General features: G+C 42.4%; 45 protein-coding genes, 32 tRNA genes and 6 pseudogenes (2 of these 83 only partly in view). 24 read left to right on the top strand and 59 right to left on the bottom strand.

From position 1 onward, the window contains the following. On the top strand, positions 1–120 hold the 3' end of the coding sequence (locus NSTCB13_RS01685) for a pentapeptide repeat-containing protein (protein ID WP_448271190.1). Its footprint begins 2,892 nt before the window's first position; the window shows 120 of its 3,012 coding nt (coding positions 2,893–3,012); its start codon lies off the left edge, out of view; its stop codon occupies positions 118–120. Between the two features lie 116 nt (positions 121–236). Here the strand turns inward: NSTCB13_RS01685 and NSTCB13_RS01680 are convergent, their stop codons facing one another. Continuing rightward, positions 237–683: a Fur family transcriptional regulator gene (locus NSTCB13_RS01680; protein WP_322710661.1), complete on the bottom strand. Its 447-nt coding sequence runs from the start codon at positions 681–683 to the stop codon at positions 237–239. An 806-nt stretch (positions 684–1,489) separates the two neighbouring features. On the opposite strand from NSTCB13_RS01680, the pseudogene NSTCB13_RS01675 reads away from it, so the two are divergent. Together NSTCB13_RS01675 and NSTCB13_RS01670 are read left to right on the top strand one after the other, a co-directional pair. Then, a pseudogene (locus NSTCB13_RS01675) lies at positions 1,490–1,961 on the top strand (CRR6 family NdhI maturation factor). Positions 1,962–2,399: 438 nt separating this feature from the next. Next, on the top strand, positions 2,400–3,128 hold the full coding sequence (locus NSTCB13_RS01670) for a class I SAM-dependent methyltransferase (RefSeq protein WP_445629915.1): 729 nt from the start codon (positions 2,400–2,402) through the stop codon (positions 3,126–3,128). Positions 3,129–3,481: 353 nt separating this feature from the next. Here the strand turns inward: NSTCB13_RS01670 and NSTCB13_RS01665 are convergent, their stop codons facing one another. Next, entirely contained in the window at positions 3,482–4,441 is a 960-nt protein-coding gene (locus tag NSTCB13_RS01665) for a glycosyltransferase family 9 protein (protein WP_445629916.1), read from the bottom strand. Positions 4,442–4,510: 69 nt separating this feature from the next. On the opposite strand from NSTCB13_RS01665, the gene ispD reads away from it, so the two are divergent. From ispD to NSTCB13_RS01650, 3 genes are all read left to right on the top strand, one after another. After that, entirely contained in the window at positions 4,511–5,194 is a 684-nt protein-coding gene (ispD, locus tag NSTCB13_RS01660) for a 2-C-methyl-D-erythritol 4-phosphate cytidylyltransferase (RefSeq protein WP_448271189.1), read from the top strand. Positions 5,195–5,472: 278 nt separating this feature from the next. Next, entirely contained in the window at positions 5,473–6,015 is a 543-nt protein-coding gene (gene scpB, locus NSTCB13_RS01655; protein WP_322710665.1) for an SMC-Scp complex subunit ScpB, read from the top strand. A 210-nt stretch (positions 6,016–6,225) separates the two neighbouring features. Continuing rightward, positions 6,226–6,573, top strand: coding sequence for a DUF760 domain-containing protein (locus NSTCB13_RS01650; RefSeq protein ID WP_094347414.1), 348 nt, complete (start codon positions 6,226–6,228; stop codon positions 6,571–6,573). 97 nt (positions 6,574–6,670) lie between these two features. Here NSTCB13_RS01650 and NSTCB13_RS01645 read toward each other — a convergent pair whose 3' ends face one another. Continuing rightward, positions 6,671–7,879, bottom strand: a complete 1,209-nt coding sequence (locus NSTCB13_RS01645) for an HhoA/HhoB/HtrA family serine endopeptidase (protein WP_445629918.1) — start codon at positions 7,877–7,879, stop codon at positions 6,671–6,673. A gap of 323 nt (positions 7,880–8,202) precedes the next feature. On the opposite strand from NSTCB13_RS01645, the gene NSTCB13_RS01640 reads away from it, so the two are divergent. After that, a complete protein-coding gene (locus tag NSTCB13_RS01640) occupies positions 8,203–9,093 on the top strand; it encodes a LysM peptidoglycan-binding domain-containing M23 family metallopeptidase (protein ID WP_448271188.1) in 891 nt (296 codons plus the stop codon). Between the two features lie 64 nt (positions 9,094–9,157). Here the strand turns inward: NSTCB13_RS01640 and NSTCB13_RS01635 are convergent, their stop codons facing one another. From NSTCB13_RS01635 to NSTCB13_RS01625, 3 genes are read right to left on the bottom strand one after another with little or no spacing between them, the layout of a single operon-like run. Then, entirely contained in the window at positions 9,158–10,195 is a 1,038-nt protein-coding gene (locus tag NSTCB13_RS01635; protein WP_448271187.1) for an isochorismatase, read from the bottom strand. A gap of 39 nt (positions 10,196–10,234) precedes the next feature. After that, a complete protein-coding gene (locus NSTCB13_RS01630; RefSeq protein ID WP_448268471.1) occupies positions 10,235–10,549 on the bottom strand; it encodes a type II toxin-antitoxin system RelE/ParE family toxin in 315 nt (104 codons plus the stop codon). Beyond that, positions 10,549–10,767 carry a hypothetical protein gene (locus NSTCB13_RS01625; protein WP_448271186.1) on the bottom strand — a complete coding sequence of 73 codons (219 nt, stop codon included), beginning with the start codon at positions 10,765–10,767 and terminating at the stop codon, positions 10,549–10,551. The genes NSTCB13_RS01630 and NSTCB13_RS01625 overlap by 1 nt, the downstream gene beginning before the upstream one ends. 83 nt (positions 10,768–10,850) lie before the next feature. On the opposite strand from NSTCB13_RS01625, the gene NSTCB13_RS01620 reads away from it, so the two are divergent. The 3 genes and pseudogenes from NSTCB13_RS01620 (at position 10,851) to ctpC (ending at position 14,994) form a co-directional block, all read left to right on the top strand. Next, the gene (locus tag NSTCB13_RS01620; protein WP_448271185.1) at positions 10,851–11,801 is read left to right on the top strand and encodes a pentapeptide repeat-containing protein; all 951 of its coding nucleotides are present in this window, start codon (positions 10,851–10,853) and stop codon (positions 11,799–11,801) included. A gap of 428 nt (positions 11,802–12,229) precedes the next feature. Continuing rightward, positions 12,230–13,456 carry a (E)-4-hydroxy-3-methylbut-2-enyl-diphosphate synthase gene (ispG, locus tag NSTCB13_RS01615; RefSeq protein WP_448271184.1) on the top strand — a complete coding sequence of 409 codons (1,227 nt, stop codon included), beginning with the start codon at positions 12,230–12,232 and terminating at the stop codon, positions 13,454–13,456. A 253-nt stretch (positions 13,457–13,709) separates the two neighbouring features. After that, positions 13,710–14,994: pseudogene (ctpC, locus tag NSTCB13_RS01610) on the top strand (carboxyl-terminal processing protease CtpC). Positions 14,995–15,072: 78 nt separating this feature from the next. On the opposite strand, the gene NSTCB13_RS01605 reads toward ctpC, so the two are convergent. Next, positions 15,073–15,258: a DDE transposase family protein gene (locus NSTCB13_RS01605; RefSeq protein WP_448271183.1), complete on the bottom strand. Its 186-nt coding sequence runs from the start codon at positions 15,256–15,258 to the stop codon at positions 15,073–15,075. Between the two features lie 118 nt (positions 15,259–15,376). On the opposite strand from NSTCB13_RS01605, the gene NSTCB13_RS01600 reads away from it, so the two are divergent. After that, the gene (locus tag NSTCB13_RS01600; RefSeq protein WP_448271182.1) at positions 15,377–15,577 is read left to right on the top strand and encodes a DUF6887 family protein; all 201 of its coding nucleotides are present in this window, start codon (positions 15,377–15,379) and stop codon (positions 15,575–15,577) included. Between the two features lie 81 nt (positions 15,578–15,658). Here NSTCB13_RS01600 and NSTCB13_RS01595 read toward each other — a convergent pair whose 3' ends face one another. Continuing rightward, the gene (locus tag NSTCB13_RS01595) at positions 15,659–17,386 is read right to left on the bottom strand and encodes a succinate dehydrogenase/fumarate reductase flavoprotein subunit (RefSeq protein WP_448271181.1); all 1,728 of its coding nucleotides are present in this window, start codon (positions 17,384–17,386) and stop codon (positions 15,659–15,661) included. Positions 17,387–17,623: 237 nt separating this feature from the next. Further along, positions 17,624–17,942 (bottom strand): annotated as a pseudogene (locus tag NSTCB13_RS01590) (hypothetical protein). Between the two features lie 543 nt (positions 17,943–18,485). On the opposite strand from NSTCB13_RS01590, the gene NSTCB13_RS01585 reads away from it, so the two are divergent. Further along, on the top strand, positions 18,486–19,307 hold the full coding sequence (locus tag NSTCB13_RS01585; RefSeq protein ID WP_448268462.1) for a hypothetical protein: 822 nt from the start codon (positions 18,486–18,488) through the stop codon (positions 19,305–19,307). 70 nt (positions 19,308–19,377) lie between these two features. Here the strand turns inward: NSTCB13_RS01585 and NSTCB13_RS01580 are convergent, their stop codons facing one another. From NSTCB13_RS01580 to pds, 4 genes and pseudogenes are all read right to left on the bottom strand, one after another. Continuing rightward, on the bottom strand, positions 19,378–20,700 hold the full coding sequence (locus NSTCB13_RS01580; RefSeq protein WP_448271180.1) for an ABC transporter substrate-binding protein: 1,323 nt from the start codon (positions 20,698–20,700) through the stop codon (positions 19,378–19,380). 193 nt (positions 20,701–20,893) lie between these two features. Further along, positions 20,894–20,985: transfer RNA gene (locus NSTCB13_RS01575), tRNA-Ser, on the bottom strand. A gap of 120 nt (positions 20,986–21,105) precedes the next feature. Then, positions 21,106–22,038, bottom strand: a complete 933-nt coding sequence (crtB, locus tag NSTCB13_RS01570; protein ID WP_322660204.1) for a 15-cis-phytoene synthase CrtB — start codon at positions 22,036–22,038, stop codon at positions 21,106–21,108. Further along, positions 22,022–23,462 (bottom strand): annotated as a pseudogene (gene pds / locus NSTCB13_RS01565) (15-cis-phytoene desaturase). The gene crtB and the pseudogene pds overlap by 17 nt, the downstream one beginning before the upstream one ends. Positions 23,463–23,907: 445 nt before the next feature. On the opposite strand from pds, the gene NSTCB13_RS01560 reads away from it, so the two are divergent. Further along, complete coding sequence (locus NSTCB13_RS01560; RefSeq protein WP_448271179.1) at positions 23,908–24,996, top strand: glycoside hydrolase family 3 N-terminal domain-containing protein; 1,089 nt, start codon at positions 23,908–23,910, stop codon at positions 24,994–24,996. Between the two features lie 117 nt (positions 24,997–25,113). Here NSTCB13_RS01560 and NSTCB13_RS01555 read toward each other — a convergent pair. The 30 genes from NSTCB13_RS01555 to NSTCB13_RS01410 form a co-directional block, all read right to left on the bottom strand. Beyond that, positions 25,114–25,184 (bottom strand) — tRNA-Lys (locus NSTCB13_RS01555). A gap of 137 nt (positions 25,185–25,321) precedes the next feature. Then, positions 25,322–25,404 (bottom strand) — tRNA-OTHER (locus tag NSTCB13_RS01550). A gap of 7 nt (positions 25,405–25,411) precedes the next feature. Next, a tRNA-His gene (locus NSTCB13_RS01545) sits at positions 25,412–25,485 on the bottom strand. 9 nt (positions 25,486–25,494) lie between these two features. Further along, positions 25,495–25,568 (bottom strand) — tRNA-Ala (locus tag NSTCB13_RS01540). Positions 25,569–25,652: 84 nt separating this feature from the next. Then, positions 25,653–25,726 (bottom strand) — tRNA-Arg (locus tag NSTCB13_RS01535). A 6-nt stretch (positions 25,727–25,732) separates the two neighbouring features. Beyond that, positions 25,733–25,808: transfer RNA gene (locus tag NSTCB13_RS01530), tRNA-Val, on the bottom strand. Between the two features lie 5 nt (positions 25,809–25,813). Next, positions 25,814–25,885 (bottom strand) — tRNA-Gly (locus NSTCB13_RS01525). Positions 25,886–25,895: 10 nt separating this feature from the next. Then, positions 25,896–25,966, bottom strand: a tRNA-Gly gene (locus NSTCB13_RS01520). A gap of 4 nt (positions 25,967–25,970) precedes the next feature. Next, positions 25,971–26,046 (bottom strand) — tRNA-Thr (locus NSTCB13_RS01515). An 8-nt stretch (positions 26,047–26,054) separates the two neighbouring features. Beyond that, positions 26,055–26,131: transfer RNA gene (locus tag NSTCB13_RS01510), tRNA-Met, on the bottom strand. A gap of 131 nt (positions 26,132–26,262) precedes the next feature. Then, positions 26,263–26,335: transfer RNA gene (locus tag NSTCB13_RS01505), tRNA-Leu, on the bottom strand. A gap of 4 nt (positions 26,336–26,339) precedes the next feature. Further along, positions 26,340–26,412: transfer RNA gene (locus NSTCB13_RS01500), tRNA-Pro, on the bottom strand. Positions 26,413–26,418: 6 nt separating this feature from the next. Next, positions 26,419–26,495, bottom strand: a tRNA-Leu gene (locus NSTCB13_RS01495). A gap of 6 nt (positions 26,496–26,501) precedes the next feature. Beyond that, a tRNA-Leu gene (locus NSTCB13_RS01490) sits at positions 26,502–26,575 on the bottom strand. Positions 26,576–26,578: 3 nt separating this feature from the next. Then, positions 26,579–26,651, bottom strand: a tRNA-Pro gene (locus NSTCB13_RS01485). A 1-nt stretch (position 26,652) separates the two neighbouring features. Then, positions 26,653–26,730: transfer RNA gene (locus NSTCB13_RS01480), tRNA-Leu, on the bottom strand. 6 nt (positions 26,731–26,736) lie between these two features. Beyond that, positions 26,737–26,813: transfer RNA gene (locus NSTCB13_RS01475), tRNA-Leu, on the bottom strand. 6 nt (positions 26,814–26,819) lie between these two features. Further along, a tRNA-Gln gene (locus tag NSTCB13_RS01470) sits at positions 26,820–26,895 on the bottom strand. A gap of 3 nt (positions 26,896–26,898) precedes the next feature. Further along, positions 26,899–26,971: transfer RNA gene (locus tag NSTCB13_RS01465), tRNA-Gln, on the bottom strand. Between the two features lie 5 nt (positions 26,972–26,976). Then, a tRNA-Asn gene (locus NSTCB13_RS01460) sits at positions 26,977–27,051 on the bottom strand. Positions 27,052–27,057: 6 nt separating this feature from the next. Next, positions 27,058–27,133: transfer RNA gene (locus tag NSTCB13_RS01455), tRNA-Phe, on the bottom strand. Positions 27,134–27,214: 81 nt separating this feature from the next. Continuing rightward, positions 27,215–27,289, bottom strand: a tRNA-Arg gene (locus NSTCB13_RS01450). A 4-nt stretch (positions 27,290–27,293) separates the two neighbouring features. Further along, positions 27,294–27,383, bottom strand: a tRNA-Ser gene (locus NSTCB13_RS01445). A 4-nt stretch (positions 27,384–27,387) separates the two neighbouring features. Next, positions 27,388–27,470, bottom strand: a tRNA-Tyr gene (locus NSTCB13_RS01440). Between the two features lie 7 nt (positions 27,471–27,477). Continuing rightward, positions 27,478–27,548, bottom strand: a tRNA-Glu gene (locus NSTCB13_RS01435). A 91-nt stretch (positions 27,549–27,639) separates the two neighbouring features. Further along, positions 27,640–27,711: transfer RNA gene (locus tag NSTCB13_RS01430), tRNA-Trp, on the bottom strand. A gap of 3 nt (positions 27,712–27,714) precedes the next feature. Further along, a tRNA-Ile gene (locus NSTCB13_RS01425) sits at positions 27,715–27,789 on the bottom strand. A gap of 4 nt (positions 27,790–27,793) precedes the next feature. Then, a tRNA-Cys gene (locus tag NSTCB13_RS01420) sits at positions 27,794–27,866 on the bottom strand. Positions 27,867–27,869: 3 nt separating this feature from the next. Next, positions 27,870–27,946, bottom strand: a tRNA-Glu gene (locus tag NSTCB13_RS01415). Between the two features lie 4 nt (positions 27,947–27,950). Beyond that, positions 27,951–28,024, bottom strand: a tRNA-Asp gene (locus NSTCB13_RS01410). Positions 28,025–28,211: 187 nt separating this feature from the next. Here NSTCB13_RS01410 and NSTCB13_RS01405 point away from each other — a divergent pair. Both NSTCB13_RS01405 and NSTCB13_RS01400 read left to right on the top strand, forming a co-directional pair. Further along, a complete protein-coding gene (locus tag NSTCB13_RS01405; protein ID WP_448271178.1) occupies positions 28,212–28,334 on the top strand; it encodes a hypothetical protein in 123 nt (40 codons plus the stop codon). A 200-nt stretch (positions 28,335–28,534) separates the two neighbouring features. Continuing rightward, positions 28,535–29,380 carry a polysaccharide deacetylase family protein gene (locus tag NSTCB13_RS01400; protein WP_448271177.1) on the top strand — a complete coding sequence of 282 codons (846 nt, stop codon included), beginning with the start codon at positions 28,535–28,537 and terminating at the stop codon, positions 29,378–29,380. Between the two features lie 175 nt (positions 29,381–29,555). Here NSTCB13_RS01400 and NSTCB13_RS01395 read toward each other — a convergent pair whose 3' ends face one another. Then, the gene (locus tag NSTCB13_RS01395) at positions 29,556–29,945 is read right to left on the bottom strand and encodes an alr0857 family protein (RefSeq protein WP_448271176.1); all 390 of its coding nucleotides are present in this window, start codon (positions 29,943–29,945) and stop codon (positions 29,556–29,558) included. Positions 29,946–29,961: 16 nt separating this feature from the next. Beyond that, positions 29,962–30,468: an HNH endonuclease gene (locus NSTCB13_RS01390; RefSeq protein ID WP_445632024.1), complete on the bottom strand. Its 507-nt coding sequence runs from the start codon at positions 30,466–30,468 to the stop codon at positions 29,962–29,964. A 437-nt stretch (positions 30,469–30,905) separates the two neighbouring features. On the opposite strand from NSTCB13_RS01390, the gene NSTCB13_RS01385 reads away from it, so the two are divergent. The 3 genes from NSTCB13_RS01385 to NSTCB13_RS01375 all read left to right on the top strand — a co-directional run bounded on the left by NSTCB13_RS01385 (position 30,906) and on the right by NSTCB13_RS01375 (position 34,840). Then, positions 30,906–31,241, top strand: coding sequence for a hypothetical protein (locus NSTCB13_RS01385; protein WP_094347436.1), 336 nt, complete (start codon positions 30,906–30,908; stop codon positions 31,239–31,241). A 984-nt stretch (positions 31,242–32,225) separates the two neighbouring features. Next, positions 32,226–34,244 (top strand): GAF domain-containing sensor histidine kinase, encoded by a 2,019-nt coding sequence (locus NSTCB13_RS01380; RefSeq protein WP_445629935.1) that lies wholly within the window; start codon positions 32,226–32,228, stop codon positions 34,242–34,244. A gap of 8 nt (positions 34,245–34,252) precedes the next feature. After that, on the top strand, positions 34,253–34,840 hold the full coding sequence (locus NSTCB13_RS01375; protein ID WP_445629936.1) for an SRPBCC family protein: 588 nt from the start codon (positions 34,253–34,255) through the stop codon (positions 34,838–34,840). A 93-nt stretch (positions 34,841–34,933) separates the two neighbouring features. Here the strand turns inward: NSTCB13_RS01375 and NSTCB13_RS01370 are convergent. Then, positions 34,934–35,006, bottom strand: a tRNA-Glu gene (locus NSTCB13_RS01370). A 326-nt stretch (positions 35,007–35,332) separates the two neighbouring features. On the opposite strand from NSTCB13_RS01370, the gene NSTCB13_RS01365 reads away from it, so the two are divergent. The 3 genes from NSTCB13_RS01365 to NSTCB13_RS01355 all read left to right on the top strand — a co-directional run bounded on the left by NSTCB13_RS01365 (position 35,333) and on the right by NSTCB13_RS01355 (position 38,831). Further along, positions 35,333–37,252 carry a cation:proton antiporter gene (locus tag NSTCB13_RS01365; RefSeq protein ID WP_448271175.1) on the top strand — a complete coding sequence of 640 codons (1,920 nt, stop codon included), beginning with the start codon at positions 35,333–35,335 and terminating at the stop codon, positions 37,250–37,252. Positions 37,253–37,701: 449 nt separating this feature from the next. Continuing rightward, a complete protein-coding gene (locus NSTCB13_RS01360) occupies positions 37,702–38,268 on the top strand; it encodes a hypothetical protein (RefSeq protein WP_448271174.1) in 567 nt (188 codons plus the stop codon). A 146-nt stretch (positions 38,269–38,414) separates the two neighbouring features. Further along, positions 38,415–38,831 (top strand): hypothetical protein, encoded by a 417-nt coding sequence (locus NSTCB13_RS01355; RefSeq protein WP_448271173.1) that lies wholly within the window; start codon positions 38,415–38,417, stop codon positions 38,829–38,831. A gap of 419 nt (positions 38,832–39,250) precedes the next feature. Here the strand turns inward: NSTCB13_RS01355 and NSTCB13_RS01350 are convergent, their stop codons facing one another. The 5 genes and pseudogenes from NSTCB13_RS01350 to NSTCB13_RS01330 form a co-directional block, all read right to left on the bottom strand. After that, a complete protein-coding gene (locus tag NSTCB13_RS01350) occupies positions 39,251–40,930 on the bottom strand; it encodes an iron uptake porin (RefSeq protein ID WP_445629940.1) in 1,680 nt (559 codons plus the stop codon). A 132-nt stretch (positions 40,931–41,062) separates the two neighbouring features. Further along, the gene (locus tag NSTCB13_RS01345; protein ID WP_445629941.1) at positions 41,063–41,692 is read right to left on the bottom strand and encodes a Crp/Fnr family transcriptional regulator; all 630 of its coding nucleotides are present in this window, start codon (positions 41,690–41,692) and stop codon (positions 41,063–41,065) included. 432 nt (positions 41,693–42,124) lie between these two features. Further along, positions 42,125–42,793, bottom strand: coding sequence for a phosphate signaling complex protein PhoU (gene phoU, locus NSTCB13_RS01340; protein WP_445629942.1), 669 nt, complete (start codon positions 42,791–42,793; stop codon positions 42,125–42,127). 28 nt (positions 42,794–42,821) lie between these two features. After that, positions 42,822–44,142: pseudogene (locus NSTCB13_RS01335) on the bottom strand (sensor histidine kinase). A 53-nt stretch (positions 44,143–44,195) separates the two neighbouring features. Beyond that, a complete protein-coding gene (locus NSTCB13_RS01330) occupies positions 44,196–44,948 on the bottom strand; it encodes a winged helix-turn-helix domain-containing protein (protein WP_094349166.1) in 753 nt (250 codons plus the stop codon). Between the two features lie 514 nt (positions 44,949–45,462). Between NSTCB13_RS01330 and NSTCB13_RS01325 the strand changes: the two genes are divergently transcribed. Together NSTCB13_RS01325 and NSTCB13_RS01320 are read left to right on the top strand one after the other, a co-directional pair. Further along, positions 45,463–46,446, top strand: coding sequence for a hypothetical protein (locus tag NSTCB13_RS01325; RefSeq protein WP_445629944.1), 984 nt, complete (start codon positions 45,463–45,465; stop codon positions 46,444–46,446). Positions 46,447–46,499: 53 nt separating this feature from the next. Further along, positions 46,500–47,579: a hypothetical protein gene (locus NSTCB13_RS01320; protein ID WP_448271172.1), complete on the top strand. Its 1,080-nt coding sequence runs from the start codon at positions 46,500–46,502 to the stop codon at positions 47,577–47,579. 393 nt (positions 47,580–47,972) lie between these two features. Here the strand turns inward: NSTCB13_RS01320 and NSTCB13_RS01315 are convergent, their stop codons facing one another. The 6 genes and pseudogenes from NSTCB13_RS01315 to acpP form a co-directional block, all read right to left on the bottom strand. Next, positions 47,973–48,509, bottom strand: a complete 537-nt coding sequence (locus NSTCB13_RS01315) for a hypothetical protein (protein ID WP_448271171.1) — start codon at positions 48,507–48,509, stop codon at positions 47,973–47,975. Beyond that, positions 48,502–48,932, bottom strand: a pseudogene (locus tag NSTCB13_RS01310) (PIN domain-containing protein). The gene NSTCB13_RS01315 and the pseudogene NSTCB13_RS01310 overlap by 8 nt, the downstream one beginning before the upstream one ends. Before the next feature lie 6 nt (positions 48,933–48,938). Continuing rightward, entirely contained in the window at positions 48,939–49,205 is a 267-nt protein-coding gene (locus NSTCB13_RS01305; protein WP_445632025.1) for a hypothetical protein, read from the bottom strand. A gap of 151 nt (positions 49,206–49,356) precedes the next feature. Beyond that, complete coding sequence (tkt, locus tag NSTCB13_RS01300; RefSeq protein WP_448271170.1) at positions 49,357–51,384, bottom strand: transketolase; 2,028 nt, start codon at positions 51,382–51,384, stop codon at positions 49,357–49,359. A 347-nt stretch (positions 51,385–51,731) separates the two neighbouring features. Then, positions 51,732–52,982, bottom strand: a complete 1,251-nt coding sequence (gene fabF / locus NSTCB13_RS01295; protein WP_445629947.1) for a beta-ketoacyl-ACP synthase II — start codon at positions 52,980–52,982, stop codon at positions 51,732–51,734. A 235-nt stretch (positions 52,983–53,217) separates the two neighbouring features. After that, the gene (gene acpP, locus NSTCB13_RS01290; protein ID WP_445629948.1) at positions 53,218–53,472 is read right to left on the bottom strand and encodes an acyl carrier protein; all 255 of its coding nucleotides are present in this window, start codon (positions 53,470–53,472) and stop codon (positions 53,218–53,220) included. A 418-nt stretch (positions 53,473–53,890) separates the two neighbouring features. Here acpP and NSTCB13_RS01285 point away from each other — a divergent pair, with 418 nt between their 5' ends. Further along, positions 53,891–54,796: a CoB--CoM heterodisulfide reductase iron-sulfur subunit B family protein gene (locus NSTCB13_RS01285; protein WP_448271169.1), complete on the top strand. Its 906-nt coding sequence runs from the start codon at positions 53,891–53,893 to the stop codon at positions 54,794–54,796. An 842-nt stretch (positions 54,797–55,638) separates the two neighbouring features. On the opposite strand, the gene NSTCB13_RS01280 is transcribed toward NSTCB13_RS01285, so the two are convergent. Beyond that, entirely contained in the window at positions 55,639–56,370 is a 732-nt protein-coding gene (locus NSTCB13_RS01280) for an iron-containing redox enzyme family protein (protein ID WP_448271168.1), read from the bottom strand. Positions 56,371–57,043: 673 nt separating this feature from the next. Then, positions 57,044–57,671, bottom strand: partial view of a UDP-3-O-(3-hydroxymyristoyl)glucosamine N-acyltransferase gene (lpxD, locus tag NSTCB13_RS01275; RefSeq protein ID WP_448271167.1) — the 3' portion only. It continues 425 nt past the right edge of the window; the window shows 628 of its 1,053 coding nt (coding positions 426–1,053); its start codon lies beyond the right edge, outside the window — the gene reads right to left on this strand; its stop codon occupies positions 57,044–57,046.

Below are 57,671 nucleotides of genomic sequence, written 5' to 3'. Positions count from 1 at the left end.
TGGAACAAAACCCCTGCGATCGGACTAATTGAAAGCTGTGAAGGTGCAATTTTGTCAGTAGACTTAGATGATGATGTCGATGATGAGACAGTTTTTGGCAAGAATTCGATTGGAGAATAGGGCATTGGACATTGGGAATAAACTTGGGGATAAGGGAAAGGGAAAGGCTTGTTGCAAGTTCTAACTTTAGTCACCTTGTCCCCTTGTCCCCTTTGTTTCCCTTGTCCCCTCTGCTCCTAGCCCTCCTCCGGATTGCGGTAGCCAAAAAAGTTAATACTATAGTCAGTAATCCGCACTCCTGTTTCTTCTTCAATTTTGCGGATCAAATCTTCTGGTAGTTCCACATGAACATCAAGAATTTGATTTGTATCCACACAGTTTATGTGACTGTGAGAGTCGCTAATGTTGCCGTACAAACGCCCATCACAGCGTTCAATACACTCAATGATTCCTTGACTGGATAATGCTTCTAAATTTTGATAAACAGAGGTATGACCGATCTCTTTGCCTTGTTGGTTCAAGCGATCGTAAATCTCTCTTGCAGCAAGATGTTCATTCGCTTGCCAAAGTAATTCCAGAATAAAGCGACGTTGACGACTAACGCGCATACCCAGGATTTGACAGCGCTCAAGTGCATCTTCTAAGGAACGAATTGGTCTTGTAGTAATTGTTTGTTTTTGCATATTACAGCTTGTTAACTGTTGGGAGAATTTTCCCGTCTAAATGTTTATTGGTTATTTAATATAGGACTCGTATTTGATTGCGTGAAAAAAACTCAGTACACATTTATTCCTTCTTCCTATTCCCTATTCCCTATTCCGTGTTCCCTCCCTACGCAAATAATTTCTCCAAATCAAAGCGGATTCCTATATATGCAATGATATTGCGCACCGCTGTCTCACCTGTACTTATGTTTTGGCTTTTGATGCTGTGAAAGTGACAGGTGGCGATTATGATTTTTTTTGCTTGTTGACGGCTACTTTGTCAGACCTTCATCTAAAACAAACTCATTACAACTTTAACTTAAAATTACTGTAAATGTCCACCTTGGGGCAGGGCTTACCCAAGTAGACTAATTCTAATGGCATACCATATTAATAGTGTAGTAATTCTTTAGTTATATATTAAGTAATTATCTCAATGACAAAAGTAATATTTGATTTTAGTAAACATCGGTGAAGTGAGTCGCGTAGGCGAGCATTTACCGCAGCCATCGCTAGTGGCTCATATCAAGGCTATTAATGGATGTATATTTGTGATAATCAACGAAAATTAAGCAAAAGTATCAAATAAATTTGAGCAAGGTCAGACTTGTGTTTAAACCTTATATGAGTTGACGAAATTATTAGCAAAAAGTATCAGTAAATACTAATTGATTTATGAAAAAGACTTTGTGCGATCCAAAGTCAATGTAGCGTCAATCCCTGAAAGCTGCTACTGTATATTCTCGATCCTACAGTTGAGCATCAAGAAGGTGGCTGCTAAATCAATGACAATTGCGATCGCACTCAATAATGACTTTATTAACAATCTGGATCTGTCCCCTGCATCAGGGGTGATTGAAAAAATGCTGCAAGATGGGGTTGCATCCCACGAACAGCAGCTACGCTTTGATGTAAATTACGACCTCCAGCTTGGCGACCCCACGGGAACTCTCAGAAATTCCAGAGGTGCGTCTGTGGTTTGTGCGTCTAGATGCCAAATATCCCTGGTTGCCATTTTTACTAGATTGGAAAGCTGGGGAATTTGCCCGTTATGCCGCCATGCTTGTACCACACCAGTTCAGTTCTCAAGAAGGTATTCAGTATAATCCCGAAGCCTTAGAGATATTTTTGATGCACAAAATCTTTATTTTAGGTGATTGGCTCAAACAACAAAACATACCCAGCCTCTCGCGCTTAAAGTCTATGGCGCAAATTCTAGGCTATGAATTAGATGATGCTTTTTTTGAAATATTTTAAATAGCTAATAGGTGATGGAAGAATTTTGAGAAAATTTTCTTCGTTTGAGTGGACTGTGTGAGGTTATTCTTCTTAGATTGCAATATTGTTCAGTTAAGCCCTAAATCCTCTGTAGAGAAGCGTTAGCGCCTCGACACAAAGGATAATTTTGGGTCTCTATTTGCCGAAATCAATACTAAAAACTTAACTGAATCGTATTAATGCATACTATATTTTGCGATATTTAAAACATCCTCTAAGGATGAAATTTTTATCTATCTAAAAAGATATTTTTTAAATTAACCATAGCAAATATGCTGAGAATAGAAACCTGTTTCTTATATAGTAAGAAATCAGGTTTTATTTTATACTGTTTGATTAAAACGTTTTCAGTAGTTCGCAAGATCCTGAAAGAGCAATTTTGTAATCAAACAAGCTTGATAAAATGAGGGTTTGAGAATGACAAATTTAGTACCTGAGCGTGCAACATCTGAAGAAGAACGTTTCCAAGATGACTATTATTCTTACTTTGAATCCCCGGAAAATGTCACTCGATACACACCGACAGGTGGTTTTTTAAGTAACGCTTTTCCTGAAAAATCATTCTCTTTATTAGATTTAGGATGCGGTAATGGGGCTTTAAGCAAATATCTTCCGGCTCGATGTGACTATCTAGGAGTCGATCACAGTGAATTAGCTATTGAAAAATGTATAAAAACTTACCCAAATAGGAATTTTATTACCAAAGATTTATCGCTTTTCCTGTCTGAACTTGTTGAAGATAATCAAAAATTTGATGCAGTCGTGCTAGCGGGTTTGTTATTTCACAGCATTAACAAAGATACCCAAGAAAAAAAAGACGATCAAGAAATTATTCAATTTTGCCTGAATAAAATACTAAACGACAAAGGATATCTTGTTCTGATAGTACCTTTTTGCTACGGCGATCATCCATCTCACACTTTGTTTGTTCGAGCAGAGTGGCTACAAAAATCAATAGAGAAAATGCTAGAAATTGCTAATGCAAAAATTGTTCACGAGAATATATCTCTACAAATTGGTTTGGAAAAGAGGGTTCGAGAGCAGAAAGCGACTCCTGATTGGTTTGTTTCCGATAGTAATGCTGATTATCCCAGTATATTTGTGGGAACATATATGGCAAGCTGGACATTTATTGCTTGCCTCTAATTAATACCATTTTGGATTTTAGATGAGGAATTTGACCTGTAGAGATGCGAAATTGTACTTTATCTTGCTGAGTGAACGCATCTCTAAAGATTTTGGATTTAACTGTTAGAAAGACGCGATAAATCGCCGTCCATACAGGAAATTTATCGGTCAATTAGTTCTTGACAGATTACTAGAATAGATAGATTTGTCTAAATAAAAACTGAAAGCCGTTCCCAACTTGTGACAACGGCTGAGTGATAAATTATAGAGCTTTTCATTTTTATGCAATATATTCACCTCTCTCTTGCAAAGAGAGAGGTTTTGAGGCTTACTGTCTGTTCTAGGTATCTAAGTTTGGGAAAACTACTGCTTTAGCCACCCCAAATTTTCTCTAAAACTGTGTTTGGTGAAATATCCGCCGTTTTTCCCGTAAGGGATTCAATAGCTAGGAATTTATCGTTTTTCGGCAACAATTTAGCTGGATTGCTGGGTCCAAAGATGGCAATGGTATAAGTTTGGACTGCAACACTCAGTTGTAGCGCCGCGCTATCAGTAGATAACATCAAATTTGCCCCAGCAATTATGGCAGTTAACTTACCAATATCATCTGGGGCAGTCACCTTGATATCTGGAGAAGACTCCAGAAGCGATCGCACAAACAGCTCATCATCAAGTCCCTTAATAACCACCACAGGCAGATCGGGCTGCTTTTGTTGGAAGGCTTGAATAATTTGCTGCCAATTCTCGACAGGGTAGATTTTATCTAGTTCTTTAGCCTGTAATAACTGGCCAGAACCGCCATAAATCAAGATATAGCCTGTTTCATGAACCCCTAAACGTTTTTGTTCGTTTTGTGCCCACTCAATATCTGGTTTTGGTACATTTACTGCTAACTCTGGGACAGGGCTATTTATTTCCAACGGTTGCAGCAAGTCGTGATATACTGCTGCCACATATTGGGATGGTTTAAACGGCACAGTATGGGTAAGAAAACCCGATCCTTTGCCTTGGTAGCCAATACGTATAGGAATTCCCGTCAACCAGAGTAAAAGACCTACCAACCAATTTTGCTCAACAATAATAGCAACATCGTATTCGCGATCGCGAATCGTCCCCACTAAATTACCCCAATCTGCCAGACTGTTACGGTCATTAAAATCAAAGTTCAGCACCTCGTGAACTGATTTGCTCACTCGGTAGGCAGCCTTTGACCGGGGTTCAACAACGACATCTATCTGAGCATCAGGGTAATGGCGCTTCAGGTCATCTAGAGTCGGAAAGAAGAGAATTTGGTCGCCAATTCCGCCAGGTACAAGGGCTACTACTCGCATAATATTTATTGACGCTTACTCGCTCCCTATTTTAGGGGAAAATATATAGCTTAAAGATTGAGGAATTCTGTGTATTTACTAATTCCAGCTGCGGGAATCGGAAAAAGAATGGGGAGTAACCGCAATAAACTCCTTCTAGAAGTGCGATCGCAACCAATTATTGCTTGGACTTTATTAGCCGCAGAAGCCGCCAGTACAATCAGTTGGATCGGGATTATTTCTCAGTCTAGCGATTGGCCAGAGTTCAAAGCAATTATTGCCGATCTAAAGCTGACTAAACCAGTTGAATTAATTCAAGGTGGCTCCACCCGCCAAGAATCTGTTTACAATGGCTTGCAATCTCTGCCAATAGCCGCAGAACAAGTGTTGATTCACGATGGTGCTAGATGCCTGGTAACACCAGATTTATTTAACTCTTGTGCCGAGGCCATTCGCCACTGTCCCGGTTTAATTGCTGGTGTACCCGTCAAAGACACCATCAAAATTGTTGATGAACAAGGCATAATTCAAGAGACACCCGACAGACGACAACTATGGGCGGCACAAACTCCCCAAGGATTTGATGTCAAGTTGTTGAAACAGTGCCATGCTGAAGGAGTCCGTCAAGGTTGGGAAGTAACCGACGACGCCGCCTTATTTGAAAAGTGTGGCATCGAAGTCCGAATTGTCGAGGGAGAAGAGACAAATTTAAAAGTGACCACTCCACAAGATTTAGCGATCGCAGAATTTATTCTCATCAGTAGAGGCTTATGAAGAGGCAGAGGGGCAGGGGGCAGGGGAGACAAGGAAGACAAGGGGGACAAGGGGCAATTTATTGAACAAGTCTCTCCCAAGTCTCCCCCCTCTTTCTTGTCCACCTTGTCTCTTCTCCATGCCCAATGCCCAATTTGAAATAGTCAAAAAATATTTTGACAATTTAGGATATAATGCCACACACTTGTTGATTGTTAGTTGTCATGTACTAATGACCAATACTTCGACTACGCTCAGTACAAGTGACTAATGACTAATGACTAACGACTAATGACTAAATGATTACAGCCACAGCGACGAAGATAGAAGCAATTCTCTATTTAAAGGGTAAACCCTTGTCGCTCGGCGAAATCGCCGAGTATGCCGCGTGCGATCGCGCCACTGTCAAAGAAGGCATAATTGAACTAATGGACAACTATGCCCACCGAGATAGTGCCCTAGAGGTAGTAGAAACCCCAGATGGTTATAGTTTGCAACTCCGGTCTGATTTTCATGACTTAGTGCAAACGATGATACCAGTAGAATTGGGTGTAGGTGCATTGCGAACTTTGGCAGCGATCGCCCTTAATAGTCCCATACTCCAAAGCGACTTGATTAACCTACGCGGTTCAGGAGTATATCAGCACGTCCCAGAACTCGTTGAACTTGGTTTCATCCGCAAACGCCGAGACAGCGATTCTCGCTCCTACTCACTCCAAGTAACCCCAAAATTCCATCAGTATTTCCAAATCGAACAACTTCCACAAATACTTTCTACAAGTCAGAAGGAAGAACAATTAGAACTAGAACTAGAACTAAAGGCAGTGGCAAGTAGAGAATAGGGAATAGGGAATAGGGAACACGGGGAAGAATAAAAATTACCTCTTTCCCCTATGCCTCCTCTACTCCCTGCCCCCTGCCCCCTGCCCCCTGCCCCCTGCCCCCTGCCCCCTGCCCCACTCCCCTCCTCTAGACTTATACCCGTGGTGAATGCGCTACTCTTGTACTATGGTTTAGAGTAGAGTTAGCAATTAAGCTAAATAAAACTGCCAATGGTGTTTAATCCTGACTTTTTGAATGACAACTCCGAGGAACACCCTAATCAACTTCTTTCCGACCACTCTGAGGAATACCCTAATCAGTTACTCAAATATCTACAGCATCAGTCTCCTGATGTTTTAGCTAGGGTTGCTCAGTCCGCCAGCCCCGAAATTAAACAAATCATCTCGCAAAATGTCCAAGGGCTAGTGGGAATGCTCCCGGCAGAAAATTTCAACGTGCAAATCACAACAGATCGGGAGAATTTAGCTGGACTTCTAGCGTCGGCAATGATGACGGGGTATTTTCTGCGCCAGATGGAACAAAGAATGCAGTTAGAGCATTTGTCTAATGGTCAATAATTAATAGTCAGTAGTCAAAGATTTTGGGATTATTGACCAAATAATGACTAATTCGTAATTCAAAATGACGCTCTCTATGAATTACGAATTATTTTGACTACTTCTTTTCAGGATAAGCTCCTGATTGTACTTTGAAGGTTTGAACTTTACCGCTGCGATTGACTTCGATCGCTATTATGTCTCCAACTTTGCTCGACTCTACCAGCCTCTGAACTTGGGCTGAAGTTTTGACAGGTTTCCCGTTAATTTTTTGAATCACGTCTCCAGGAAGCAGTCCTCCACGCTTTGCTGGGGAATCATCTGTGACTCCTTTAATCACAATTCCAGCATCCTGTTGAATATTTAGCTGATTTTCTTGATTAATCTGCTGTTTTCTGATAGGAGAAAGGTCTGCCATTTCAACACCCAAGAAGGGATGTTCTACACGCCCTTTAGTAAAAAGTTCATTAGCGATGCGGGCGGCGGTTTCAATGGGGATGGCAAAACCAAGTCCTTGAGCATCAGCGCGAATGGCAGTGTTAATGCCAATCACTTCGCCTTGGGCGTTTAATAAGGGGCCACCAGAATTACCAGGGTTAATTGCAGCATCAGTTTGGATAAAGCTGACTCGCTTATCGGGGACACCAACTTGAGTACTAGTGCGATCGGTAGCGCTGATGATACCGATAGTGACAGTATTATCTAAACCCAGAGGATTGCCAATAGCGATCGCCCATTGCCCTGGGATCAGGTTTTGCGAATTGCCCAGTTTTACCGTCGGCAAATCATTCGCTTTTATTTTCACTACCGCCACATCTGTCACAGAATCAACTCCTACCACCTTCCCCTCTAAACTGCGACCATCTTTGAGGGTAACTTGCACTGTATCTGTATCTGCTACTACATGAGCGTTGGTGAGTAATTCTCCATCATCGCTCACAATAAATCCCGATCCTGTACCGCGCTCAATGCGTTCTTGAGGAATTGGTTGGTCATCCTCTCCAAAGAATCGCCGCAAGATGGGATTTTTCAAAGCGTCAGAGATAGGATTGGCTACTTTGCGAGTCGCATTAATTCGGACTACAGCCGGGCCAACTTTTTGCACTGCCGTCGCAATAAAATTCACGTTGTCGCCACCAGTAAGCCCAATAGCTCCGTTAGGAGAATTCGGAACTACGGATTCTGGAGGCGAAGCCATTGTTACATTTTTTAGCTGTTGGAACGAGCGATTTTGGGGAATGAAATAGCGACTGCCAAACAAACCTGCACCACCGCCAATTACCAGTAAAAACACATAAACCGCCAGTTGCTTTAAGGATAACTTCATAATTGTTTTGCTCAAGAACAGCAATGCAGTTGCTAATTTCTAAGTGTAGTCAAGCGAACGGCAAGTGGACAGATCAATTTACGAGAAATTAGGGATTGGGAATTTGTCATTTGTCATTTGTCATTAATTATCCTCCCCTGTCCACTGCTCTCTGCTCCTCGGTCACTGAGCGACTTGCCTTGAGTTTCGACTGCGCGGTAATCGAGCGAAGTCGAGATTCAACTACCGCGAAGTCGAAAGGAGCCGAAGTGCTGCTCCACTGCTCCCCAATTCCCATTCTTCCCATCTAAAATCTAAAGTTAATGCGCTCTTGACCTTTATACATGACTTTACCCTTTCGTCAACTATTTCTCTGTAGCTTAAGCGCCTTGGGCCTAGTAAGCATACTGCCATACTCAAACAGTGCTAACGCTGCTGTAAGTGGTTGCTCAACTCCAGCTCTATCTCGCTTCCAACGTCATAAAGTTGTTCGTGGCGAAACTTTGGAGAGTATAGCGCAGCGCTACAATCTCATTCCGACAACTATTATTGGCATGAATCCAGCTTTGCAGAACGGTGCACCTGCCGCTGTTGGTAGTGTGCTTCAGATTCCTCCCTACAATGGGATTGTAGTCGAAGTACCTCGCGGTCAAACTTGGCGACAAGTGGCGGCACAATATAAAGTTCGTGCTGATAGCCTGTTTGAGGTGAATGGCTGCCAACAAAACCCCAGAATCGTGTTTGTTCCGGGGGTAAATTGGTCGCCCAATGGTGTTGTAACTAAGGCCCCTTTACCTACTGATGCAGGTACACCAAACCGCGCATCTTTGTCTGGATATCCCTTAGCACAAGTAGCAACTGTCGGATTAGCTTACGGCTGGCAAATAAATCCTGGGACAGGTGAAGTTTTCTTCCATAGTGGTGTTGACTTATTAGCACCAGTTGGGAGTAATGTGGTAGCGATCGCACCTGGAACTGTAGCCTTTGCCAGCGATCAAGGTTCTTATGGCAAGTTGGTCATTATTAACCACAATGGCGGACTCCAAAGCCGCTACGCCCAGCTTGACAGTATCAAAGTTACTGTCGGTCAGCAAGTGAAAAAAGGAGACTTACTAGGAACAGTAGGCACTAGTGGAAAACCAAGTTCCACTCAACCGCATCTCCATTTTGAAGTGCGTTCTAGCTCATCTCTGGGTTGGGTAGCAGAAGATCCAAAGGGCTATTTGAAAAAATGAAGTTCGTTTTGAAACGCAGAGGAAATCTCTGTGTTCCTCTGCGAAACCTTTGCGCTCTTTTGCTTTAAAAAAAAGATGCTATATTTTCGCTAGATTTGACGATGTGCATTCCTGCCTCTGTAAACCTTTTAAATGCTGCATCTGCCTGTTCTGTGTAGTCCACAACACCGGGGACAACAACGGGGGAAGTGGAATCTTCTAACAGATAGATTTTTTTGGCAAGGGTAGCATCTACCTGTTTAATTTCTGTTAATAAATCGTCAATTGTCCAAGCGACACAATGACTTTTAGCTTGACCGCCAATAATTACTGCATCATATTCTAAAAGTTGTTTAATCAGGCGCGTGTTTTTTTGAGCGAGTGGACGTTGTTCAAAATCTTCTAACACCTCTGGGCGTAAAATAGAATAGTTTTCTGTTAAAGGATTTTCACCTTTGACTTCAAATTGCGTTTGACTCTGACGCGCAATACCGTGGAAAAATATCGCTTCTTCTACCGATGAAACTAAAGCATGACCAATACCACCCAACATAGAATGATAAGGCCAAACTGTGAGGGGATATTTCCCATCTTGACTAAGTTTTTTAAGGTAATGGTAAGCGTGTTTTTCTAATAATTCATAATCTCCATTAGTAACACTGTTAGCAACTGCTGGGTTTACTTTCCAGATACCTTTTTCAATATCTGCTGGTGTGATACTAGTCGCTGCTGGAGTTGGATGTTCTCCCGTAGCGTTCACCCAAAAGATCGGATGGAAAATTTGCGTTGCAGTGTGAGTATCTAGGGTTGGTACAATTTTCGTGATGATTCCCAAGTTTCGATAGATAAACTCAGATAATCTGACGTTATCATCCACCGCCGCATGACCGGATTTTCCACCTACAAATAATTCAAATCCAGGGATGCAGAAGGTGTTTTGGACATCAATTAACAGTAGGCAAATACGAGTTTTATCTAAAGATGCAGGTTTGATATCGTGTTGTTTTGCCCAGATTTCACCTTCGGCGGCACGTTCTTGGTAAGGTACGCGCCAGACTTCGCCGACTTTATCGGGGTTAAAGTGTGGAGGAATTGGTAGTTGGGGTGTTATTTGGGTGTTCATAATTACAGCCGCTTTTATTCTGTAATAACATCTATGATTTCAATTCCCAAATTTTCTTAAGTCTAGTGTTACCTCAGTAACATCATCATGAGAACCTAAAGTCAACAAAGAAATTACTAATTCCCCAGAATCGGGATGAGGAACAAACTCAAATAGAATCCGATTGTTGTAGTCTATGGAACAAGCCCATGTACCCAATAAATCCCCTTTAAGTTTATGAGTACGCAAGCTAGGGTAAAACGGATCTTCAGCAAGCTGTTGTAATGTTTGCTCAACCAAAGAGCGTAATTGCGGGTTTCGACGGGCTAAACGCTTAAAATCTCGAATAAATCTTGCACTCCAAAGCAGTTGCATCAATCATCTAACTCCGCGATTAAATCAGCAACAGTTCCACTACGTACTTCACCTTTAGCATAGGCTTCACGAGCTTCTGCAACCGCCTTTAATAAGTCATGCCGTCGCTGTTGTTTAAGGCGCTTTTGGATAATATCTACAAGAATAGCCTGAGCTTCTGGATCTAATGCTTCTACCGCTTCTATGGCTTTCTGGAATGTAGATGTTTTTTCTAGCATTGGCGTCAAAGAATTTGATGATAAGTCTAATTTAGCTGGCAGTAGGAGCGATCGCTCCTCATTTTCCTGACTTAATAGTATATTTGTATTATAAAAACCTAAATTTAGCGTTAGCAAAGCTTAACGAAGCGATCGCTCTTATGAACCGAGATGAATTACTCAAACGCTATGCCGTAGGTGAGAGAGACTTTTCAGGAGTTGACCTAAGTGGTGTCAACCTAAAAGGTGTTGAGTTGTATGGTGTCAACCTCAGCAAGGCAAATCTCAGTAATGTCAAGTTAGGCTATGCTGACATCACTTGTAGCAACTTGCAAGAAGCTAACCTCAGTGGAGTAAACCTAGATCATACTCGAATTGATGAATGCAATTTAACAGGTGCTAACTTGAGAGGTATCGATGCATTTCAGTCATCTTTTGAAGGTTCTAATTTAACTGGTGCTGATTTGAGTCAAGCTCTATTAAGAGGAATCGGGTTGCAGGGTGTAAATCTCAGTGATACTAATTGGGAAAAAGCAAATATTGATAGTTGGTTTGTAGTCAAATTTAAGCATTATCTGAAAAAAGTTTATCTTAAGCGTACTGTTTTATATGTTGACGATACCAATGAAATAAATAACTGTGGAGCAAATTTAACTGACGCTATTTACTATAATTCTGATGGTTTTAAAGACACAGCAGCAAATGATCCACCAGGTGTAATTCGCATATATCCCGGTGCTGACTTAAGTGGACTAGATTTTAGCGGTTGTAATCTCAGGAATCTTGACTTGCAAGGTGTAAATCTGAGTGGCAGTAATTTAAGAGGTGCTAACTTAATACACACAGACTTAAGGAATGCTAACCTCACAAATACAGACTTGCGAGATACTTATTTGAGATATACAGACTTGCAGGGCGCTATCTTATGCAACACTATTATGCCAGAAAAAAGAATTGAAGAAAATCAACTACATAAGGTTGAAGATGCTGAAGAGATTGATTATATATTAGATTTAGATAATGACGAATTAACTTTTGATGATGACGATCAATAATTTATTCACCATTTGTATTAATTTCCATCACTTACACCTATGAGGCTTAGGAATTGGATACTCACAGAGTATAGTTGTAATGAAAGCTGCACTATCAGGAATTGAGTGAATTACAAGTATTGCAGATTGGGTCATGGCGTTCCTGGATTATAAGTAATATTGATAACTCAGTAATAAGGCGATCGCTTCTTTAAGCTTTTCTACAAAACGCTGCGCGATCGCACTCAAGCTACTCAGCTAAAAATCTTTTGAGTAATATATCTTTACAAAAGAGCAAAACTCCTCAAATGCTCTTGATTTCTTTGCCTGTATTATTTTCCATTTTTTTCTATAGTAATCGTCCAAAAAAGCGCTAGCTGTGGCAATCTGGGAAACAGAGATTTATTAAATCTGATATTTGAGCAACAGCAAATTTACCTAATCAGGTTATGCAAACTCTGCCCACAGTAAACACTTCAAGCATTACATCACCTCAAGCCACCTTTGATACAACCATCAAGCGGCGTAAAACCCGTCCTGTAAAGGTGGGAAATGTCACCATTGGCGGTGGCTACCCCGTTGTAGTGCAGTCGATGATTAACGAGGACACTCTTGATATTGATGGTTCCGTGGCTGGTATTCGTCGTCTGCACGAAATAGGCTGCGAAATTGTCCGCGTCACAGTGCCAAGTATGGCTCATGCTAAAGCTTTAGGGGAAATTAAACAAAAATTAATTAAAACTTACCAAGACGTGCCAATTGTGGCTGATGTCCATCACAACGGGCTAAAAATCGCTGTGGAAGTTGCCAAGCATATAGAGAAAGTACGGATTAATCCGGGTTTGTATGTGTTTGAAAAGCCCAACATTAATCGAACTGAATATACTAAAAGCGAATTTGACGAAATTGGCGATAAAATCCGCGAAACCTTAGAACCTTTAGTAGTTTCTTTGCGCGATCAAGGTAAATCGATGCGAATTGGGGTAAATCACGGTTCCCTTGCTGAGAGAATGCTATTTACTTACGGTGACACCCCCGAAGGAATGGTGGAATCTGCTATAGAATTCATTCGCATCTGTGAATCTTTGGATTTCCGCAACTTGGTAGTTTCCATGAAAGCCTCACGAGTGCCGGTGATGGTAGCCGCCTATCGCCTCATCGCCAAGCGTATGGATGAACTGGGTATGGATTACCCGTTACATTTAGGCGTTACCGAAGCCGGTGATGGCGAATACGGGCGAATTAAATCCACAGCAGGTATTGCCACGTTACTTGCTGATGGCATTGGCGATACAATTCGCGTCTCACTTACAGAAGCACCAGAAAAAGAAATTCCCGTTTGTTACAGCATTCTCCAAGCTTTGGGATTGCGAAAAACGATGGTGGAATACGTCGCTTGTCCTTCTTGTGGACGCACTTTGTTTAATCTAGAGGAAGTACTGCACAAAGTCCGGGAAGCCACTAAACACTTAACTGGACTAGACATTGCAGTTATGGGTTGTATTGTCAATGGCCCCGGCGAAATGGCAGATGCCGACTATGGTTATGTTGGCAAAACACCTGGTTATATTTCTTTGTATCGTGGTCGAGAAGAAATTAAAAAAGTCCCAGAAGATAAAGGTGTAGAGGAATTAATTAACCTCATTAAGGCAGATGAACGCTGGGTAGATCCATAAAGGGGACAAGGGAACAAGGGGACAAGGGGGAATTATTGAACGAGTTTCTCCCTTGTCTTCTCCCTCTTCCTTGTCTACCTTGTCTCTTCTCAATTCCCAATCCCCAAAAACTTTGTATCTTTTAACCATCAAGGTCGCCGGATTGTCAAGTATTTTGTTTAAATTAAGGATACATACTCGGTCTGTACAGTGGTAGCCTGTGTTAGATTGAGCATACTGACTATATTATTTTCCCTCTGACGCAGCTGTCATTATGGTGATTACAAAAAATAGGCTTGTTTTGGGTGCTACGGCAGTTACACTCTCCACGATCGCTGTTACTAGCCTTGGCATTCATTCGCGAGGTCAGGCTTTATTTAAAGCAAGTCCTAAAGAATTAGTAGATGAAGTTTGGCAAATTGTTCAGCGCCAATATGTCGACGGTACTTTTAATCAGGTAGATTGGCAGGCTGTTCGTAAGGAATACTTGAGCAAGTCCTACAGTAATCCGCAGGATGCATATAAGTCCATTCGGGAAATGCTGAAAAAGCTAGATGACCCCATACACCCGGTTTATGAGTCCAGAGGAATTTAAGAATATGCAGGTGGATACCTCTGGAGAATTGACAGGGATTGGGATCACCATTAGTCAGGATGAAAAAACCAAGCAATTGGTTGTAATTGCGCCAATTGAAGATACACCAGCCTTTAAAGCTGGTGTTTTGGCAAAAGATATCATCCTCAAAATTGACGGCAAAGATACTAAGGGGATGGATACTAACCAGGCAGTATCCTTGATTAGAGGTGAAGCAGGATCGAAAGTCAGCTTGACTATTCAACGCGACAAGCAGATAAAACAATTTGATATTACACGGGCGCGAATTGAAATCCATCCAGTTAAGTTTTCTGAAAAGAAAACTCCAGCCGGAAATCTTGGTTACATTCGCTTGAACCAGTTCAGTGCCAATGCTGGTAAAGAAATGCAAACCGCTATCAAAAATTTAGAAAGCAAAAAAGTAGCTGGATATATTCTCGATCTGCGTGGTAATCCAGGCGGCTTACTCTTCTCCAGCGTAGATATTGCTCGGATGTGGATAGATAAAGGTAAGATTGTCTCCACTGTTGAACGCCAAGGAGAGGCAGAAAAGGAAGAGGCAAACGGAAAAGCCTTGACAAATAAACCGTTGGTGGTGTTGGTAGATAAAGGTTCCGCTAGTGCCAGTGAAATCCTCTCAGGGGCTTTGCAGGATAATAAGCGTGCTACTTTGGTCGGTACTCAAACCTTTGGTAAGGGACTAGTGCAATCAGTGCGTCCCCTAGAAGATGGTTCAGGATTAGCAGTGACAATTGCTCATTACTATACCCCTAATGGTACAGATATCAATCACAAAGGCATTTCGCCAGATGTGAAAGTGGATTTAAGCAAAAAACAGATGGAGGATTTGTGGCTGCATGAACGTGACAAACTCGCGACTCTTGCAGACCCTCAATTCGCTAAAGCAGTGGAAGTGATAGGTAAAAAAATTGCTGAAAAGGGCACACCTACAGCAGAAAAATGAGGAGTTAGGAATAAAGTTAGGAGTGAATAGTGAGGAGTTAGAAATAAAGACCGTCACTATCAACTTCTAACTACTAACTTAAACTGGTTGGCACTTTCCAGCCCTAATGAGTCCGACACGTCGGGCGATCGCTTCTTCTTGTGAACTAAAAGGCCCCCACTGTTCTATAATTTCTAGATTATCGTCGCCAACTTGGTCGCTGGGGATTATTTCACAATTTCCAGCAGAACGCTTGACAATATACCAAGTTTGTGAATCGCTCATATTTTAAATATATTGTTTTTTATAGTAAGAATTTTACGGCATACAGAAAATATCTTCGCATTTACTGCTAAATCTCACATTATGTAGGTGCGATCGTAAAATCCTGTAGTATGGAACCATGAATAATGTAAACTATGCAGCAATGAGCGACCAAGAGCTAAAGAGTTACTTTATCACCCATAAGGATGATAAAGAAGCCTTTTATGCTTATATGGATAGACGAAAATCTCGTCATCGCGATCCTGCAATAAAATTAAATGATCCGGCTTGGGATGAAAAAATAACAGCTGTAATTCAAAAACAATTAGGTTCTAATTGATAACTTAATCATTTCATATTCTGAATCGAGGTGGACAAAATTTTTGTAATCACCTCGATTTCTCATATAAATTTACCTTTACTAATACTTCCGCTCTTTTGGCTCAAACATAGTAATCGCCACCGGTCGATATTGAATATCAATTCCGGCTGGTGAATAGTAAGCCATTGTGTGTTTGAGAAAGTTCGTATCATCTCGCTGGGAATAATCTTCGCGGAAATGAGCGCCACGGCTTTCTTGGCGATTTAGGGCTGATGCCAAAATGGTCTGTCCTACTACCATTAAACTTCGCAATTCCAAGGCTTCTACGAGTTCTGTATTCCAGCAACTACCTTTGTCATCTAAATAAATTTGCGGATATTTTTGTTGTATTTCTTCTAGTTTCTGCAAACCTTCAGTCATTAATGCCTCAGTGCGGAAAACACCGCAGTACTCAGTCATACAATCCTGAAAAGCTTGACGAACTTGGTTAATGCGGTACTGTCCTGGTTGTTCTAGCAAAGCTTGAATTTGTTGCTGGGCTTCTGTTAGATACCGTTGCTCATCAACAGAAGGTAACTTACGTTTTTGCACAAATTTGGCGATCGCAGCTCCAGTTCTTTTACCATAAACTACACACTCTAGGAGTGAATTACTCCCCAAACGATTAGCACCATGTACGGAAACACAAGCTGTTTCACCCGCAGCAAAGAAAGCATCAACCAAACCATCACCACTACTACGAACTTGACCATCGGTGTTTACTGGGATACCACCCATACAATAGTGAATTGTCGGGCGGACTGGCATCGGTTGAGTTACTGCATCAACACCCACTAAACGGTGGGCTTCTTCCCAGCAGAAGGGAACGCGACTCATAATTTTTTCTTTGCCCAGATGGCGCAGATCCAAATAGACAAAGGGGCCACCAGCACTGCCATTGAGATGAATACCACGTCCGGCGCGAATTTCGTAAGCGATCGCTCGTGAGGTAATATCACGAGGAGCTAGTTCCATCCGGCTAGGTGCATAATTCGCCATAAAGCGATCGCCTTCACTATTAATTAGATACGCGCCTTCTCCCCGTACCGCTTCCGAAATCAGTACCCCTACCGGATATAAACCAGTGGGATGAAACTGGACAAATTCCATATCTTCCAGGGGCAAACCTGCGATCGCAGTCATTGCCAAACCATCACCCGAAGAAGCGTAATCATTAGAGGTAGTGTTATAAACGCGACCATAGCCCCCTGTAGCAAACATCACCGCCTTAGCCCGCACCACCTCTATATGTCCATCCAAAAGATGGAACATGACCACACCCTTGGCCTCATTTTCTTCTAAAATGAGACGCATCACGTACCACTCTTCGTAAACTTGCACGCCATAACGCCGCAAATTGTTAACCAATTCGTGCAAAATTGCATGACCGGTTTTGTCAGCGGCGTAGCAAGTGCGGTTATGGGAATGTCCGCCAAAAGCTCTTTGGGCAATGCGCCCATCGGGTAAGCGAGAGAACAAAACGCCGAGATGTTCCAAGTCAATTACCACATCTGGCGCTTCTTGAGCGAGAATTGCCACAGCATCTTGGTCTGCCAAGTAATCAGAACCCTTGACAGTATCAAAAGCGTGTGCTTCCCAACTATCTTCGGAATCAACATTTTTCAGCGATGCAGCCATACCCCCTTGAGCTGCCACCGAGTGTGAACGAATTGGGTGGGTTTTGGCAACGACAGCAATATTTAAACTAGGGTCAGTGCGGGCAATTTCTACAGCAGCGCGACATCCCGCCAATCCGCCCCCGACAATAATCACATCGTGTTCCAGCATAATTAGCCCTCTGATAGCAAACCACTGCTGTTCTATTGTAGAGATGTGATTAATCAGCTAGTGCGTTGTAACAATAACATCTGTACAAAAAATCCCTGCTTCTATACAGGGAGGTTGTAACAAATTTTGAAATTAGGAGTGAAAAGTTAAAAACAAAGAGTTATGGCACAGGTAGAGTGACTCATAACTCTTGTACAGACGCGATTAATCGCGTCTCTACTCATAACTCCTAACTCTTTAGCTAGTTGCTTGTACAGGTTGTTGCTGAGAGACATTACCTGGTATGGGTTCCATTTTGGTTCCTGGCCCTACAGGACTGACTTCAATATGATTTAACAAGGTAGTGACAAACGCGAACAACAAGAAAGGTAGCGATAGCAGAACAACGAGACCCCGCTGTTGCTAAAGCGTACACGGGTCGCTTGGCACCCATCAACGCCAAGGCTGATGCCAAACTTAGGGTAATTGTAATCAACCAAACAATTATTTGACCGTAGATATCACCGAAAGTCAGGGTACAGACAAACCGGTACTTTTGAATATTATTTTCGCTCATCACATTTGCCTCAAGTCTCTCCTAATAGGTTCTACGTTAGAACTATGTTTGCCTTGTAGGCAATTTCTAAATATTTTTGAAAGCTTTGTAATATCACTTCACAATCTAACTACCTTTGGCAACAAAGCAGTTATACTAATAAACTTCTTTCGTTCATGGAATAGATGGCAATCGCGTTGGCGCAGCCCGCCGTAGGCATCGCCTCCTTAACAAACACTATCTTAATTTTAAGCAAAGAGACTATTTGTCATCTACCAAATTCAGGATATTTCAAATAAATATATCAATTCTATTTAATTTGTGAAAATTGCCACCCACAAATCCACGATTTTGTAAAAGTCGTTGGATATCTTGTTTTTCGCGAGTTATTCAGGATTACTATAAAATTTAATTTTTTGCTAATAAATATTAACTAGAGGAATCAAGTAAGGTCAGAATGCAAAAACCGATTTTTTGATGTTAAATTTTGAATATTGCCCGAATTTGTTGACTAAAATCAACAAAATCTTTGTTTTTCGCGGCAACATTGTTTTAGGAGTGAACGTGAATACTATTTTTCTTCGTAAAGGTGTTTTTTGGTTGCCAAGTTTAGCTACTCTTGCATTCGTGAGTAGCGGTTTATCTGCAAGCGCCCAGACAGTAAACAAGTTGAGCGATCGGGCATTAACTGAACCTTCCGCAACCATAGCGTCTCCCAAAGAGTTTAGCCAAAACCTCTCTACAGAAACAACTGAAACTTTTGCAGTCACAAATTTAACTCAGGTAGAGCAATCGCCTAACGCTGCCATACAAGAAAACGCCAGTGTAACACCCATACCTGTTCCAGGCACAGTGGCAACCTCATCTGCAACGCTAACCTCTGAACCTGTACAACCGACTTCTCAAACTCCTGCTCAACCATCTGCTACCAAAGTGGCGCAATCAGATATTGATTTAGGTAGAACTACCAATGGTGGTAGTAGCTATCTGGGCGTCGCTGCTAACATTGGTTTGAGTGGTGGTGACACGTCTTTGGGCGACGGTAACTTTGCGGTAGTTAGCAAAATCGGACTGACAAATTCTATATCAATACGACCCTCAGCCGTATTTGGAGATAACACCACAGTTCTACTTCCGATCACCTACGATTTTACCTTTAAACCAGCAGATGCTTTTAGCGAACCATTAGCGATCGCACCTTACGTCGGAGTGGGTGCAGCTTACAAAACTGGTGATGATTCGCAATTTGCCTTTTTGGTGTCTGGTGGCATTGATGTGCCTCTAACTTCTCAATTTACGGCAACAGCTGCTATCAATGCCGGATTCTTCGATCAAACTGATGTGGGCTTGTTATTAGGAGTCGGTTACAACTTCAGTGGGCTTTAAGAATTAGGAGTTAGGAATTAGGAGTTATTAAGATTAAATTCATAACTCATCACTCCTAACTCCTAAGTTTCTACTTAGGGGTAACTTTGTCAATCACTTTGATTGTGCCATCGTCTCCTACTGTCCAAACATCGTATACACCGACGACATCGCCGTTAGCATCAACATCTACATTGCCGCTAGCTCCTTGGTAGTTAATCTTTTTACCATCTTTAAGTAACTTCAGTCCCTCGCAGACATCAGTAACTTCTGTGCCAGGGCCATCAGCAACTTCCCGGATTTTGCTGGCTATACCAACGCCTGTATTTTCCTTAGCAGCTTGCGCCGCCAATGTTAATAAAGCAGCTGCATCCCAAGCTTGAGGAGCGTATTCCCCTGGCGCACCACCTTTTTTATCCTTCCACAGCTTGTTGAAAGCTTCTAATGCTTTACCATCGGAACCCGGTACTGTACCGATCGCTCCTGTTAAAATATATTTACCATCACCGCCTTTACCCACTTGTTCTGGAAAAGTCGGTGACTTTACCCCATCTGTCAGCAGAATTTGTACTCCCTTCGCCACACCTTGTTGATAGGCGGCTTTCAGGAACAGACTACCAGTTTCCGCATACATTACAGCCAGGACTGCATCTGGCTTCCCAGCAAAAGCAGCAGCCGCTTCTGTATCAAATGTCTGGGCTTTCGGGTCGTAGCGGACAGGCTTATCTTTATTAACTATAGTGCCACCCAATTTTTCAAAAGTTTGCACAAATGCTTTTTCAAAGCCTACGCCATAATCGTTATTAATCACGACTGTAGAAACTCGCTTGAAACCTTTTTTGTTAGCAAGTTGGGCTAAGGCTAGTGCTTGGTAGGTATCAGGGGGAGCAGTACGCGCCCAAAAGCCTTTAAAGTCGCCTTTTTGTGCCTTTTCGGTAAACACGGTACTGGTACTACCAGGGGAAACCAGCATGACTTTATTCGGTGTGGCAATGGAGACTGCTGCACTAGAAACGCTACTGGCAAAGGAGCCAACTACACCTGCTACTTTATCTAAAGTTGCTAGTTTGGTCATACCGGCAGCTCCAGCTTTTGGGTCGGTTTGGTCGTCTACTTGCACCAAAGTAACAGGTTCGCCATTTACCCCACCGCAAGCGTTGACCGTATCCACCAGTAAAGGTATGGAACCTAGCATTTGCTGTCCTACAGAAGCCAAGTCGCCTGTCGTCGGTAACAGAGAACCAATTTTTAGCCCTTTAGCACTGCTTGTAGTAGTTGAGTTTGCTGCTGTGGTAGCGGTAGTTGCGTTGTTAGCTGTGCCATTGGGCGTACTGCTATCACCACAAGCTCCAACTAGAAACCCAGTTGCTAGGGTAGCTATACTTAAAGTTAAGGCGGCACTAAATTTTTTCATAAATCGCTTATACTCCTCAGATATCTAGGAAGCCTAAAACTTAAGAGTCAAACTAGGTTTCTAACTAGCTGGATCTTAGCAAGACTCCAAAGCATAAATCATATCATCCATCTTTGGGAGTAGAAGTGTTTACGTCTGGATTGGTATTTATTTTTAAACACGGAGTTTATTCCGTGTATCAAAACTTGAAAAACGGAGAGGGAGGGATTCGAACCCTCGGTACGGAGTTGCCTGCCGTACAACAGATTAGCAATCTGCCGCTTTCGACCACTCAGCCACCTCTCCATGACTCACGAATATCAATGTTACCAGACTTGTTGGCAAGAGTCAATAGTCATTTGTCATTGGTCATTTGTCATTTATAAAACTCTAAGGACTAAGGACTAGGGACAAATGACTAATTTTTTAAAGGACTTGCGATCGCATCCAAGCTATGGGCAAGGTGCGTAACTTTTTCCACTGGGGAACAAAAGCTCGCTGACTGAATACATCGTAATCGTTGCGTTCAATCGCCTCTAAAATTTGACCGTACAGCATTGATGCTGCCCACACAGGCCAACGGGCATCGGATGCTAAATAAGTAATTCCCTGGTCGGATGTGGTGTAAAATTGGCGGGCACGGTCAATTTGAAAGCGCATCAATGCCCGCCAACGATCGTCTACCACACCTTTGAAGAAGTCTTGCTCGGTATAGTTGAATTTTGCCAAGTCTTCTAGGGGAATGTAAATCCGTCCCCGTTTGGCATCTTCTCCCACATCCCGCAGGATATTGGTGAGTTGATTGGCAATTCCGAGAGCGATCGCTTCTTCTATGGGAACATAAGGTTGTTTGTTCTGTTGCCACGGTGCTGCATATATGGTGTTATCCACACCCATAACGGATGTTGACATTAAGCCAACAGTGCCAGCAACGCGGTAACAGTAGAGGTATAAATCCTCAAAGGTTTCATAACGACTGCGATATAAGTCCATACGCTGACCGGCAATCATATCCCGAAATGGTTGAATGTCCATCGGAAAGCGCTGGAGGGTATCAACTAAAGCTACATCGTAATTTTCTAATGGACGCCCCGCAAAAATCGATTCCAGCTGCTGTTCCCATAGGTCTAGGGTTTCTGGCGTGGTAATAGCAGATGCGGGGCCATCCACCAATTCATCTGTACGGCGACACCAAGCGTATATTGACCAAATAGATTGACGTTTTACCGGACTCATCAGCAAAGTACCCAGGTAAAAGGTCTTGGCGTACTTTGCTGTGAGATGCCGACAAAGTTTGTATGACTCGTCTACAGAGACCAGCGTTTTCATGCGCGGCGGGGAATCAGGCAGTTGCAGCATTCGTTGCGGGCGGTCGGGTGAGCGTTTGCAGGTTTGAGGAATTTGCTACCGAGAGGGCCTCAGAAATCGCCTGCGCTGTCAGCTTACCAGAAAGTACGGCACCTTCCATACTGGCTAAGTAGCGTTGCATGGTGTAATCCCCGCTAAGATAGAAGTTACTAATGGGGGTTGTTTGCGAGGGACGGTACTGTTGACGACCAGGGGTCGCTTTGTAAACTGAACGGGGCGTTTTCACCACATGAGATTTCAGCAATGTTGCTGGATTGTCTCCCCCAAAGTGGTCGGGGAAGAGTTTTTCTAACTCGGCAATAGTTGCAGCCACAATCTCCTCATCGGATTTGGCAATCCAATCTTTTGCCGGGGCTAGAACTAATTCCAACATCGAGCGATCGGGATTGGCGTATTCACGGCAGGTATTGCTCATATCAGCATAAACGCTTAGGAGGGGCGATCGCGAGAATAGCAAGTGATCAATTTGCGTAAGTTTACGATCGAACCACAAATGCACGTTAATTACAGGTACGCCCTCCAACCCATCTAGCTTTTGGAAAAACTCCATTTCTTTCCAAGGTGCTGGCAAAATCACCTTCAAAGGGTCAACTGGTATGGCAGATACATACAAATCCGCCGTGAAGACTTCATCTTCGTCTCCATTCAACCCCCGAATCAAGTATCCTTTGACGCTACCATCGGCGTTTAGTAAAATCTCTTTTAAAGGGGCATTTAAGCGGACTTTTCCACCGCGTTCGGTGATGTAATCTACTAGGGGCTGACACAATCGTTCTGTTGGCGAACCATCCAGAAAGGCCATTTTCGAGCCTCTTTTTTCTTGGAGGAAACGATTGAGGGCGGTTAAAAGAATGGTTGCCGAAATTTCATCTGGACCAATGAAGTTCAGCGATTTGGCCATGGCAATAAAAACTTCTTTATTGACCCGTTCTGGAATATTGTGTTTACGCAGCCAATCTGTCCAGGAGTATTTGTCCATTTCTTCAACGTACTTTTGCCCCTGAATCATGGCCGGCAATAATCCGATGCCAAAACGGATTTTTTCTGGCCATGTCAGCATGTCGTTGTTTCGCAGAATTGCCACTATACCATTAATTGGTGCTGGCAAATCTGGGAAATCAAAGCGACTGTAAGTACCTGGTGCATCCGGCTGGTTGAAGATCATTGTGTGTTCTTTCCACTGCAATCGATCTTCAATGTCCAGTTCTTTGAATAACTGCAACATATTGGGATATGCGCCAAAGAAGATGTGCAGACCTGTTTCGTACCAGTCTCCATCAGCATCTTTCCACGCGGCCACTTTACCGCCTAGAACGTCTCGACGTTCCAAGACAATGGGTGTGTGACCCTGCGTCTGTAAGATATTTTGCGCAGGAAAGTCCTGCTAGTCCCGCTCCCGCGATCGCTACTCGCATGTAACCCTACTGCTCTTCAATATTTCTTAACCGTTTTATCGTTTTCATTATACGTTGCAATCCGTTACATTTGGCAGTTGTTGTGCGATTGCTTCCCTAAAAAACTTTTGCCAAAGGGAATTTTACCTACGCGCACTTGCCCAAAAAAATTGCCAATACCATTGTTGGCAATAGCTTTGCGGTGTGCGCTTTATCTATATTTACATGCAAGTGATTTCGGGAAACAAAAGTATTTCCTTTGACTGAAAATAGCTAATTTTAAAAGTTGTCCTCAAGTAGTTGATTTCTTTGCTAATTTGTGTATTTGGTATGAGAAAATATTTGGGGTATTGCTTAAAGACTACTTTGAAAACTTCCTCTCCTTATACAGGGTGTAGGATAAATGTTTATGTACTCTAGGTTGAACAACCAAGTTGTTTACCGCACAACTTATAGGTAAAAGATTATGGGTGTATCGCAGGAGCTAAGGCGTTTTGGACATCACTTAATTTTAGGTATTTCCGGCACGACATTAAGCGATGACGATAAACGCGCACTCAATGAATTAAAACCGATTGGGGCGATCTTTTTTGCTAAAAACTTTTTGGATGGCACCCCGTATCAGGTTTGGCTGGAAAGCTTCAAGGATTTAAACAGGCAGATACGAGAATATACTGAACGTGATTCCATGTTCCTCACTCTCGATCATGAAGGAGGGCGTGTAATTCGTACACCACTGCCAATTACCCGCTTTCCTCACGCTTATTTACTGCGATCGCACGCTTACGAAGTAGCAAAAGCCACAGCAGTAGAACTAAAATCATTGGGAATCAATTTATCTTGGGCACCTGTAGCAGATATTTTTTCTCATCCCGACAACCCCGTGATTGGGCCGCGCGCCTTTGGTAACACTCCCGAAACTGCCACTCAAGGTGCCCGTGACTATTACCTTGGACTTCGAGATTCAGGAATTTTGGGATGTGCTAAACACTTTCCCGGACATGGAGACACCAGCAAGGACTCTCACATTGAGCTACCAATACTGAATTTAACTCTAGAAGACCTGCGACTTCGAGAACTTATACCCTTCAAAGCTTTAATCGAAGTACAGATTCCTTTGATTATGACTGTCCATATCTTATTTCCCAAAATAGATCCTGATGTGCCAGGAACGCTTTCTCAGACTATCCTCAAAACCATACTTAGAGAGGAACTTGGCTTTGAGGGAGTAGTTGTATCAGATGATTTGGATATGAAAGCGATCTCAGATATGTTTATGAAAGCTGGTACTGTGGCACGGTCATTTAATGCAGGCTGCGATCTGTTTATTGTGTCGCGTAATATTAATTCATCATCTATTGAAAGAACTTATCGGATTGCTGAAGATTTTGCTGATTCGCTCAGTAACGGTAGTTTAGATGAAGCAGTCGTAGAAGCAGCTAGAGAAAGAATAGAGAAACTACTGGCAGTAACACCGCAATATCCCATACATACTTTGGATAAAGATGTATTATTGCAACATGCTCAACTAGCGATCGCTGGTTGCTATTCATAACCCAACGCGCATTCAAGTTGCATATTAGCTAATAGCTAGAATGGCATTCCGTAATTTTGAATTTTGAGTCGCACCTTTGGTGCGCTAGAAGCGCAACTTGAATTTTGAATTGTTTAGTGGGTGGTATAGGGGTCGAACCTATTTCTGCGGGTTAAAAGCCCGCTGCACAGCCGGTATGCCAACCACCCTAGTTAATTTAAATAAGAAATGAGTTGGTGCGATTTGTAATACCAACATTTAGATATAAATCCACCAGGGAGGTACTGCCCCTCCTATTTCTGTGTTATCAGCACAGCGCCTCGCTTTTCGGCTCCAGGTGGATAGGTGGAAGATGGAGGAATCGAACCCCTACAGTTGCCCATACCCTGGTTTTCAAGACCAGTTGCCGTCCATTCAGCGGCATCTTCCATTCAGGGGTGCCTGACGGGGCTTGAACCCGCTATGACTGGTTCCACAAACCAGCGCATCGACCACTTTGGCTTCAGACACCATCATCAGTGGAATCAATGGGAATTGAACCCATAACCTCCTGCTTGCAAGGCAGGCGCTCTAGCCATTTGAGCTATGACCCCATCAAATAAGTAAAAAGAGCAAAGTAAAAACTAAAAAGAAAGAAAAATATTAAATTCATTCTTTTGACTTTTGACTTGTTAAGGCGGGAGTGGTAGGACTCGAACCCACAACTTTCGAGGTAGAAGCTCGAAGCTCTATTCCATTGAGCTACACTCCCAACATTTGGTAGTCCTGGCAGGATTTGAACCTGCAACCTCTTGCTTGTAAGGCACTTGCTCTACCGTTGAAGCTACAGGACTACGCAAGCGAGTGGAGGGACTTGAACCCACGCACTGAGTATGGCGTACTCAGATGCTACCGATTACATCACACCCGCAAATTTTTAAAGCGGATAACGAGACTTGAACTCGTGCCTAGAGTTTGGAAGACTCAGATGCTACCGTTACACCATATCCGCATTCTGGAGCTGGTAACAGGAATTGAACCTGCAACCTACTGATTACAAGTCAGTTGCTCTGCCAATTGAGCTACACCAGCACTAATTTTGGTGACGGGGGCAGGAGTCGAACCTGCCGATGTTCAGGTTATGAGCCTGACGAGCCACCGTTGCTCTATCCCCGCATATTCACCAATAGACTTCTTGTAGAAGTGGGAAAAGGGTAAGGGGTAAAGGGGAAAGGAATAATAAGAAACCTTTCCCCTTTTACCTTTTCCCTTTCCCCTTCTTGCAAAAGAATTTTTGCAAGAAGTCAATACCCCTGACTGGATTTGAACCAGCAACCTCTTCGTTCTAAGCGAAGCGCCTCTTCCGTTGGGCTACAAGGGCAAAGTCTGAGTGGTAGGGATTGAACCTACGACCTGGAGTTCCCGAAACTCCCACGCTCCCAACTGCGCCACACCCAGATATTTTGGTACTCCCGACAGGATTTGAACCTGCAAAAAACTAGATCCTCGGTCTAGTGCGTCTTCCGTTCCGCCACGAGAGCATTTAGTACCCCTGACAGGATTTGAACCTGCAAAATCTGGACTCTGATTCCAGCACGTATACCAGTTCCGTCACAGGGGTATATCGGGATGGCAGGATTTGAACCTGCGACTCCATGCTCCCAAAGCATGGCTTCTGGCCACTGAATTACATCCCGTTGGTACTCCTGGTGGGAGTCGAACCCACAACTAAACAGATTTTAAGTCTGCCACCTCTTCCAATTGGGCTACAGGAGCAAGTTTTGGTACTCTTGGTGGAAATTGAACCCACAACATACCGTTTTTGAGACGGCAGCCTCTTCCAGTTGGGCTACAAGAGCAAAGTTTGGCAGCCCCACCAGGGGTCGAACCTGGAATCTTCGCCTTCAAAGGGCGCTATGTTGCCAATTACACCACAGGGCTTTATTGCCAGGGCAGGGTTTGAACCTGCAACCTCATCGTTCAGAGCGATGCGACTTACCAATTCGTCCACCCGGCAATGAATGGCTGCCTCAGTAGGACTCGAACCTACAACCGCGCGGTTAACAGCCGCTTGCTCTACCATTGAGCTATGAGGCAACGAAGCCCCCCAGGTCGGAATCGAACCGACGACCCTCCTGTTCTTCAGACAGGCGCTAACTACCAACTGAGCTACCGGGGGATAAGGAGGAGAGATGGGTTTTACCCAGTGGACTGGTTTAATTCAACTCGAATCAGCCACTCCATCATCTCTCCCATGTAACGAGAGTGGAGGGATTTGAACCCTCACGTCTTCAGTTTCGTAGACTGAGATGTTATCCAGTTACACCACACTCTCAAAACGGAGAGAACAGGATTTGAACCTGCGACGGATATTAACTACCCGTTTCCTCTTAGCAGGAGGACGCTTTCAGCCACTCAGCCACCTCTCCACAGTGGGTCGAGCAGGATTTGAACCTGCGTGCAAAAAAGAACAGTTTTACAGACTGTCGCCTTCAACCAGACTCGGCCATCGACCCATAATGATTCCCTCGACGAGAATTGAACTCGCATCTTTGCTTTGAAAGAGCAATGACTTAACCATTCGTCCACGAGGGCATAATTTACCGAAATTTAGATTTTAGATTTTAGATTTTGGATTAAATTTTTTAATCTAAAATTGGCAATCTAAAATCCAAAATTGTCTGACACAGGGACTAGGATTTGAACCTAGAACATCGGATTTGGAGTCACGAGGTGTTGCCGTTACACCATCCCTGCATTTGGTGGCAGTGGCGGGATTTGAACCCGCATATACCAGGTTATGAGCCAGGGGCTTTACCATTAAGCTACACTGCGACAAAGGTCAGGACGGGATTTGAACCCGCGCTAATCGGTTTTGCAGACCAACGCCTTACCAACTTGGCTACCTGACCATTTGGCAGTCCCGACGAGATTTGCACTCGCAATCTTCAGTTTGAGCAACTGACGGCTTAAACTATTCGCCTACAGGACTGCAACCAGGGTGACGGGACTTGAACCCGCAACATTTCCGCAGACAACGGAACGCTCTAGCCAGTTGAGCTACACCCCGATTTTTGAGAATCTGTGCCTAAAATTTTAGGTTTTTAGGCACAAATTTTGTTGGTGAACTTGCCCATTTCTTATTTAGTTTTCAAGGTTCAGAAAAATTACTTTTTACTGTTAGAAACTGTTAAGAAAACAACCGAAACTCTAGGTAGCAAGCCTGTTGTGTATTACGGATGTATTCAGTGGTTTTGATGAGTGCAAACTTAGAACTTTTTTCGTTTATTGCCTCTATTACCGATGGTTTGCAAGTAGGAGCAGTTTTGTTGACTGGGGACTCTGGTTTATTCCAACGCCTGTCCTTTAGTTGGATGTAGAACATAAATTTGACTCTTGAGAAGCTTTGTCTTTCGCTTCACTACAAATATACTACAAAATACTACAAAAGGTGTCAAGGGGTTTTAGAAAGTTTTTTTGAAATTGTCTATAAAAGCTGCTGCACTTATATTTGAGCTTGCTAAACTCTCTGAAAAATCAAACTACAGCTTATGATTGTGTGAATCTTTAAAAGCCTGACGTGACAGACAACTACCTCAAGCGACAACAGATAATTAGTATTGTCGCGATCGCCTCTAGTATTACAGCTTGTAGTATTGCTCCAGGTATCTCCCCACAATCGGGATTGAACCAGCCAATAAGCAAAATCCATACTGCACTTCAAAATCCAGCAAAGGGCCAAATTAATGCCCATCTACCGCCATCAGTCAAAGTAGAAAACCCTACCTTTACAGTCCCAGATAAATTTCAGGGAAAAACAGTTTATAAGGTACAACCCAATAACAACGAAAAGGTTATTGCTCTCAGCATTGATGATGGGCCCTGGCCAAAAACAACCCTAGAAATGCTGGATATCTTGAAGCAAAATGATGTTAAAGCAACATTCTTTTGGGTAGGACAAGCTTTAGAAGCAAATCCAGACTTAGCCAAGCGTGAAGTAGCCGAGGGACACGCTATTGGCAACCATACTTGGCATCATTGGTATCGGCAAATGGATGAAGCCACAGCCAAGAGTGAAATCGATCGCACAGCCGATCTGATATACAAAATTACAGGAGTCAAAACTTCTCTGTTTCGTCCTCCTGGAGGCTTTTTAAATAACGGACTAGCTGCTTACGCCAAAAGCCAGAAAGATACTGTCATTATGTGGTCGCTAACTTCCGCTGATACCGATCCTCACGCCAAACCGCAGGCATTTGTAAATAATGTCCTGAAAGGCGCGAAACCTGGTTTCATTGTTTTAATGCATGATGGTGGTGGCGATCGCCACAGAACTGTAGAAGCTTTGCCACAAATCATCAACGGACTCAAACAGCAAGGCTACCGATTTGTGACAATCCCTGAACTACTCAAAATGGCGCAATAAAGGGTGAGATATTCTCCTCACCTGATTTTAGATTTTAAATTTGGGATTTTGGATTACTCAATCCAAAATCCCAAAATCTTTGTTCTCGCAGCGTCTCCAAGAGTTACCCGCGAATTTCAACGTGAGAACAAATCTAAAATCCAAAATCCAAAATTGAGTCACTCAACTATTTCGTTTATTCACTCATGACAGAGGCACAAGATTGAGCTTCTTGCCAAAGTTTGTGCAAAAAGAACTCAGCGCGATCGCTCATCGTGGTAACAAACACACCGACAGAATCCTTAGAACTAACTGATAGCCAAGAACCCCGCAGGGTGACTTCCATATATTCGGCATCGCACGCACACAGAGCAATGATTTCTCTGTCATCACTTTTTACCTCAGACCTCAGTATTTCTACTCCTGGCAAATCAACAGGAAGCAAAAAGGAAGCGGTACTCGGTTCAATGCACAAACTTTGCCCAACTCGCAGGGCTAAAATCACTCGTTGCCCTACCCATTCTTCTAGCGACAGAGTAAGACATTCTAAATCAAAACTGCTTTCAGTGTAAGTTAATTTCAGCATTCCTTATGCTCTCCTGTTATTCCAGGTTTGCTTGCATATCTATCCAAAACTGTTCAGCAAAAGAAATCGCGGGGTGGATTGGCGCTTTTGGTTTGGTACGCAGTTGCATACCAGCTTCAAACAGAGTGCGATCGCCTTTACGGGAGTTACATCTTTCACAAGCTGTGACTACGTTATCCCAAGTGTGAGAACCGCCTTTAGAACGCGGCATCACATGATCTAGCGTTAGATGTTTGCCACTACCGCAATATTGGCAACTGTGATGGTCTCGCCGCAACACTTCCCGCCGATTAACTGGCGGAATTTTCCACATCCGCTCATTAGAAGTGATTGTCAAGCGAATGTGTTTTGGTACATCAATTACCAAATTGGGTGAGTGAACTTGCCAGCCGCCTTCTGTGGTAAAACCCAGCGGTTGCGCCTTGTTCGTTACTAACAGCACAATCGCCCGCTTGATATTGACCCGACATAGTGGCAAGTAATTTTGAGAAAACACCACCACAGATTGCTCTAACACTTGCATTGCGTTCGCGCCGCGCATGGAAGATATCGTCACAGCTTAACTCCTTATAAAAAAACCCCCGCTTCAAGTTTTCGGTGAAGCGGGGGTTAGAATTGACCGGAAAATTTTCTGGTCTCATATCGGTACAGGATTGGTTTGCCTGTACCCCCCGCTTTTTTGATTTAGTTGTGGTTTTGCAATTAGTGCACTAATGGCTACATACTTATAATCATCATTACCTTCTGTGATTTGCCTATGATTTTGGCTACCATCGCCCATAAATAAATACTCCACTTCCATAGCAGCTGATTCCCAATTGGTTCGGCAATTGGTAGGGCACAAAATTGAAGTAGAGATGGGGTAAATAGATTTCACAGAAAATTTCACCTATTGAACATTCCTTTAAACATACTACACTTGTATTACTATCCTGTCTATACCTTCAAGGAGAAAAACTGATGCATACGATCGCTCGCACTCCAACCACCGATATGGAAGTTACCAGCATTCGTCTAGAGCGGGAGCTCAAAGATAAGCTCAAAGAAATAGCTGGAAATCAGGGATATCAAGCTCTAATCCGAGATATCCTTTGGAATTATGTCCAGCAAAAATCAGGTGAGTGGAAACCTCGATTTTCGCGATCCGACATTCGAGCTAGCATAGCTGCCACAGCTCAACAAGAAGAACGCTGTGTGCTTACAGGTCAACTAATTCAACCCCAAGAACCGATGTTGTTAGGACTAACGAGGAATGGCGATATGGTTCCTCTGAGTGTCGAGAGCTTGGCTGGATAAACTTCGTCTATTTTGAAACCTGGTGTAGGGAGGGCATCTAGCTCGCCCTACCAGCAGGGAGTACAAAATGCTCTTACTACTTTAAAAAATATACTTCTGAAAATAGATGTGGTTTTTTTTTATATTCAAACGAATGCAGCCTAGTTATTTTTACTAATAACTGGGCTGCATTCACAATTTAGCTAGAACTGCCGCAAGCCCTAGTGAACAAGAATTTATTTAAATTTAAGCTCTACTCCCAATACTTGTCGGGTTTTGGAAAAGGGGAAAGAAAAAACCTTTAACCTAAACCCAGTAACCTTTTCCCCCAAATCCAATTCCGAGTTAAAAATCCAAAACCCGAGCAGTATTGGCTCTACTCCAAATTTCTGCCATAGGTTGGAAACAAGACGTTTACGAACTCGCTACCATAGTTACGCTATCAATGTAGATCGGGTCTGAACACAAGTGCGTCTCGTTGATGCAGCCTCTCCTAGACAAGAGAAGCCTACACTGCAAGAACAACCTCCTCGTGTTTCCTTTACTTTTGTTGATATTTTACTGAGAGTTACGGAGATCGAGGAGTAGCTTGTTAAACCTACTAGTTTTTTCAATAAATGTAATAAAGCTTTATAAAGCAAGTTACGTAATTTTACGCGCTCAAAAGGGGAATTTTGCTGTGATTCCAGAGAAATTACGGTTTATGTATACTTACAGACAGGATAAAGTTAATAAATTATTTCAAGACAGTGCAGTTAAAAATAAGCTAACTTAAGCATTTATAGGATATTTTGAGTATTTTATTACTTATGTCCCAATGTAGCAATTTGCTTGATGTAGTGGAAATTTGGTCATCTGATATAGAAAAGGGCTATAACAGGTGAGAGAAAGTATTCACACAAAATTTGTCAATTATCAGGGTGTAGCAACACAACTAACGGTGAAGAATATGCCAAGAGGTTGGGTGCAAGAACAATGGGGTTACTATCCGAGGGCGTGCCAAAAATGAAAAAGCCTTTATCATCGCCGCCACATTACGTAGATGACATAGATCGACTACAACCTTACCAAGTCAAGCTGATGCAGCATCAGGAAGAACCTGCCCGCGAATTGGTACAAAAGATTAACCAAATCATTGCTAATGGCTCTGCTACGGCTTTGATGCTGCAAGAGATTGCCCAATTGCTAGGAGTTGCGTTTCAAGTAGATTGCTGCTGCTTAGTTTCAGTGGCAGATGAGACATCAGACGAAGCAACTACTACTAATTGGTGTGCTGATGAGTTTCTAGGGTTGCCACACCCAGAAGAAATGTTTTCGATGGAACAGTTGCTTATGCACTCGCCAGTGTTACAATGTGCTGCCCAACCATTGACTATTGAAGACATTTCCATCATTCAGAATAGTCTGGTAATTGGGTGTCAATATTTACCACTACCGATAAAAGCGGTTTTGGCAATTCCCACTCGCTTTGGTGGCAATAATAATGGAGTGATTAATCTGATTAAATTCCAACCTTATGAATGGAGTGAATCAGAAAAACAATTGCTCAAAGAAGTGGAGTCGGCTTGCGCGATCGCTTTTTCTGGAGTGGCACAAGCTCAACAAATTACTCATCAAGAGCAGTCCCTGCAAAAAAGTAAGCACCATCAAAGCTTGATCAAACAATTAACCATATTGAGTCGTAGCAACTTGGAGCTGAATCAAATGCTTCAGTTAGTTATCGCCTCGACAGCCGAATCTCTACAGGCAGATCGGGGTTTGCTCATCTTACTAAAATATACAGATCCGCTATTTAAGACTCAAGCTAAAAAACAAATCCCCAAAGCGAAAGCTAGTGTAATCGCCCAATGGGCTAGAGAAACACAAAATTCTGGCACTAGTAAACTAGACACCTTAGCTGAGTCTTTCTTGATTTCAGACTGTGGTTTATGCCAGCGTGCCTTCATGGATTCTGGAAAACCAGTAATCTTTGATGACTATACAGATCAAAACGATACCTTGACCTCTGCTCCATTATTTGCGATAGAGAAATTGCCTGCGGTACTTTTAGTGCCATTGGAAAGTCAAGGTAAAATTTTAGGATTCGTGGTGCTACAGCAAGCTGTGATTCGCAATTGGCAACCAGAAGAATTAAATCTTGTGGAAATGGTTTGCGCTCAAGTGAGTAACGCCATAATTCAGTCACAGACATTGCGCCAAGTGCAAATGTTGGTAGATGAACGGACGGCGAAACTCCAAAGTAGTCTAGAACTCCAAGCGAAATTGCATGAAAGAACCCGGCAGTATGTCGAACAGCTGCGGAAACTTAATGAACTCAAAGATGAATTTTTGAGTAACATGAGCGATCGCCTACGCTATCCTTTGACAAATATGCTGATGTCAATCAAAAACTTGCGGTTGCCAGGAATAGCACCAGAACGTCAGGGTAGATATCTAGATATTCTTGAGCAAGAATGTTCAAAAGAAATCAACTTGATTAATGACTTGTTGACACTCCAAAAGCTAGAGTCGCCTCACGAAGCCCCGCAATTAGAATCTATAGATTTAAATACTAGAATTCAGGATATAGCAGCATCTTTCGAGAAAAAACTTGGCGAAAAAGGATTAAAAATTTCTATAGATTTGCCAGAAGAATCGCTGAAACTGCAAACTGAACTGGAGAGCTTTGACCGCATCCTGCAAGAATTATTAACCAATGCCTGTAAATACTCAGAGCCTGATACAATAGTCCGCCTTGAAGCGGCTCACCGAGTCGAGCAGCAAATCGATCGAGTTATCATAAAGGTGACGAATACAGGACGTGCCATCTCTGAAGAAGAAGCGACCTACATCTTTGATAAGTTCCGTCGTGGAAAAGGGCGCTGGACTCCAGGGACTGGCTTGGGACTTGCTTTAGTCAAGTCTTTAGTGCAGCATCTGAATGGAGCGATCGCTGTTGAAAGTCTGCCAATTTCGGATTCTGAACAGAGTGAAATTTGCTTCACCTTGACTCTGCCCCAATTTTCTGACGAAAGCAAACCATAATTCTGAAAGTGACTAAAAAACAGAACACGACAGAGAACCCTGACTTGCAATCTTCCACTGATATCACCAACCTAGAAGAAGATTTGCTTGCTCAGGTAGAAGTTCAAATTGAGAAAATAGCAGAGCGACAGCGGCAAATCAGTGCTAAAGTCCAAATTCCCCATCCAGTGGAGCAAATCTGGAAGGTTCTGACAAATTATGAAGCCTTACCAGACTTCCTCCCCAACCTTGCTAAGAGTTGTCTAATCGAGCATCCCGATGGTGGAATTCGACTGGAGCAAATAGGCTCCCAACGCTTACTGAATTTCAACTTTTGTGCGCGGGTAGTTCTAGATTTGGAAGAATGCTTCCCTAAAGCTATTAATTTCCGCATGGTAGAGGGAGATTTTAAAGGCTTTTCTGGTAGCTGGTGCTTAGAGCCTTATGCTTTCGGTGAGTCTTTCGGAACAAATCTGTCCTACACAATTCAAGTTTGGCCTAAACTCACTATGCCAGTGGGAATTATTGAAAATCGTCTGAGCAAAGATTTGCGGTTAAATCTTCTGGCTATTCACCAACGTGTAGAAGAACTAGCCAGCAAAGAACCGTATACATAACAACAACCAACCATCATTCAGATGTATTTCTGAATGATGGTTTTTATTGCTACATTTCAAATAAAAAAGCTTTTGCTTTTTATTGTTTTTAAGTACCCCCAGGGGAATTCGAATCCCCGTTACCTCCGTGAAAGGGAGGTGTCCTAGGCCTCTAGACGATGGGGGCATCGGACTCAGACCTTTTATAAGTTAACCAATTTCCTTGCCGTTGTCAACAGGTTTTGCCAAAAAAAGTTTGTGGCAGCTAAACTGGGTGGAAGCAAAAGCTTGAAGAAGATACAAAGATATGGAGACACATAAAAAAGTCTGTAGATGCTTTTGTAGTCAGCCGCAAGGTGCGTCAGCCTTGGGCGCTGGGAATTTTGAAGTATACACATATCTAAAAAACGCTGAAGACAGCAAGGAACAAAGGGTATGATGTTGTACCCTGTAGAGTTGATATCTACGGTTTTTTACAAAAGATTTTGAAATAAATCGCTCAAAATCTACAATATGGAAGCATCTTTTGAAATCACCATACAGATGGCGATCGCCGTCTTTGCAGGCATTAGCGCCCAAGTGCTGGCTGCATACCTTCGTGTACCCAGCATCGTCTTGTTATTGCTGTTGGGCATTTTATTTGGCTCTGATGGCATAGGGCTATTGCATCCCCATTCGCTAGGCACTGGACTGGAAGTTATAGTCGCCCTCGCAACGGCAATTATTTTGTTTGAAGGCGGACTTAACTTGGATCTGCGTGAGTTAGGTAGAGTTTCTGTCAGCTTACAATTGCTCGTCACTCAAGGAACGCTAATTACCCTACTTGGCGGGAGTATGGCTGCTCACTGGCTGGGTGAATTTCCCTGGAACATAGCCTTTCTCTATGCTTCCATAGTCGTGGTGACAGGCCCAACCGTCGTTGGCCCATTGCTCAAACAAATCAATGTAGATCGACAAGTGGCAACACTTTTGGAAGGAGAAGGAGTTTTAATTGACCCTGTAGGGGCTATCCTCGCCTTCGTTGTCCTCGATACGATTTTGAACGGCGATGCTGACCCGCTCAATGCGATCATCGGCTTACTGATGCGCCTGGGTGTGGGAGCAGCAATTGGTGGTGCTGGGGGTTATCTGATGAGTTTGATTTTTAAACGCGCCACCTTTCTGTCATTTGAGCTAAAAAACTTAGTGGTGTTGGCGATACTTTGGAGCTTGTTTACCTTATCGCAGATGATCCGCAGTGAATCGGGAGTCATGACAACAGTAGTTGCAGGGGCAGTCTTTGCTAACTCCTCAGTCCCGGAAGAACGTCTGTTACGCAGCTTTAAGGGTCAGCTGACAATTCTCAGCGTTTCGGTACTATTTATCTTATTAGCTGCTGACCTATCCATTGCCAGTGTGTTTGCTTTGGGTTGGGGTAGTTTATTCACTGTTTTGGTACTAATGTTTGTCGTTCGCCCGATCAATATCTTGTTGTGTACCTGGAACAGTGACTTAAACTGGCGACAGAAACTGTTTTTAAGTTGGGTTGCTCCGAGAGGAATTGTTGCTGCCTCTGTAGCTTCTTTTTTTGCGATTTCGTTGACACAGCGAGGCATTAACGGCGGTGATTCCATCAAAGCTTTAGTTTTCCTCACAATTATCATGACTGTTGTCTGCCAAGGGCTAACAGCTGGCTGGGTTGCTAAATGGCTGCAAATCACCTCCAAAGACGTAACTGGGGCAGTGATTGTGGGTTGTAATCCCTTGAGTCTTGTGATTGCTCGTTTCTTTCAAGAACGGGGAGAAAACGTGGTGATGATTGATACCGATCCCGATTGTCTTGTGCAAGCCGAGGCGCAAAATCTCCGGGTAATTGCCAGCAGTGCGCTAGATGCTGCGGTTTTAGAAGAGGCCGGACTTGCCTCTATAGGTACTTTTTTGGCGATGACAAGTAATGGCGAGGTGAATTTTGTTTTGGCTCAAAGAGCAGCTGAGGAGTTTAAACCTCCGCGCGTCTTAGCTGTTTTTCCCCGCGATCCGCAAGCGAGTACCTCGACTAGTAATAAAGTTAATCAAGCTTTTATTCCAGACTTAGCAATTAAAACTTGGAATGAATATTTGAACGATGGGCGAGTGAAGTTGGGGACAACTACGCTAGATGAGTTGGAATTCTCGACTCAATGCGATCGCATCCAAGAAAAGATTCGGACTGGATTTTTGATACCCTTATTGCTAGAACGAGCAGAACGCTTACAGGTAATGCCAGCGAACCAAGATTGGGAAATTGGCGATCGCATTATTTATCTGTTACATGACCCCAGACCTAGCCTTTTAAAACGCTTATCTGGTGCCACCCAATCCACTCCCCTCTCTTTAGAAAAGTTACCAGAGGTTGAAGACCTATCTCTGGCCCAATTATCTCAACTTTCTACTAGTGAGGCTTCTGGAGGATGAGGGGATTGGGGAAGAGAGGCAGGGGAGCAGAGGGGCAGGGGAGCAGAGGAGCAGGGGGAAGAGGGGCAGAGGAGCAGGGAGAAGATGCTGTAGTTTCCCAGCAATAGAGGGTTCCAGAACAAATAAATTTATTTCTGCTTAATGTTAAATATTTATTTCGAGATGCATCGCACAAGAAATAATGCGTCTTAAATCAAGCGCCTAAATTTATTTATGGGCTTTTCTTCCTGCCCCCTCTACCGTGTATACACAAGTCGGATGTAAAGTAGGTGCAGAGGATTTTTGAGAAGCAAAAACATGGATAATCCAATCTTAATTCACGCTGCGATGATACCAGCAAAGGCATTTGGAGACGCTCGGTTGATAAAAAGGGGGCAGCATTATATGAAGCGATACAAAAACACCAATCGATAAATATCCGGCAAATAAGTCGAAATTGGGCAGAACAGATGGGTTATTATCGGTTTTTGGAGAATGAAAATATCACAGTATCAGAACTAGTACGTAGGATTGCGGTTGATTGCCAGCTTCATGTAGCAGAAAAGCACATATTAGCGATAAGTGATAGTAGCGAAATCAACTTGCAGTCTCATTTAGGTAGGCTGTCACCAGCAGGATTAGGAGTAGTAGGAAACAACACAGATGTAGGGTTTTATATTCATCCAACACTGGTATTGGATGGTGAAAGTGGATTTACTTTGGGATTAAGCACCATACAATTGTGCAGCCGAGATATTGACCATGCAGATAAATATGAACGGGGCTATAAAAATTTACCAATTGAGGAGAAAGAATCCTACAAATGGTTAGCATCGGCATCGGAGAGCCAGAAATGCTTTGAAGCGGGTAGGGCAAAGATGGGAACTCACATTGGCGATCGCGAATCTGACCTATTTGAGGAATTTGCCACTGTACCCAACAAAAACAATCATTTACTGATCCGCGCTTGCCAAGACCGTCGATTGTTAGGGCGATCTCAATCACTGTTCGACTACTTGAGGGGAGCAACCATGTGAAGGTACTTATATCATTAACATACCTACAGACTCACGTCGAAAGCGAATGCCAAGAGAAGCAATGCTTATTGTTCGTTGTGGACAAGTTGAGATTCAACGCCCAGATAAATTAAGCGTTTTTGGCTATCCCACTAGCGTAACCCAAGTTGGCTGTTGAAGCTTTGGAAGTCCAACCACCCGCAGGAGAAGAACCGATTCATTGGCGGTTACTAACCACACACGAAGTTGTTTGCTTAGAACAGGCACTGCGAGTGATTCAATGGTACGGGTGGCGATGGAAGATTGAACAACTCTTTGCCACCCTCAAAACAGCAGGATTAAATTTAGAAGCTACTCAGTTAGAGTCTGCGATCGCTATTCAACGCCTGACAATCTTGGCTTTGTCCGTAGCTGTCCGAACCTTACAAATGGTTGAAGGGCGCGACAATACTCAGCTTTCGGCTGCGCTTACCTTTTGTGAAAAGCAGCAACAATGCTTAGGAGTAATTCAATCTTCTGTTGAAGGTGATAGCGAAAAACTGCAAAATCCTTATCCCCTGGGTTGTTTACCCTGGGCTACTTGATTAGGACTTACGCATTGACAGAAAAGCCAAAATGACAAGTATACTTTTCAAGGCTTATAGCTAGATTTTTCAATAAAATTTTAGCGATCGCACCCAATCAAGGGTGATTGACAAAAGCCTGAAACAACGTATTTACGTTGATACATAAGATAGTTATTTTGTACAGTGCGTAAGTCCTAACTTGATCCAAAAGCTCGCCTGGGTGGATGGTCTGGTTACTTCTCTCAAAGACTTCCGGGGATGCATACCCTCGTTCGAGGTTTGAGGCAATTTGAATCCATCTTTTTAGGCTGGAAACTTGCTCAGGGTGGACTTGTGTATACACGGTAGCCTAGTAGGAGAGGGGAGCAAAAACTCTCCTCCCTCGCCTTTTAGGAGAGGGAGGCTGTCCGGGAGAGGTCTGTCAAACTCACGTAATTTTAGAAGGTGAAAGTAGTACGTAGAGTACCTACGTATTCAGTGTCGTTAGCGTCGTTGTGCTCTGGATTGAAAATTACCAACAAGCCAGGTGTTACCTGAATATTATCGGAAACCTTGTACTTGTAAAGACCCTCTAAGTGATAAGAAGTACTGTCGTCAAAGGTAGTATTGCCGGCAACATTTTTGATGCTACCACCAGTAACTCTGGGTGGTTGACCAAAGATCACGCCTAAAACACTGCCTTCTCCACCAAAGTCTTTCAAAGCAAGCGATCCAGCCCAGTACCAAACATCTGCGTCTGTACCCGCATTTGCACCAGTCAAAGCATCAGCAGTTGTATAACCCCCCCAACCACTAATAGTCAAGGTAGAGCCAAGTTGCAAGGAAGCTTCTATACCGTAGTTATTGGATTCAGTGCGAGTACCAACTCCAAAGGGGTTATTGGCAAAAGCGCTACCTGTTCCTTGGAAGAGACTGTTAGCTGCATTGCCAGCGAAGTAACTACGGGCGTAGGTTAGACCAATATTGAAGGCTTTGCTGGGTTTGAAAGTTAATTGACCGAAGATGGTGTTATCACCATCGAACAGCCCATTATTAATACCGGGATTATTAGCACCAAAGATATTACCAGTACCACTTGAAGGTGCTAAATAAGCACCAGTCAAACTGATAGCTTTGTTAGGATTTAAAGTAACAGTCAAAGCAGCAGAATTTTGACCTTGACGGTAAATCGGGCTAAAACGTCCATAGCGAGAGAGCGCGCCTCTAGCAGAGCTTGTAAAGTCAGGGTTGAAGGTGTTTACGTTTTCGTATAATTCACCACCACTAGCATCAACTTTGACACGCACCGCGTCAGAAAAGTTGAAAGCATAGTTGATTTTATCAATCGCAACACCATTGCCGGTATCTCCATCAAAAGCCAAGCGGGTCATGTTAGTACCAGTACCGGTTGCAACACCACCAACAACGCTACCAACATTAGAAATGGTATTGTTAGCATTCAAACGGATTTGCAACTGGTCTGTACCAGTGAAACTGCTGAGTAAGTTCAAACGAACGCGATCGCTAAAAGTGGTGTTATAATTCAAGTCTTGAGTAGGAGCACCACCAGGAACTGCTCTACTGTCACCAAAAACATCAGACACGGCGAAAATTGCTTCTCCAACCAACTTGGTGGTAGTGGAGAACTGATTAGCTTCCAACTCAGAAGTGCGGGCTTCTAATCCATCTACACGACCGCGCAGAGTTGCTAGTTCCGCAGAATATTCTTCTTGCAAGCGCTGTAAAGTAGCTAAATCTTGTTTGCTGACCAAATCGGCAGTAGCTGTAGCAATCAGTTCGTTAACCCGATCTAAACAGGCATTCAAACCTGCGGCAAATTCATAACGGGTTAAAGCACGGTTTCCACGATAGGTACTGTTAGGATAACCTGCAATACAGCCATAGCGCTCAACTAGAGATTGTAAAGCTTGGAATGCCCAATCTGTAGGCTGCACATCCGAAAACTGAGAAACTGATGTTACCTGACTCATTTCGTTAGACTCTTGAGTTTCAGATAACTCGCCAACATTTGTTACCTGTTCGTTAACTTCAGCAGCTAAGGCACTATTAGCAACGAAAAATGTAGCTGCTAATACAAGTGGACTAACCTTAAAAAGATTCCAGAATCGTTTTGTCATGTTTTTTGTTTCACTCACACCTACAATAATCCAGCCATGAGAAAATGCTTTTAACACTTCTCTTTTGTGGATTTCACACACAATCACAGCAACGATTATACCTTTACCCTGTGATTATTACAAGCAATTCATTTAACATGCTGCTGAACTATAGTTTTTAATTAATTGATTAGGTAATCGCAAGATAATGCGGCGTTTGTGACGTAAAACTGTTCCTTCTTCTTCTAACTGCTGTAAGAGTCGGGTAACAGTTACTCGCGTAGTATTTAAAACTTCAGCAATATCCTGATGGGTAATATTTAAATCAATTAGCTTGCCCTTATCTATGTCACGTCCAAATTTTTCACTTAACCAGACTAAAAACTGCCATAAGCGTAGCGAAGTTGGTTTTTGATGCACAATGCTTAGTAGATCCTCTGCTTGTTGAATATGAGACAACAAAGCATTAATATCTTGATGCCACAAATGAGGTGGCACAATGCTTACTTCTACGCCCGTGAGACATTCAATCTGGTAGGGTTTCACTTTAGACAAAGGATAGCCAATCAGATCCCCTAGTCCCCAATAACCAAGAGTGATGAATGTGCCATCTTCACTCCACGTTAAGGTACGAACTGCACCATATTCAATTCGCCAAATTACGTCATTGTATGGTGGAATTACTTCCCGACGGGTAAATATCTGTTGGGGTAATTGTCCGCCCAAAGCAGAACCATTTGACACGGTAGAAGAGTTTGAAGTAGGAATTGGGGAATACATCATTAACCGTAACTACATAATTATCAGGGAATCTCGCTATTTACAATGATTAAGAATCTCTAATAATTTGTATCAAAATTTGCCTATCTTAACTGAAAGTCTATTCTTCTCAATTCAGAGCTAGGAACTAACTCAAAATCTTCTGATGGTAACAACTTTTACTTAAGGGATTTATCAGTGAGATATAGCCAAAATTTTTAGTTGTTTATCCGCTACTTTAATTGTGTAAGTTTAAGAATAGGTAAGCTTTTAGTAAAATATTCGGTTAACTTATTTTTTATTATTTGGTATTTTCTGAAGACTAAGTAAGTATGTAGGCGCAAAAATTATGAAGATATTAGGGTGGAATAGCACTTATTAAATCGCTGGATTTAGATCCCCAACTTCTTACAGACATCTGGAGGGTAGAAGTCGGGGATCTTTGCAGCATATCAATTAGGAGCGTTGACCGGTGACAATATATGCTACCCTTTGACCGATATTCGTAGCGTGATCTGCCATACGTTCCAAACAACGAATTGCCAGTGCTAGCAGTATAATTGGCTCGACTACACCAGGCACATCTCGTTGTTGGGCTAAAGTCTGATAAACGCGATCGTAAGCATCGTCTACAGTATCATCCAAATGCTTTAAACGGCGTCCACCCGCTTCATCGAAATCTCCTAAAGCCTTTAAGCTAGTTGCCAGCATCGCCTGCGCGTGAAGGGACATAGCTTCAATGTCGGGTAAAGACGTATGAGGCGCATAAGGAAAAATTTTAATCGCAATTTCAGCTAAATCCTCAGCATAATCGCCAATCCGCTCTAAGTCTCGCACCAACTGCATAAAGGCACTTAAACAGCGCAAATCTGAAGCTGTAGGCGCTTGTAGCGTCATAATCGCCGTACAGTCTGATTCGATTTGACGATAAAAGCGATCGATCTTTTTATCTAATCGGGGAAGTTCTTCAGCTGCTGTTAAGTTACGAGCAAATAACGCTTGGTGGCTGAGGCGAAATGATTGTTCTACCAAAGCACCCATGCGTAATACATCCCGTTCTAAGCGCCTAATAGCGCGTGCGAGTTGTGGTCTTTGAGGATTGGGAGTATTATCGACGGCTTTCACACTTGTTGTCTCAAAGGTGAAGATATTACTAACTATAGTCTTGGCTTAGGGAGTTTGCCATAACTTCAGGAAATTGGAGTTGCATCCACGCACCACCAGTTTCTGGATGGTTCATCGCTTTGATTGAACCACCGTGAGCGATTAGAATTTGCTCAACGATCGCTAATCCTAATCCATTGCCGACAATCGCTCCTATGGAGTTACTATCTTGGGGAGAATGGGTTCGCGCTTTATCTCCTCGATAAAATCGTTCAAAAACGTGGGGTAAATCTGCCTCAGAAAAGCCGACTCCAGAATCAATAAGATTTATTTCCAAGATTGAGGAAGCAGGATCGTTATCCTTTGTTGATAATATTTTCGCTTCAACATGAATACTTGTGCAAGGAGGACTGTACTTAATGCTATTGTCTAGCAAATTCAGAAAAACCTGGTAAATCCGGGGTTTATCTGCCTTAATCCACAGATTTTCGGGGCCAGAATAAGAAAAAGACAGATGTTGGCGTTGTGCCAAGGGTTCTAGTGTTTCCCAAACAGATGCAATCAGCGATCGCAATTCTACAGCTTTGGCTTGCAATTGCATATTTGGGTTTGCTTCCATTTGGGTAAGGGTCTAACCAGCTTTGCACTAAGTTAATCAATCGGTCGACTTCTTGCATCAGGCGGTTAACCCAGCGATTTAAAGGTGGTTCTAAACGGTTTTGTAAAGTTTCTACAACCAAACGAATTGAAGTTAGCGGCGTTCTGAGTTCGTGTGCTAGATCGGAAAAAGAGCGATCGCGTACTTGATTTATATCTAATAGGGGTTGACGATTTTCTAAAAATACTCCCACTTGTCCATTGGGTAAAGGCAAGCTAGAAGCCCGCAAAGCCAGAGATTTGATTGTTGCCATCTCTGCTGCATCATCACAAGATGGATGAAATACCCATTCTCCCGTCTGGGGTTTTTGGCGATCGCGAGTTTGCTCAATTAAATGGTCGAGTTCATAAGACCTGACCAACTCCAATAACAAGCGCACCTGTTCTGGTTGCCACCTTTGCAGATACAAAATTTCCTGCGCCTGTCGATTGCACCACAGCAGTTGATTTTCCTCATCCACCTGCAAATATCCCACTGGAGCAAAATCTAGCAGGTCTTGGTAAGTTTGCAATGACTGCTGCAAATCTTGTCGCTGCTGCTTCACCATTGCTATTTTCTGCTGCAATCCAGGAATCAGCAGCAGTCCCATCTTGTCAGAATGCGAGGTTAACGGTCGCAGTAAGCGCCCCAGGTAGCGGTTAAGTTGAATCTGTTGCCAAATCCAAAACCCAATGCCTACCGCTAAACCCAAAAAAAATCCCAATAAAAGCATTTGAGTTGTTAGTTTCTTGGTGACTACTAAAAACTAACAACTATCCCAACTAATTATCCAAACCTATAGCCAAAACCTCTTACAGTCACAATATATTCAGGATGACTGGGGTCTTGCTCTAATTTTTCGCGCAACCACCGAATGTGAACGTCTACAGTTTTACTATCGCCGACAAAATCCGGTCCCCAAACCTGATCGAGTAATTGCTCTCGTGACCATACCCGGCGGGCGTAACTCATAAACAATTCCAGCAAACGGAACTCTTTGGGAGAAAGACTCACTTCTTGACCGCGAACTAGCACGCGACATTCTTGGGGATTTAAAGAGACATCCTTAAATTTTAATACTGGTATTGGTGGTAAATTACTTAAGCGTTGGCGGCGGAGTAAAGCGCGACAACGAGCCACTAACTCGCGCATACTAAAGGGTTTGGTCAGGTAGTCATCTGCACCCACCTCTAACCCCAAAACACGGTCAGTTTCACTACCCTTGGCACTGAGCATTAAAATAGGTACTGGGTTGCCTTGATGACGCAGCAAACGGCAAATATCTAGCCCATTGATTTGCGGTAGCATCAAATCAAGAATAACCAGATCGAAGGGAAGTTCCCCTGAATTGGTTTCAAAACTTTTAAGATACTCTATAGCAGACCGCCCATCGGGGGCAGTTATCACCCCATAACCTTCTTCTTCCAGAGCTACAGCTAGCATTTCCTGGATTAATTCTTCATCTTCTACTACTAGAATACGGCTGGTTTGTCCAATGTCCGTTCTGGCAGAGTATTTGGTCGATTCACTGGTATACATTGATATCACAAAAGTCTAGGACTGTGCTTGTATCAATTAGGATGATTAACTCTATTATCTCGCTTTACTGCAACTGCGCTTCTACTAGGGTTAATTCTTTTAGATTTTATTTACATAAAGTAACATACACCACAGCAGTCTCCTAAATCATAAATCACTGTGCCTGCAAGCTTGTAGATAGTTTTTTAATTAAAGATTTTGAATTTTCGATTCTGTCTTCACAAGATCCAAAGACATTATTGCATGAAGGATTATCTTGACAGAGGAGATTCATTTAGGTATATTTATCTTAGTACAAAAATACTACTAAGCCTCAAAGGGAAAACTATAACTGAAAAACAGAAAGACATATATGTGGAAAATTCGTACCCACTAAGTGTCAGATGTGGATCATTTCAGTATTTCCACCGCGTTAAAAATGTTGATTAAAAGGCTACTCTGATGTCTGCATAGGGTAGTCATTGGTATGGCTTGCTACCCAATAAATCATTTGCCTATTGAAGGGAGTTGGAAGATGACTACAGTTGGAGTCAAAGACAGCAAACAACAACTAATGCAAGCATTTCAACAAATTATTATCCAAAGAAAAAAACTTGAATCTAAAATAGCAACCAAACAAGAGGAAGCAGAAAAGGCAAAAAGTCAAGAAATTCTGCAAGCAGCTTCTGCATATACAGTTGATAGTATTGTCAAAGGTTTAGCTGATTTACAATTAGAGTTTGGGAGTATTCTCAATGGATTATCTGAAAAACTAGCTCAGGAAAATTCCAAGTTAGATGAATTGAACCGAGCGATAGAAATTGAAACTCAACGTCTGCAAGAACTGCAACAAATTAGAGTTGTAGCGGATACTTTAGACGTTTTAAGTCAAGAACACCAAGAAAAATTAAAAATTCTCGAACAAGATACTATTAGCAAAAGGGAAACACTAGAGAAAGAAATTACAATCAGGCGGAAAGAATGGCAAAAAGAGCAAGCAGAGTATGAAGAAAAACTTCAAGCATATAACAATTTATTAGCCAAAGATCGCCAGCAAGAACAAGAAGAATTTCAGTATAAGTTAGAAACTACTCGTAAACTCAATACCGACAGCTACGAAGGGATAAAGCGCCAACAACAAAGGGAAATACTAGAAAATTCTCAAAAGAAAGAGAAAGATTGGGCAGAACGAGAAAAAATCTTTGCTGAACGCCAACCACTCTTTGCAGATTATGAACAAAAGGTAACTACATTTCCTAGCGAACTGGAAGAAGCCGTTAAGAAGGCTAGAGAAGAAGCAATTAAAGAAACCAGTCAAAAAGCTAAAATTGAGGCTGATTTATTTGAAAGAGAATGGGAATCTAACAAACAGAGCTATGAACAAAAAATTCAATCTCTGGAAGAAACAATTAAGAAACAATCTGAGCAAATAGAAGGAATTTCTGCTCAATTGCAAACTGCATTAAAACAAGCACAAGACTTAGCTATGAGGGCTTTTGGTAGTTCTAACCCTAAATAGTTGTGAGTTCATAGCATCTTAATCATTTTGAATTCCTGAAGAGGAGATTTGTTGTGGTGGGGAAAAAACCGACTGATAAGAATACTAAAGTAGAAATTCTTCAGGCGTATGAGGAGTTGGCAAAAGAAAAAGCAGCACTGAAATCAGAACTCGATAAAGTTACCAAATATAACGAGTCTGGAACAAAAGAACAGCCTAAATTAGAACAAAAAACAGCTATGAATCAGCTTTCTAGCGTCCAACAGAAGATGAACAATACAATTGAAAGCTTGGCAAAGATTCAATTAGGTTTTGGCAGTGCTGCTAATGAATTATCAGAACAGCTAACCACGAAAGCTTCTAAATTGGAAGAAATTAGGCGAACTTTAGAAGAAGAAATCCAACAATTAACACAACTGCATAATTTAGAAATTTCTGATGATATCTTGGATACTCTCATCCAAGCCTATGAAGATAATACTAAAGCTTATCAGGAAGAATATAGCCAACGTTCTGAAGTGTTATTCCAAGAAATACTAGAGCAAAGAAATACTTGGGGAAAAGAACAAGAGGAACAGCAACGGGCGATAAAAGAACGGAATGAAAACTTGAATAAAACTCGGCAACGCGATGCAGCAGAGTACAAGTATAATTTAGAACTTCAGCGGCAACTGCAAAATGACGAATACGAACAAGAGCAGAAATCGCTATATAAGCAACTGGAAGAATTACTCCAAGAAACAGAAAAGCAGTGGGCTGAACGGGAGAAAGCAATTTCTGAAAGAGAAAAACAATTTGAAGAGTTAAAAGCCAAGGTAGAGGCTTTTCCGAAAGATAAAGAAGCAGCCATCAAAAAAGCTACAGAAGAAGGTAAAGGCATCGCCCACTACCAAGCTAAAGTCAAATCAGATTTATATTCTAAGGAAGTAGAAGGGCAAAAGCGTTTCTATGAACAAAGACTGCAATCTCTAGAACAAACTATTACCAATCAAGAGACGCGTATTCAAAATCTTTCTAAACAACTGGAATCTGCTCTCAAACAAGTTCAGGATTTGGCAGTTAAAGCTATTGAAGGTACTTCAAATGTTAATTCATATCAGGCAATCAAAGAAATAGCTTTAGAGCAGGCAAAGACTCAAGCAAAAAATAAATAAGCTGAATTTATTTTTGATGAAATTGCAGAGGCTTAAATTAAATTAAGTCTCTACAAGTAACTCTAATGCTTTTTATTCAGTTTTATTTGGTTTTTTGATGTCTGGAGGAGGTTGTACTTTCTTCTTTGTTGCGCTTACCTGTGTTTGCCTCAATGCTTTGTTGGAATTTTGTTCTTGACTAGACATAATACCAAGTTTTAATATCTACATTACGGGTATTCTTGATTACATCAATATATCACAGAAAATTTAAGTTTAACTAAAACAACTTAGTAAATAATGTTACCTCTGTAGCAGCATCCTAAATGTGAGGGTTAATTAAGTAGTAAGTAATATGGCATTCTTTATAGTTGGTTGTGGAGGTGCGTAGACGTAGCCTACGGCACGCATCGCTTACCAAAGCAAATAAGACTTTATGCTCTGTATATTAATACCGTAGAAAAAGATAATTACTATCAGCTTTACTGCCAGCGCAGTCAAGAATACCCTAATAGCCTCAAACGAATTTACCCAAATCGTACATCTAGCATCAAAACCAATAGATAAAATACCAATAGTGACATAACCAAGTAAAGTTAAAGTAGCAGTCATTACTACAATACCAAATGTGAATCCTGCTGCAACTATAGTTCCAATTCTATCTTCAGTAATTAGCGCCACTATAGTTCCTATTATCAATGCTGTTACTAACCAGGAGAATATATTAATATAAAAATATTTTTTAAGAATATACCGTATATTCCAAATAATAACTACAGTTAGAATTACAAGAACAGCTCCTAATTTGGCTCCGGCAAGAGCTAAATTAAAATTACTAATTTCCTTCATTACATGAATAACTAGAGTTGCATTTATAACTCCAATTACAATCCCTGTAAAGAAGGTACTATTTAATAGTAAATCGTTTTGAGATAAAGAAGGGCTATCCATAATAAAGATATTTTAAAAACAAATTTGCAGCCATTTTTAATAAATTAATATTTTGCAATTTCAGTAAATCAGAATCATTGGAACATAGAATTAAACCGCGTGCGATCGCTGTAGCCGCTATCAATACATCAGCCTCTTGTATTTTCCTAGCCTTTCTCTTTAAATCTGCATGAATTCGCAGGGTTTTTCTATAATTTCTAAATCATCCAAAAATAAAATTTTATAATTTCGACAGAATTCATTTAAATCAGATATCTGTCTGGTAGCATTTGCATAAAGCAATCCTCTTTTTGATTCAAAATAGGTTATACAACTTATAAATACATCTTCTCCCAAAAAACGCACCTCCTCTAGCTTCCTATTTACCTTTTGATTCTTCTTCAAAATAGCCGTTAATATATTTGTGTCGAGAAGATAGCCCATTTATTTCTATCTCCTTTTCACTGCTGCATCAAACATCTCTATTTGCTCTGGTGTTAAATCATTTAATGTTCCAGAAACTGCCTCTATTACTAAAATACTGTCAATTCTGTCCATTAATTCACCATCAGAGATAGCATTTAGAAATTCTGGTGAAAACTTATCTAATAAATTAACTAAATGTTGAATAATTTCTTGTTTATCTAATCTTTCTTGATAAAGACTATTATCTTGAATTAACTTATCGACGATTTTTGATAACCGTGCGATCGCTATATCTCTTTTCCCTGAAACTTACTGAATAACTTCCTCCTAATTCGTAACTGATTTATTCAATTATAGTTAATCTTCCTCAACCCTTATCTATGTAAAAAAAAGGCGGGCCTTTTAGCCCACCCCACAATATTTTGAGAATATTCTATTGCTATTAACCCAACAATTGTTTAGCCTTAGCTAACACATTATCAACGCTAAAACCAAACTTCTCTAAACAAACACCGCCTGGAGCCGAAGCACCAAAGCGATCGATACTAACAGTATCGCCTTCAGTACCCACGTATTTGTGCCAACCGAAACTAGCGGCAGCTTCTACAGATAAACGCTTGGTGACAGCTTTCGGCAGAATGGACTCTTTATAAGCCGCATCCTGTGCTTCAAACAGTTCCCATGAAGGTAGCGAGACAACACGAACTTTCTTACCTTCAGCCTTAAGTTTTTCGGCTGCGCCGACGGCGAGGCTCAATTCTGAACCAGTGGCAATCAAGATGAGATCGGGTGTACCTTCGCTATCCACTACGGTGTATCCACCCTTCGCCACACCCTCAATCGATGTACCTGCCAAGTTGGGAACGTTTTGACGGGTGAACGCCAACAGAGACGGAGCATTTTGCTTGGCTTTTTCAATCGCTATTTTATAAGCGCCAGAGGTTTCGTTACCGTCTGCGGGACGAAACACTAATAAATTAGGAATAGCTCGCAAGGAAGCGAGAGTTTCGATGGGTTGGTGTGTCGGGCCATCTTCACCTTGTCCAATGGAATCGTGAGTCATCACCCAAATCACGCCAGCTTGGGAAAGGGCGGATAAGCGGATGGCAGCACGCATATAATCAGTGAAGATTAAGAAGGTAGCACCGTAGGGAATTAATCCCGAACTGTGCAGCGCTATCCCATTACAGATAGCGCCCATACCATGTTCCCGCACCCCAAAGTGGATGTTAGGATTTTCGTAGTGCCCTTTTTGGAAGTCGCCTTTACCCTTGATTTCGGTCAGGTTGGAGTGAGTCAAGTCAGCCGAACCACCAATCAATTCAGGTAAAACCGCCGCTAGTTTGTTGAGGCAGGTTTCTGAGTGTTTCCGGGTAGGTAGTCCTTTGTCTTCTGGGGTGTAAGTGGGTAGTACCTTATCCCAACCGTCGGGTAGCTTGCCGTTTAGGTAACGTTCAAATTCAGCCGCTTCTTGGCCATACTTAGCTTTGTAGTCGGCAAAGGTTTTGTTCCAGTCGTTTTCGTAACCTGCACCGCGCTCAACTGCTTTGCGGGTGTGGTTGAGGGCTTCTTCAGGTACTACGAAAGGTTCGTATTCCCAACCCAAATTTTTCCGAGTCAAGGCAATTTCGTCTGCACCCAAGGCAGCACCGTGAACGCCAGCAGTGTTTGCTTTATTCGGGGAACCGTAACCAATAATCGTTGTTACTTTGATGAAAGAAGGCTTATCGGTAACAGCTTTAGCCGCTTCAATTGCTTTAGCGATCGCTTCTAAATCCGTGTTACCATCTTCGACGTGTTGGACGTGCCAACCGTAAGCTTCAAAGCGCTTGGAAACATCTTCGGTGAATGCCACATCTGTGGAACCGTCGATCGAAATGTGGTTGTCGTCGTACAGAGCGATGAGTTTGCCTAATCCCAAGTGTCCTGCGAAAGAACAAGCTTCACCGGAAATTCCTTCCATGTTGCAACCGTCACCCAAAATTACGTAGGTGTAATGGTCAACAATCTTGCTATCGGGTTTGTTAAATTTAGCGGCAAGGTGCGCTTCGGCGATCGCTAAACCGACTCCATTAGCAATTCCTTGACCTAGTGGGCCAGTGGTGACTTCCACACCTGGGGTCATGAAGTTTTCCGGGTGTCCAGGGGTTTTAGACTCCCATTGACGGAATTGCTTGATATCTTCAATGCTTACACTGTCGTAGCCTGTCAAGTAAAGCAGGGCGTACTGCAACATTGAGCCATGACCAGCAGATAAGACAAAGCGATCGCGATTAAACCATTTGGGATTTTTGGGATTAAACTTCAAAAAGCGATCCCAGAGGACAAAAGCCATTGGAGCCGCGCCCATTGGTAGTCCTGGGTGTCCCGATTTTGCTTTTTCTACGGCATCAATAGCCAAGAAGCGGATCGAGTTAATAGCCAGTTCTTCGACGGACAATTCTTTGGCGGATTGGGTTGCAACAGTCATAATCTCTTGTTTTTAACGACGGGTTAGCACTCTTGGTAGCTTCTCTTGCTGGGGTTATTTTAGATTCCCCACAGTATCCTCATCATCCCACTCCCGCTTATCGATGGACAAGCGGGATCTCCTGAGTTTCTGGTGATAAATCAAGCTGATAATTGGGTCATGCTGAACGCTTAAGTTATATCGGAATGATATTTCTGATACTTTGGGCATTGGGCGTTAGCAGTGCTGAGTGGTGTTAGCGGTAGCGGGGCGTTTAGCCCGTGCTGAGTTAAGAGTTAAGAGTTTTGTTTATCCCCTTGTCTCCCTTGTCTCCCTCATCTCCCCTGCTCCCTGCTCTCCTGCCTCTTTTAAACGTATTTCTTAAAGGCCAGTGTGACATTATGACCGCCAAACCCAAAAGAATTGGATATTGCTATCTCGACTTTTTGAGCGCGGCTAGAGTGAGGCACGTAATCTAAGTCACACTCTGGATCGGGATTTTCCAGATTAATTGTCGGCGGAATTTGGTCATTTGCGATCGCTAGTACTGTTGCAACTGCTTCAATACCTCCAGAACCGCCCAATAAATGACCTGTCATCGATTTGGTGGAGCTAATTGCCACCTTATAAGCATGTTCTCCCAAGGCTTTTTTGATTGCTGAGGTTTCAGTTGAATCATTAGCTGGGGTACTAGTGCCGTGGGCATTAATATAGCTAATTTGTTCGGGAGTTATGCCGGCATCTTTGAGCGCAAGTTCCATCGCTCTAGCGGCTCCAAGCCCACCAGGTACGGGGGATGTGATATGGTAGGCATCACAGGTCATACCATAGCCGATCATTTCGGCATAAATGTGAGCGCCGCGACTGATGGCGTGTTGCAGTTCTTCTAGAATTAAAATTCCTGAACCTTCACCCAAAACAAATCCGTTGCGATCGCGGTCAAAAGGACGGCTAGCATGAGCCGGGTCATCATTGTTAAAAGACAGTGCCTTGCAGGCGGCGAACCCAGCTATCGACAATGGTGTGACAGCTGACTCCGTTCCCCCACAAATCATCGCCTGGGCATATCCCCCTTGAATTAAGCGAAAAGCATCTCCTATGGCATTAGAACCAGCAGCACAGGCAGTTACAGGACAAGAGTTTGGCCCTTTAGCACCCGTGTGAATTGCCGTTAATCCTGCGGCCATATTGGCGATCATCATTGGGATCATGAATGGACTACAGCGATCGGGTCCACGGTTGAGGTAGATAGTTTGCTGGTCTTCTAATACCTTAATCCCACCAACGCCAGAACCGATGATCGCACCTACCTGTTCTGCATTCAGGTCATTGATCGTTAACTCCGCGTTAGCTAGAGCCTGTTTTGCTGCCGCAACCCCAAATTGGGAAAACCGATCCATACGCTTGGCCTCTTTGCGCTCCAAGTAATCATGCGGATCGAAGTTTTTCACCTCACCAGCAATTCGGCAATCATGGCTAGACGCATCAAATAATGTGATGTAGTCAATGCCATTACGTCCACTCAATAATCCATCCCAATATTCTGTTGCTGTGTTACCTATAGGTGTAATCGCGCCAACACCAGTTACAACAACGCGTTTACGTGTATGATCTGTCATGATTCAGTTAAAAATGGCGAAAAAGCAGCAGGCAAAAAATTTGAGGTTAGCGACTAGGTACTGGTGAGCCAGCGCGGTCTTAAAGGTTTCCTTTACGAGCGACTGGCATCGGATTTGCTGACTTCAAGTGACTGTCGTTAACGTCAGCATTAGTGACATTAGCAGCGTCAGGCGAAGAGTGGCTAGATATTAGAGAAAAATCTCCCCAATCCCAATCCCCAATTCCAATCCTCAGTTAAGCTGAGGCGGTAACTTTGTCATTGATGTAATCTACTGCGTCTTGAACGGATCTAATCTTCTCGGCAGCTTCGTCGGGAATTTCGATATCAAATTCTTCTTCCAAAGCCATCACCAACTCAACGGTATCGAGGGAATCTGCTCCCAGGTCTTCCATAAACTGGGCTTGTGGTGTGACTTTATCTGGGGGATCAACACTCAGTTGTTCGATAACGATTTTCTTGACCTTTTCAAAAATGTCCGTTTGGCTCATAAATAAAAGTCCTTAACCACTTGCTACGATCTGCTCTTTAGAGGAGACATTGTTTTGAGCATATACATCTTATCGTCAAGCGCGATCGCCCGCATACTTCCAAGGGTTTTTCTGCTAGAAAACCTCTGCCATTTTTAAAATAAATGGGGTAAGTTTTCTCTTAACACTTGAACTGTGGAGCGCGCTACGCCATCGCCGATTCCGTGTAAATGCTTTGGTTTTCCAATTATTGCTAAAATTTTTGACAATGTCTCATCGGTATTTACAGCCTTGCTAGCAATTAAGAATATGTAGATGCTGCGGCCTTTTAACCTAGACGCTTAAAAGGTAGCTAAACGTCAAACATCAGAATGATGCTAACAAGGAATAATAAAACAGTTATTGTTTAGAGCGATCGCTCTAACCCAAACATACTTCTATGCTACCTCAGACACTGAAATACGCTTACTTCCCTGGTTGTGTTGCTCAAGGGGCCTGTCGGGAACTTTACCAATCAACTCAAGCGCTCACCCAAGCACTGGGCATTGAACTAGTTGAACTTAAAAAAGCTGCTTGTTGCGGTTCTGGCACATTTAAAGAAGATTCGCAACTGCTAGAAGATACAGTCAACGCCAGAAATATTGCCCTAGCAGAAGAATTAAATTTGCCTTTACTTACCCATTGCAGCACTTGTCAAGGTGTTATCGGTCACGTCAACGAACACTTGAAAGAATGTCAGACTTCTAACCCTATTTACATTGAACAGGTTAATGGCTTGCTAAATAAAGAAGGCTGTTCGCCTTATCGCGGCAGTACTGACGTTAAACATCTTCTTTATGCCTTGGTGACAGATTACGGTTTAGAGGAAATTACCAAACGTGTCACCCAAAAGTTAACTGGATTAAAATGTGCGGCTTTTTATGGCTGTTATCTCCTCCGCGCCCAAAAATCTATGCCTGATGACGACCCTTTCCAACCGGAAGCGATGGAAAATATGTTTCGGGCGGTGGGTGCAACACCAATTTATTACCGAGGGCGGACACAATGTTGTGGTTGGCCTCTTGCTAGTTATGCCACCACCCAATCTTTTAAGATGGCAGGGATGCATATTCAGGACGCTTTAGCGTCTGGTGCTGACTGTATAGTTACACCTTGTCCTCTGTGCCACTTAAATTTAGATTCGCGTCAGCCAGAGGTAGAAAAGGTGATTGAACAAAAGCTAGGTTTACCAGTGTTGCATTTACCCCAATTGATTGCTTTGGCACTTGGCGTTAGTCCAAAAGAACTGGGTTTAGACCGTCACGTTGTTTCCACAAAGCCAGTGTTGGAAAAATTAGGATTTTAGTTTTAGGACTAGCCCTTTTTATCTGATTGGTAAAATCTCTTTTTTCTCTCTGCGCCCTTTGCGTCTGTGCGGTTCAAAAGTATTTTATTTAACCACGGAGGCGCAGAGAACACAGAGTTAAGAGGTTAAAGAGAGTTTATTGAGCAAAATTTAATCCACCTTGAAAGGCTAGTTCTAATACCAATTTGAAAAAAGAATGCAACAAATAGACCATTTGTAGAGACGCGATTCATCGCGTCTTTACCCAAGAATGTGTTGCAATCAATCATTAATTGAATTGGTATAAATTTATGGAGTACAAGGGGCTTAGAGGTTGTTTGAAAAGTGTTTGGGTGTGATTTTAATTACCCCCCTTAATCCCCCCGATGTATTGGGCTACAGTGTACACACAAGTATGACCAGCATAAGTTTCAACTCTTTTAGTAGTTTCGTAGTGGCGTGGCAAGGCTAAATTTGTGCATTAGCAAACTCTTGTGGGATGGGCGTCTCGCCCGTCCGGTGCGGGCAAGATGCCCACACCACAAAAATCTTCTTCGGAGCGCCCTCGGTGACGTAATTGCTGTAGCTGAAGATGTCAGTTTGAGTGTGCTCACTCCTGGAATTAAATTTACTATCTAAGGCTTTTAATAGAGACTTTCAAAAATTGCCGAAGAATTCAGGAGCAAAGCAAGAATAGCTGCGCCAAGGCGTTAGTCGTACAGAATAACCTTTTTGTATTCTGACAACTGACACCTTTATTCTGTTTTGATAAAAAATTTCCAAAAGTAACCAACTTACAATATATAAGACTGGTAATTTTGGATAACTTTAATTAAACTCTAATTTTGAGAATCGCTTTGGTATTAGCTTTGTAAGGTCAATGCTTCTTTTTCGAGGTTTTCATCCATCCAAGAAAACATATCGCCAATTGATTTAACCATATCTTCAACTCCTTCACGGAAGAGTTCAACATCTTTCTCAGACTTGGTATAAATTTGGGCTACTTGAATCAATTCGTCTGTATGTTCTGGATCTAAGTGGCAGTGGAGATGGAAATATTCGATAGTATGGTCATCGATACCTTTAAATATCTTACGAAGTCCTTCGATATATTTGATGAAAATTGCAGGTAAAACTTGCTCAATTGCTGCAAATCTTCCTAAAGAGCGTACTATAGGTTCATCATCACAAAATTCAAATTTTTTAAAGCGTAATGCCGGAATGAGAAACGCTCCATCATCGGCATTGATATCAATTTTAGGACAATCAATACCTTTCATAAAACGCATAAATAATGCTACATGAGCAAAATCTGAGTTGAGTTCTCCATGCTCAGTAAATGCATTTTCTAGCATAATCGTTCTAGCATGGTAACTATCCATTTTAGACGCGACTTTCAGAAAAGCCATATTGAATCTGTTTGAGCCAGGTAGCATTTTCATTGCAAACTGGCGGATTGCATCTTGTGAAAATTCTCCTTTGGCAAAGCGTTGAACAAAGGGATGTAGAGACAAATCCTGTGCTGTTGTGAGTTCTAACAAAACTTGCTGTAATTGGTTGGATATCTTAGCATCCAAAGAAAGAGTTGCAGTCATTATTCTAGGGGATAAGTGGGTTGTTGTTGATGCTTGATTGTCTAATTGGGCGTGAATATCTAGACAATTATTCACGCAGCTTGCATAGCAAAAAATGCATACTCTTTGCAACTCATGTTTGAGAGTATGTTTGCAAATGCTGATTAACAAATACTTGATTGACTGATTTGACGTGAATAATGAACAATTACTCAGGCAGTTCACATAGTAAAATGTGCAAACCTTTTGTAACCAGATTTCACAAGTTTGCAAATCCTTATTTAGATTAGTATCAGCTTGAAAATTGACATTATCTTCAAGAATTGAGGCTAAACTTTAACTATAATGCGTTCCAAAAATTTTTGTTTTTGGTTAACTGAAATGTACGTACATTTATTATGAATGATTTGTTACCCCTTTTGCAAATATTCCGTACAAGTTCGTACTTTGTCCTAATAAAAATTCTAGTGTGTTATTTTTTTGTAAGCAAATAAAAAAACATCATTAACTAAATCTTTATTTTTTTGTACAAATTTCTAAAGTTGGTATAAAATAATCAAAAATTTTTCGTGTCATCTGTCAATAGGAATAAAAATAAAATCCTCTTGAAGAAGAATACAGAATGGGACGTGCAAGATTCACGCCCCACAAGAGTTAATTTGAATTGGGTTATGTAATTTAGATAACTTTCAGCTTATTCATTGCTATTTTTGAATTGACGTTGCAATTGTTTTAGCGATTGATACATATCTGGCAGGCGACCATAGACAGCACATACCTTGAGATACAGTTTGTAAGGAAGGGCTGGAGTTCCACACACAACTTCTCCTGGTGCAACATCGCTGTGAATTCCAGTTTGAGCAGATGTCATTGCCCCATCACCAATTTTCACTTGATTGGCTATTCCTGTTTGTCCAGCTAAAATAACGCGATTTCCCAGTTTCACCCCTCCTGCCATGCCAACCTGACCTGCGATCGCACAACCAGAACCGATTTGGCAACCGTGACCGATTTGCACTAAGCTATCAATTACTGTATTGCGACCTATCCGTGTTTCTCCGACTGCTGGGCGGTCAATGCCAGTATTACAGCCAACTTCCACACCATCTTCTAAGACTGTATAGCCCGATTGTTCCATTTTGAACCAACCAGTCCGGGTGGGAACAAAACCAAAGCCTTCTGCACCAATCACAGCACCACTGTGAATGACGCAATCTGCACCGATGCGGGTGCGTTCGTGAATGGTACAGTTGGCGTGTAAGGTGGTGCGATCGCCTATTTTGGCATCTGGATAAATCACCACGTTGGGATGAATGATTGCC

The sequence above is a fragment of the Nostoc sp. DSM 114160 genome (assembly GCF_053470305.1).
Note: the sequence above shows the minus strand (reverse complement) of the source record. Positions and strands in the feature narration are given on the sequence as shown.

Coding starts and splice junctions, on each gene's coding strand:
- NSTCB13_RS01680 (WP_322710661.1), bottom strand. CDS start 683: ATGCAAAAACAAACAATTACTACAAGACCAATTCGTTCCTTAGAAGAT.
- NSTCB13_RS01670 (WP_445629915.1), top strand. CDS start 2,400: ATGACAAATTTAGTACCTGAGCGTGCAACATCTGAAGAAGAACGTTTC.
- NSTCB13_RS01665 (WP_445629916.1), bottom strand. CDS start 4,441: ATGCGAGTAGTAGCCCTTGTACCTGGCGGAATTGGCGACCAAATTCTC.
- scpB (WP_322710665.1), top strand. CDS start 5,473: ATGATTACAGCCACAGCGACGAAGATAGAAGCAATTCTCTATTTAAAG.
- NSTCB13_RS01650 (WP_094347414.1), top strand. CDS start 6,226: ATGGTGTTTAATCCTGACTTTTTGAATGACAACTCCGAGGAACACCCT.
- NSTCB13_RS01645 (WP_445629918.1), bottom strand. CDS start 7,879: ATGAAGTTATCCTTAAAGCAACTGGCGGTTTATGTGTTTTTACTGGTA.
- NSTCB13_RS01640 (WP_448271188.1), top strand. CDS start 8,203: ATGACTTTACCCTTTCGTCAACTATTTCTCTGTAGCTTAAGCGCCTTG.
- NSTCB13_RS01635 (WP_448271187.1), bottom strand. CDS start 10,195: ATGAACACCCAAATAACACCCCAACTACCAATTCCTCCACACTTTAAC.
- NSTCB13_RS01630 (WP_448268471.1), bottom strand. CDS start 10,549: ATGCAACTGCTTTGGAGTGCAAGATTTATTCGAGATTTTAAGCGTTTA.
- NSTCB13_RS01625 (WP_448271186.1), bottom strand. CDS start 10,767: ATGCTAGAAAAAACATCTACATTCCAGAAAGCCATAGAAGCGGTAGAA.
- ispG (WP_448271184.1), top strand. CDS start 12,230: ATGCAAACTCTGCCCACAGTAAACACTTCAAGCATTACATCACCTCAA.
- NSTCB13_RS01605 (WP_448271183.1), bottom strand. CDS start 15,258: ATGAGCGATTCACAAACTTGGTATATTGTCAAGCGTTCTGCTGGAAAT.
- NSTCB13_RS01600 (WP_448271182.1), top strand. CDS start 15,377: ATGAATAATGTAAACTATGCAGCAATGAGCGACCAAGAGCTAAAGAGT.
- NSTCB13_RS01595 (WP_448271181.1), bottom strand. CDS start 17,386: ATGCTGGAACACGATGTGATTATTGTCGGGGGCGGATTGGCGGGATGT.
- NSTCB13_RS01580 (WP_448271180.1), bottom strand. CDS start 20,700: ATGAAAAAATTTAGTGCCGCCTTAACTTTAAGTATAGCTACCCTAGCA.
- crtB (WP_322660204.1), bottom strand. CDS start 22,038: ATGCTGCAACTGCCTGATTCCCCGCCGCGCATGAAAACGCTGGTCTCT.
- NSTCB13_RS01560 (WP_448271179.1), top strand. CDS start 23,908: ATGGGTGTATCGCAGGAGCTAAGGCGTTTTGGACATCACTTAATTTTA.
- NSTCB13_RS01405 (WP_448271178.1), top strand. CDS start 28,212: ATGAGTGCAAACTTAGAACTTTTTTCGTTTATTGCCTCTATTACCGAT.
- NSTCB13_RS01395 (WP_448271176.1), bottom strand. CDS start 29,945: ATGCTGAAATTAACTTACACTGAAAGCAGTTTTGATTTAGAATGTCTT.
- NSTCB13_RS01390 (WP_445632024.1), bottom strand. CDS start 30,468: ATGCAAGTGTTAGAGCAATCTGTGGTGGTGTTTTCTCAAAATTACTTG.
- NSTCB13_RS01385 (WP_094347436.1), top strand. CDS start 30,906: ATGCATACGATCGCTCGCACTCCAACCACCGATATGGAAGTTACCAGC.
- NSTCB13_RS01380 (WP_445629935.1), top strand. CDS start 32,226: ATGAAAAAGCCTTTATCATCGCCGCCACATTACGTAGATGACATAGAT.
- NSTCB13_RS01365 (WP_448271175.1), top strand. CDS start 35,333: ATGGAAGCATCTTTTGAAATCACCATACAGATGGCGATCGCCGTCTTT.
- NSTCB13_RS01360 (WP_448271174.1), top strand. CDS start 37,702: ATGGGTTATTATCGGTTTTTGGAGAATGAAAATATCACAGTATCAGAA.
- NSTCB13_RS01350 (WP_445629940.1), bottom strand. CDS start 40,930: ATGACAAAACGATTCTGGAATCTTTTTAAGGTTAGTCCACTTGTATTA.
- NSTCB13_RS01345 (WP_445629941.1), bottom strand. CDS start 41,692: ATGATGTATTCCCCAATTCCTACTTCAAACTCTTCTACCGTGTCAAAT.
- NSTCB13_RS01330 (WP_094349166.1), bottom strand. CDS start 44,948: ATGTATACCAGTGAATCGACCAAATACTCTGCCAGAACGGACATTGGA.
- NSTCB13_RS01325 (WP_445629944.1), top strand. CDS start 45,463: ATGACTACAGTTGGAGTCAAAGACAGCAAACAACAACTAATGCAAGCA.
- NSTCB13_RS01315 (WP_448271171.1), bottom strand. CDS start 48,509: ATGGATAGCCCTTCTTTATCTCAAAACGATTTACTATTAAATAGTACC.
- tkt (WP_448271170.1), bottom strand. CDS start 51,384: ATGACTGTTGCAACCCAATCCGCCAAAGAATTGTCCGTCGAAGAACTG.
- fabF (WP_445629947.1), bottom strand. CDS start 52,982: ATGACAGATCATACACGTAAACGCGTTGTTGTAACTGGTGTTGGCGCG.
- acpP (WP_445629948.1), bottom strand. CDS start 53,472: ATGAGCCAAACGGACATTTTTGAAAAGGTCAAGAAAATCGTTATCGAA.
- NSTCB13_RS01285 (WP_448271169.1), top strand. CDS start 53,891: ATGCTACCTCAGACACTGAAATACGCTTACTTCCCTGGTTGTGTTGCT.
- NSTCB13_RS01280 (WP_448271168.1), bottom strand. CDS start 56,370: ATGACTGCAACTCTTTCTTTGGATGCTAAGATATCCAACCAATTACAG.